The sequence below is a fragment of the Nocardia sp. NPDC058633 genome (genome assembly GCF_042717045.1).
Lineage (GTDB): Bacteria > Actinomycetota > Actinomycetes > Mycobacteriales > Mycobacteriaceae > Nocardia.
In genome coordinates, this window is the sequence record NZ_JBHXRA010000013.1 from 57,117 (window position 1) to 112,702 (window position 55,586).

The 55,586-nt window shown below is 65.8% G+C and carries 60 protein-coding genes, 1 tRNA gene and 1 pseudogene (2 of these 62 cut by a window edge); 33 read left to right on the top strand and 29 right to left on the bottom strand.

The annotated features are described in order from the left end of the window. Positions 1–166 carry the final stretch of an acyl-CoA dehydrogenase family protein gene (locus ACFWUR_RS18455; protein WP_378908341.1) on the top strand. It extends 1,016 nt beyond the left edge of the window, so 166 of the gene's 1,182 nt are visible here — the last part of the coding sequence; the start codon falls outside the window, past its left edge; the stop codon is at positions 164–166. 1 nt (position 167) lies between these two features. Here ACFWUR_RS18455 and ACFWUR_RS18460 read toward each other — a convergent pair whose 3' ends face one another. Next, complete coding sequence (locus ACFWUR_RS18460) at positions 168–485, bottom strand: hypothetical protein (RefSeq protein WP_378908342.1); 318 nt, start codon at positions 483–485, stop codon at positions 168–170. Positions 486–702: 217 nt separating this feature from the next. Between ACFWUR_RS18460 and ACFWUR_RS18465 the strand changes: the two genes are divergently transcribed. Further along, positions 703–1,047, top strand: a complete 345-nt coding sequence (locus ACFWUR_RS18465) for a DUF6401 family natural product biosynthesis protein (protein ID WP_378908344.1) — start codon at positions 703–705, stop codon at positions 1,045–1,047. Between the two features lie 64 nt (positions 1,048–1,111). Here the strand turns inward: ACFWUR_RS18465 and ACFWUR_RS18470 are convergent, their stop codons facing one another. Continuing rightward, positions 1,112–1,957, bottom strand: a complete 846-nt coding sequence (locus tag ACFWUR_RS18470) for a hypothetical protein (RefSeq protein WP_378908345.1) — start codon at positions 1,955–1,957, stop codon at positions 1,112–1,114. Between the two features lie 215 nt (positions 1,958–2,172). Between ACFWUR_RS18470 and ACFWUR_RS18475 the strand changes: the two genes are divergently transcribed. The 3 genes from ACFWUR_RS18475 (at position 2,173) to erm (ending at position 5,069) form a co-directional block, all read left to right on the top strand. Beyond that, positions 2,173–2,823 carry a TetR/AcrR family transcriptional regulator gene (locus tag ACFWUR_RS18475; protein WP_378908537.1) on the top strand — a complete coding sequence of 217 codons (651 nt, stop codon included), beginning with the start codon at positions 2,173–2,175 and terminating at the stop codon, positions 2,821–2,823. Beyond that, on the top strand, positions 2,820–3,995 hold the full coding sequence (locus ACFWUR_RS18480) for an NAD(P)-binding protein (RefSeq protein WP_378908346.1): 1,176 nt from the start codon (positions 2,820–2,822) through the stop codon (positions 3,993–3,995). The genes ACFWUR_RS18475 and ACFWUR_RS18480 overlap by 4 nt, the downstream gene beginning before the upstream one ends. A 249-nt stretch (positions 3,996–4,244) precedes the next feature. Continuing rightward, positions 4,245–5,069 (top strand): ErmE/ErmH/ErmO/ErmR family 23S rRNA (adenine(2058)-N(6))-methyltransferase, encoded by an 825-nt coding sequence (gene erm / locus ACFWUR_RS18485; RefSeq protein ID WP_378908347.1) that lies wholly within the window; start codon positions 4,245–4,247, stop codon positions 5,067–5,069. 109 nt (positions 5,070–5,178) lie between these two features. Here erm and ACFWUR_RS18490 read toward each other — a convergent pair whose 3' ends face one another. Continuing rightward, positions 5,179–6,426 carry a Glu/Leu/Phe/Val dehydrogenase dimerization domain-containing protein gene (locus tag ACFWUR_RS18490; protein WP_378908538.1) on the bottom strand — a complete coding sequence of 416 codons (1,248 nt, stop codon included), beginning with the start codon at positions 6,424–6,426 and terminating at the stop codon, positions 5,179–5,181. A gap of 158 nt (positions 6,427–6,584) precedes the next feature. On the opposite strand from ACFWUR_RS18490, the gene ACFWUR_RS18495 reads away from it, so the two are divergent. After that, positions 6,585–7,556, top strand: coding sequence for a LysR substrate-binding domain-containing protein (locus ACFWUR_RS18495; RefSeq protein WP_378908349.1), 972 nt, complete (start codon positions 6,585–6,587; stop codon positions 7,554–7,556). On the opposite strand, the gene ACFWUR_RS18500 is transcribed toward ACFWUR_RS18495, so the two are convergent. After that, positions 7,524–8,906: a cystathionine beta-synthase gene (locus ACFWUR_RS18500; RefSeq protein ID WP_378908350.1), complete on the bottom strand. Its 1,383-nt coding sequence runs from the start codon at positions 8,904–8,906 to the stop codon at positions 7,524–7,526. The genes ACFWUR_RS18495 and ACFWUR_RS18500 overlap by 33 nt on opposite strands. Positions 8,907–9,101: 195 nt before the next feature. Here ACFWUR_RS18500 and ACFWUR_RS18505 point away from each other — a divergent pair, with 195 nt between their 5' ends. Then, positions 9,102–9,971, top strand: coding sequence for an SGNH/GDSL hydrolase family protein (locus ACFWUR_RS18505; RefSeq protein WP_378908351.1), 870 nt, complete (start codon positions 9,102–9,104; stop codon positions 9,969–9,971). A 61-nt stretch (positions 9,972–10,032) separates the two neighbouring features. Beyond that, the gene (locus tag ACFWUR_RS18510; protein WP_378908353.1) at positions 10,033–11,253 is read left to right on the top strand and encodes an acetyl-CoA C-acetyltransferase; all 1,221 of its coding nucleotides are present in this window, start codon (positions 10,033–10,035) and stop codon (positions 11,251–11,253) included. Between the two features lie 610 nt (positions 11,254–11,863). Here the strand turns inward: ACFWUR_RS18510 and ACFWUR_RS18515 are convergent. From ACFWUR_RS18515 to ACFWUR_RS18530, 4 genes and pseudogenes are all read right to left on the bottom strand, one after another. Next, positions 11,864–11,956: pseudogene (locus tag ACFWUR_RS18515) on the bottom strand (type I restriction-modification system subunit M N-terminal domain-containing protein); the annotation flags it as partial. A 699-nt stretch (positions 11,957–12,655) separates the two neighbouring features. Continuing rightward, positions 12,656–14,395: a phytoene desaturase family protein gene (locus ACFWUR_RS18520; protein WP_378908354.1), complete on the bottom strand. Its 1,740-nt coding sequence runs from the start codon at positions 14,393–14,395 to the stop codon at positions 12,656–12,658. A gap of 301 nt (positions 14,396–14,696) precedes the next feature. Then, the gene (locus ACFWUR_RS18525; protein WP_378908355.1) at positions 14,697–16,403 is read right to left on the bottom strand and encodes a phytoene desaturase family protein; all 1,707 of its coding nucleotides are present in this window, start codon (positions 16,401–16,403) and stop codon (positions 14,697–14,699) included. Between the two features lie 184 nt (positions 16,404–16,587). Next, positions 16,588–17,598, bottom strand: coding sequence for a diiron oxygenase (locus ACFWUR_RS18530; protein WP_378908357.1), 1,011 nt, complete (start codon positions 17,596–17,598; stop codon positions 16,588–16,590). Between the two features lie 195 nt (positions 17,599–17,793). Here ACFWUR_RS18530 and ACFWUR_RS18535 point away from each other — a divergent pair, with 195 nt between their 5' ends. Continuing rightward, entirely contained in the window at positions 17,794–18,366 is a 573-nt protein-coding gene (locus ACFWUR_RS18535) for a TetR/AcrR family transcriptional regulator (RefSeq protein WP_378908358.1), read from the top strand. Positions 18,367–18,643: 277 nt separating this feature from the next. Here ACFWUR_RS18535 and ACFWUR_RS18540 read toward each other — a convergent pair whose 3' ends face one another. The 3 genes from ACFWUR_RS18540 to ACFWUR_RS18550 form a co-directional block, all read right to left on the bottom strand. Further along, the gene (locus ACFWUR_RS18540) at positions 18,644–19,531 is read right to left on the bottom strand and encodes an exodeoxyribonuclease III (RefSeq protein ID WP_378908359.1); all 888 of its coding nucleotides are present in this window, start codon (positions 19,529–19,531) and stop codon (positions 18,644–18,646) included. A 474-nt stretch (positions 19,532–20,005) separates the two neighbouring features. Further along, positions 20,006–20,863: a Bax inhibitor-1/YccA family protein gene (locus tag ACFWUR_RS18545; RefSeq protein WP_378908361.1), complete on the bottom strand. Its 858-nt coding sequence runs from the start codon at positions 20,861–20,863 to the stop codon at positions 20,006–20,008. A 150-nt stretch (positions 20,864–21,013) separates the two neighbouring features. Further along, positions 21,014–22,162 carry a class I SAM-dependent methyltransferase gene (locus ACFWUR_RS18550; protein WP_378908362.1) on the bottom strand — a complete coding sequence of 383 codons (1,149 nt, stop codon included), beginning with the start codon at positions 22,160–22,162 and terminating at the stop codon, positions 21,014–21,016. A gap of 402 nt (positions 22,163–22,564) precedes the next feature. Between ACFWUR_RS18550 and ACFWUR_RS18555 the strand changes: the two genes are divergently transcribed. The 9 genes from ACFWUR_RS18555 to ACFWUR_RS18595 all read left to right on the top strand — a co-directional run bounded on the left by ACFWUR_RS18555 (position 22,565) and on the right by ACFWUR_RS18595 (position 28,289). Further along, on the top strand, positions 22,565–23,149 hold the full coding sequence (locus tag ACFWUR_RS18555; RefSeq protein ID WP_378908364.1) for a hypothetical protein: 585 nt from the start codon (positions 22,565–22,567) through the stop codon (positions 23,147–23,149). 48 nt (positions 23,150–23,197) lie between these two features. Next, the gene (locus tag ACFWUR_RS18560; RefSeq protein WP_378908365.1) at positions 23,198–23,767 is read left to right on the top strand and encodes a hypothetical protein; all 570 of its coding nucleotides are present in this window, start codon (positions 23,198–23,200) and stop codon (positions 23,765–23,767) included. Between the two features lie 64 nt (positions 23,768–23,831). Continuing rightward, positions 23,832–24,431: a DUF305 domain-containing protein gene (locus ACFWUR_RS18565; RefSeq protein WP_378908367.1), complete on the top strand. Its 600-nt coding sequence runs from the start codon at positions 23,832–23,834 to the stop codon at positions 24,429–24,431. Positions 24,432–24,586: 155 nt separating this feature from the next. Next, positions 24,587–25,126, top strand: coding sequence for a hypothetical protein (locus tag ACFWUR_RS18570; RefSeq protein WP_378908368.1), 540 nt, complete (start codon positions 24,587–24,589; stop codon positions 25,124–25,126). 88 nt (positions 25,127–25,214) lie between these two features. Beyond that, positions 25,215–26,522 carry a serine hydrolase domain-containing protein gene (locus ACFWUR_RS18575; RefSeq protein WP_378908369.1) on the top strand — a complete coding sequence of 436 codons (1,308 nt, stop codon included), beginning with the start codon at positions 25,215–25,217 and terminating at the stop codon, positions 26,520–26,522. A 109-nt stretch (positions 26,523–26,631) separates the two neighbouring features. Continuing rightward, positions 26,632–27,363, top strand: coding sequence for a GntR family transcriptional regulator (locus ACFWUR_RS18580; protein WP_378908371.1), 732 nt, complete (start codon positions 26,632–26,634; stop codon positions 27,361–27,363). An 86-nt stretch (positions 27,364–27,449) separates the two neighbouring features. Continuing rightward, positions 27,450–27,725 (top strand): hypothetical protein, encoded by a 276-nt coding sequence (locus ACFWUR_RS18585; protein WP_378908372.1) that lies wholly within the window; start codon positions 27,450–27,452, stop codon positions 27,723–27,725. A 160-nt stretch (positions 27,726–27,885) separates the two neighbouring features. Continuing rightward, positions 27,886–28,041, top strand: a complete 156-nt coding sequence (locus tag ACFWUR_RS18590; protein ID WP_378908374.1) for a DUF6131 family protein — start codon at positions 27,886–27,888, stop codon at positions 28,039–28,041. A 35-nt stretch (positions 28,042–28,076) separates the two neighbouring features. Beyond that, the gene (locus ACFWUR_RS18595; RefSeq protein WP_378908375.1) at positions 28,077–28,289 is read left to right on the top strand and encodes a hypothetical protein; all 213 of its coding nucleotides are present in this window, start codon (positions 28,077–28,079) and stop codon (positions 28,287–28,289) included. A gap of 166 nt (positions 28,290–28,455) precedes the next feature. On the opposite strand, the gene ACFWUR_RS18600 is transcribed toward ACFWUR_RS18595, so the two are convergent. Beyond that, entirely contained in the window at positions 28,456–28,902 is a 447-nt protein-coding gene (locus tag ACFWUR_RS18600; RefSeq protein WP_378908376.1) for an SRPBCC family protein, read from the bottom strand. A 162-nt stretch (positions 28,903–29,064) separates the two neighbouring features. Here ACFWUR_RS18600 and ACFWUR_RS18605 point away from each other — a divergent pair, with 162 nt between their 5' ends. The 3 genes from ACFWUR_RS18605 (at position 29,065) to ACFWUR_RS18615 (ending at position 32,305) form a co-directional block, all read left to right on the top strand. Beyond that, positions 29,065–30,552, top strand: a complete 1,488-nt coding sequence (locus ACFWUR_RS18605; protein WP_378908378.1) for a peptide MFS transporter — start codon at positions 29,065–29,067, stop codon at positions 30,550–30,552. Between the two features lie 51 nt (positions 30,553–30,603). Continuing rightward, on the top strand, positions 30,604–32,115 hold the full coding sequence (locus tag ACFWUR_RS18610) for an APC family permease (RefSeq protein WP_378908379.1): 1,512 nt from the start codon (positions 30,604–30,606) through the stop codon (positions 32,113–32,115). Between the two features lie 116 nt (positions 32,116–32,231). Then, a tRNA-Leu gene (locus ACFWUR_RS18615) sits at positions 32,232–32,305 on the top strand. 210 nt (positions 32,306–32,515) lie between these two features. Here the strand turns inward: ACFWUR_RS18615 and ACFWUR_RS18620 are convergent. Beyond that, positions 32,516–33,238, bottom strand: coding sequence for a hypothetical protein (locus tag ACFWUR_RS18620; RefSeq protein WP_378908380.1), 723 nt, complete (start codon positions 33,236–33,238; stop codon positions 32,516–32,518). 491 nt (positions 33,239–33,729) lie between these two features. Between ACFWUR_RS18620 and ACFWUR_RS18625 the strand changes: the two genes are divergently transcribed. Next, positions 33,730–34,035: a hypothetical protein gene (locus ACFWUR_RS18625; RefSeq protein ID WP_378908382.1), complete on the top strand. Its 306-nt coding sequence runs from the start codon at positions 33,730–33,732 to the stop codon at positions 34,033–34,035. Positions 34,036–34,181: 146 nt separating this feature from the next. Here the strand turns inward: ACFWUR_RS18625 and ACFWUR_RS18630 are convergent, their stop codons facing one another. Beyond that, positions 34,182–35,567 carry a PIN domain-containing protein gene (locus ACFWUR_RS18630; RefSeq protein WP_378908383.1) on the bottom strand — a complete coding sequence of 462 codons (1,386 nt, stop codon included), beginning with the start codon at positions 35,565–35,567 and terminating at the stop codon, positions 34,182–34,184. Between the two features lie 320 nt (positions 35,568–35,887). Here ACFWUR_RS18630 and ACFWUR_RS18635 point away from each other — a divergent pair, with 320 nt between their 5' ends. The 6 genes from ACFWUR_RS18635 (at position 35,888) to ACFWUR_RS18660 (ending at position 39,985) form a co-directional block, all read left to right on the top strand. Next, positions 35,888–36,058 carry a hypothetical protein gene (locus tag ACFWUR_RS18635; protein ID WP_378908384.1) on the top strand — a complete coding sequence of 57 codons (171 nt, stop codon included), beginning with the start codon at positions 35,888–35,890 and terminating at the stop codon, positions 36,056–36,058. Between the two features lie 457 nt (positions 36,059–36,515). Beyond that, a complete protein-coding gene (locus ACFWUR_RS18640; protein WP_378908386.1) occupies positions 36,516–37,607 on the top strand; it encodes a helix-turn-helix domain-containing protein in 1,092 nt (363 codons plus the stop codon). A gap of 14 nt (positions 37,608–37,621) precedes the next feature. Then, positions 37,622–38,299 carry a hypothetical protein gene (locus ACFWUR_RS18645; RefSeq protein ID WP_378908387.1) on the top strand — a complete coding sequence of 226 codons (678 nt, stop codon included), beginning with the start codon at positions 37,622–37,624 and terminating at the stop codon, positions 38,297–38,299. Between the two features lie 107 nt (positions 38,300–38,406). After that, positions 38,407–39,096: an isochorismatase family protein gene (locus tag ACFWUR_RS18650; RefSeq protein ID WP_378908388.1), complete on the top strand. Its 690-nt coding sequence runs from the start codon at positions 38,407–38,409 to the stop codon at positions 39,094–39,096. Between the two features lie 57 nt (positions 39,097–39,153). Then, the gene (locus ACFWUR_RS18655) at positions 39,154–39,744 is read left to right on the top strand and encodes a class I SAM-dependent methyltransferase (RefSeq protein ID WP_378908389.1); all 591 of its coding nucleotides are present in this window, start codon (positions 39,154–39,156) and stop codon (positions 39,742–39,744) included. Then, positions 39,737–39,985 (top strand): hypothetical protein, encoded by a 249-nt coding sequence (locus tag ACFWUR_RS18660; protein ID WP_378908390.1) that lies wholly within the window; start codon positions 39,737–39,739, stop codon positions 39,983–39,985. Before ACFWUR_RS18655 ends, ACFWUR_RS18660 begins: the two co-directional genes overlap by 8 nt. On the opposite strand, the gene ACFWUR_RS18665 is transcribed toward ACFWUR_RS18660, so the two are convergent. From ACFWUR_RS18665 to ACFWUR_RS18680, 4 genes are all read right to left on the bottom strand, one after another. Then, positions 39,943–40,233 carry a hypothetical protein gene (locus tag ACFWUR_RS18665; protein ID WP_378908392.1) on the bottom strand — a complete coding sequence of 97 codons (291 nt, stop codon included), beginning with the start codon at positions 40,231–40,233 and terminating at the stop codon, positions 39,943–39,945. The genes ACFWUR_RS18660 and ACFWUR_RS18665 overlap by 43 nt on opposite strands. Positions 40,234–40,278: 45 nt before the next feature. Next, on the bottom strand, positions 40,279–40,575 hold the full coding sequence (locus ACFWUR_RS18670; RefSeq protein WP_378908393.1) for a hypothetical protein: 297 nt from the start codon (positions 40,573–40,575) through the stop codon (positions 40,279–40,281). Positions 40,576–40,782: 207 nt separating this feature from the next. After that, positions 40,783–41,010, bottom strand: coding sequence for a hypothetical protein (locus ACFWUR_RS18675; RefSeq protein WP_378908394.1), 228 nt, complete (start codon positions 41,008–41,010; stop codon positions 40,783–40,785). Positions 41,011–41,622: 612 nt separating this feature from the next. After that, positions 41,623–42,360, bottom strand: coding sequence for a tyrosine-type recombinase/integrase (locus tag ACFWUR_RS18680; RefSeq protein ID WP_378908395.1), 738 nt, complete (start codon positions 42,358–42,360; stop codon positions 41,623–41,625). Positions 42,361–42,432: 72 nt separating this feature from the next. On the opposite strand from ACFWUR_RS18680, the gene ACFWUR_RS18685 reads away from it, so the two are divergent. Both ACFWUR_RS18685 and ACFWUR_RS18690 read left to right on the top strand, forming a co-directional pair. Continuing rightward, positions 42,433–42,738 (top strand): transposase, encoded by a 306-nt coding sequence (locus tag ACFWUR_RS18685; RefSeq protein WP_378908396.1) that lies wholly within the window; start codon positions 42,433–42,435, stop codon positions 42,736–42,738. Positions 42,739–42,740: 2 nt separating this feature from the next. Beyond that, the gene (locus ACFWUR_RS18690; protein ID WP_378908397.1) at positions 42,741–43,535 is read left to right on the top strand and encodes an IS3 family transposase; all 795 of its coding nucleotides are present in this window, start codon (positions 42,741–42,743) and stop codon (positions 43,533–43,535) included. A gap of 247 nt (positions 43,536–43,782) precedes the next feature. Here the strand turns inward: ACFWUR_RS18690 and ACFWUR_RS18695 are convergent, their stop codons facing one another. Next, positions 43,783–44,262 (bottom strand): hypothetical protein, encoded by a 480-nt coding sequence (locus ACFWUR_RS18695; protein WP_378908398.1) that lies wholly within the window; start codon positions 44,260–44,262, stop codon positions 43,783–43,785. A gap of 265 nt (positions 44,263–44,527) precedes the next feature. Between ACFWUR_RS18695 and ACFWUR_RS18700 the strand changes: the two genes are divergently transcribed. Continuing rightward, on the top strand, positions 44,528–45,103 hold the full coding sequence (locus ACFWUR_RS18700) for a hypothetical protein (RefSeq protein WP_378908399.1): 576 nt from the start codon (positions 44,528–44,530) through the stop codon (positions 45,101–45,103). Next, a complete protein-coding gene (locus tag ACFWUR_RS18705; RefSeq protein WP_378908400.1) occupies positions 45,100–45,720 on the top strand; it encodes a hypothetical protein in 621 nt (206 codons plus the stop codon). Before ACFWUR_RS18700 ends, ACFWUR_RS18705 begins: the two co-directional genes overlap by 4 nt. A gap of 96 nt (positions 45,721–45,816) precedes the next feature. Here the strand turns inward: ACFWUR_RS18705 and ACFWUR_RS18710 are convergent, their stop codons facing one another. Genes ACFWUR_RS18710 through ACFWUR_RS18720 form a run of 3 tightly spaced genes read right to left on the bottom strand, consistent with a single transcriptional unit; the run spans position 45,817 to position 48,981 of the window. Further along, positions 45,817–47,043, bottom strand: a complete 1,227-nt coding sequence (locus ACFWUR_RS18710; RefSeq protein ID WP_378908401.1) for an acyl-CoA dehydrogenase family protein — start codon at positions 47,041–47,043, stop codon at positions 45,817–45,819. A gap of 52 nt (positions 47,044–47,095) precedes the next feature. After that, positions 47,096–47,674, bottom strand: coding sequence for a TetR/AcrR family transcriptional regulator (locus tag ACFWUR_RS18715; protein WP_378908402.1), 579 nt, complete (start codon positions 47,672–47,674; stop codon positions 47,096–47,098). Beyond that, on the bottom strand, positions 47,671–48,981 hold the full coding sequence (locus ACFWUR_RS18720) for a cytochrome P450 (RefSeq protein ID WP_378908404.1): 1,311 nt from the start codon (positions 48,979–48,981) through the stop codon (positions 47,671–47,673). Before ACFWUR_RS18720 ends, ACFWUR_RS18715 begins: the two co-directional genes overlap by 4 nt. 95 nt (positions 48,982–49,076) lie before the next feature. On the opposite strand from ACFWUR_RS18720, the gene ACFWUR_RS18725 reads away from it, so the two are divergent. Next, positions 49,077–49,337 (top strand): YdeI/OmpD-associated family protein, encoded by a 261-nt coding sequence (locus tag ACFWUR_RS18725; RefSeq protein WP_378908405.1) that lies wholly within the window; start codon positions 49,077–49,079, stop codon positions 49,335–49,337. A gap of 116 nt (positions 49,338–49,453) precedes the next feature. Here the strand turns inward: ACFWUR_RS18725 and ACFWUR_RS18730 are convergent, their stop codons facing one another. The 7 genes from ACFWUR_RS18730 to ACFWUR_RS18760 form a co-directional block, all read right to left on the bottom strand. Then, entirely contained in the window at positions 49,454–50,413 is a 960-nt protein-coding gene (locus tag ACFWUR_RS18730) for an exopolyphosphatase (protein ID WP_378908406.1), read from the bottom strand. A gap of 45 nt (positions 50,414–50,458) precedes the next feature. Then, positions 50,459–50,974 (bottom strand): DUF501 domain-containing protein, encoded by a 516-nt coding sequence (locus tag ACFWUR_RS18735; RefSeq protein ID WP_378908407.1) that lies wholly within the window; start codon positions 50,972–50,974, stop codon positions 50,459–50,461. Then, positions 50,971–51,549, bottom strand: coding sequence for a septum formation initiator family protein (locus ACFWUR_RS18740; protein WP_378908408.1), 579 nt, complete (start codon positions 51,547–51,549; stop codon positions 50,971–50,973). The genes ACFWUR_RS18735 and ACFWUR_RS18740 overlap by 4 nt, the downstream gene beginning before the upstream one ends. Before the next feature lie 23 nt (positions 51,550–51,572). Then, a complete protein-coding gene (gene eno, locus ACFWUR_RS18745) occupies positions 51,573–52,859 on the bottom strand; it encodes a phosphopyruvate hydratase (protein WP_378908410.1) in 1,287 nt (428 codons plus the stop codon). A 115-nt stretch (positions 52,860–52,974) separates the two neighbouring features. After that, entirely contained in the window at positions 52,975–53,691 is a 717-nt protein-coding gene (locus ACFWUR_RS18750; protein ID WP_378908411.1) for a lytic transglycosylase domain-containing protein, read from the bottom strand. Between the two features lie 52 nt (positions 53,692–53,743). Then, the gene (locus ACFWUR_RS18755; protein WP_378908412.1) at positions 53,744–54,874 is read right to left on the bottom strand and encodes a hypothetical protein; all 1,131 of its coding nucleotides are present in this window, start codon (positions 54,872–54,874) and stop codon (positions 53,744–53,746) included. A 110-nt stretch (positions 54,875–54,984) separates the two neighbouring features. Continuing rightward, positions 54,985–55,586, bottom strand: partial view of an ATP-binding cassette domain-containing protein gene (locus tag ACFWUR_RS18760; RefSeq protein WP_378908414.1) — the 3' end only. It continues 1,927 nt past the right edge of the window; 602 of the gene's 2,529 nt are visible here — the last part of the coding sequence; the start codon falls outside the window, past its right edge — the gene reads right to left on this strand; its stop codon occupies positions 54,985–54,987.

Genomic DNA, 55,586 nt, shown 5'->3' on the forward strand with positions numbered 1-55,586 from the left:
CGCCCGCGAATGCCGGACCATTCTGGGCGCCAACGGGATCACCCTCGATTATCCGGTGTTGCGCCACGCCAACAACCTGGAGTCGGTGTTGACCTACGAGGGCACCGCCGAGGTGCACCAGCTGGTCATCGGCAAGGCGCTCACCGACGCCAACGCGTTCCGGTAGGTCAGTCGCCCGTAGACAGGCTCGGCTTCGGCGCGGGCCTGATCATGCCGCTCGCGAAGGCCGCGGCCAGCATCGCGACCACCACCGTGAGCACGGTCAACGCGATGGGTACGGTGACGGCTGTGGGAATGCCGAGCACGGTCAGGCCTGCCACGGTGCCGCAACCCCAGATGATCGCGGCGGCCAGGCGACCGAGCAACGGTGCGTACGGCGAGCGGCACCAGGCACCGACGATCCTCGTCCGAGCCGAATATCTTGCGCCGGCGGCGATTACCGCACTCAGACCGAACAGGTGAACGGCCGGGTCGGTGACCTGCACTGCGGGTCCTTTCGCTCGCCGAGCTGGTTTGCCGAAAGTTTTCTCGTCAATGGTTATACCCATTCGGAGGCGATCGGAAGCCCGGTTCGGCGCAACTTCGCCGTATCGATCGAATCTCGTCGGATGCGCCTCGCGGTCCCGATCGGGGCAAGCAGTGTCGCTGATCTTGAAACCGATCCGATTTCAACAACGATCGACAGATTGCTACCATATTGTAATGTTTGCGCCCGGCCCCGCGTTGCTCGAACTTTCGGCGCAACGACAATTGCATCAGTTGAACGTCGAGTTCGGCGCCCCCGCGGCGGCCGTCGCCGCGGCGGTGCCCGCGCTGTCCGCCCTGCTGGACCAGCACGCCGCCGCGGTGCGCGACATTCTCGCCGTCGGCGTCGACGACTCGGCGCGGGTACCCCTCACCATTCTGCTCGCCGGTTATGCGCGCGGGCTCGTCGACCATTTCGCGGAGCGAGCCGACGGATTCTGCGCCGGCGCGCCCGGCAACTGGCACGAGGCCGACTGGTTACAGCTACGGCTGGCCGCGGTGTGCGCGTACGCCGCGGACTGACACACCCACACAACGACAACGGCGCCCCGCCACCCGAAGGTGACGCGGCGCCGGCGCCGGTTGATTATCGAGCGGTTTCGCCACCCCAGCCCGGCCGGCCTTCCGGGTAGCTCGCTCCCGGCGTGGCCCACGCCTGCTGCCCCTGCCCGGCCGCGCTCGTCGGAGCCACCTGCTCGCCCTGTCGCGCGGCATCCTCGCGGCCACGCTGGTAGGCCTGGGCATGCCCCTTCATCGCCGGCATCTCCGATTCCAGGTTGCCGAGCCAGTTGTTCCAGCGCTGCTCCATGGGCCGGACCAGGCCGCCTCCCACACCGACCACCAGGATGCCGCCGATGGTGGCGAGCACGGCGATCAGGATCGGGGTGGTCACCGAGGTAGCGACGCCGATCTGGTTCAGCGCGGCGATGATGCCGATGCCCCAGATGAACACCGCGGCGATCCGGCCGAGCATGGTCCCGTAGGACAGCCCGCCGAGCACATTGGAGACCAGGTCGCTCACCGCGTGGGCGATGGCCGCCGCGATCACCACGATCACGATCGCGACCACGGCCTTGGGCAGCCAGGCCACGATGCTGGTGAGCAGCGCGCTGACCGGGTTCGGCCCGAACACCGCGAAACCGATCTGCAGCGCGATCAGCAAAATCGCGTAGTAGGCGATCTTGGCGATAATGTCGGAAGCGTCGTATTTACTGCGGGACAGCATTTTCCGCAGTTCGCCGCGTTCGACGAGCTTGTCGAAACCGACGCGCTCCAGCACCGCGTTCACGATCTTGGCGACCACCTTCGCGATGATCCAGCCGACGAGAAGGATGACGATGAACGCCACCGCTTTGGGGACGAACTGCGCGACCGAACTCCACGCATCGGTCAAGCCCTGCTGGAAATCTATCGCAATGACGGAAGTATCCACGGCCTGTCCTTTCGGTCTTTCCGATCAGTGCGGCTGAATTGCCGAAGCACCTGTACGGGTATTTACCCAGGCGATACTCATCGAATCCGGGAATTAGCGACAAATTTGCTTCCGGCCGGTCAGCGGCATGGTGACCGGTTCGTCACCGCGGCAGTATTGCGCTCACCACCCGCTCGAGCCACAGTAAGTAAGTGGTTACTTACAGCGAGGGTGAGGTGTCGGCCACGTCGCGGGAGCGCATTCTGACCGAGGCGTTGCGCCTGTTCGGGGAACAGGGCTTCGCCAAGACCTCGATCGCGCAGATCGAGCGGGCCGCCGGACTGTCCGGCGGATCCGGTGCGCTCTACCGCCACTTCAAGTCCAAGGAAGAGTTGCTGGTGCGGGCGGTGGACGCCCGGCTGGCGGATCGCGGCGACTGGGAACAGTTCCTGGCACCCACCTTCTCCGTGGTGACGGTGATCGAGGCGATCGCGCCGACCGCAGGCACCGTCGACCGACTCGTCGCGCTGTGCCGAATCGGCCTGACGCGATTGGACCACGACCGCGATGTGACACGAATCCTGTTGCGCGACAACTCGATTCCCAGTCCACTATTGGAAGTGTTTCGGCACCAGGAATACGCGGTGGTGATGTCGATGGTCACTCGAGGCCTGGTCGAGCTCGCCGATGACCGAGCAGGTGAGCAGGACTGGGATGCCACCGCCGCGGTGCTGGTCGGCGCGCTCGCCCACTTCTGGATGATGCGCGACATCTTCGACGGCGACCACCCGGCCGACGTCGACACCGATCGCTACCTGCGGGCCACCGCGGAGATGATCGCCGCCCGGCTCGACTGGGCGGATCCCAAGGGAGAGGACCGAGGATGAACACACCCATCACCGTGGTCGGGGGCGGACTGGCAGGGCTCACCGCCGCGATCGCCGCCGCCGAAACCGGCGTACCGGTGCGGCTGTTCGAGGCACACCAGACGCTCGGCGGACGGGGCCGTGCGACACCGCCGCCGCACATCGCACATGACGGCGCCCACGTGTTCTACGCCGACGGCCCGCACTACACCTGGTTGAAGAAGCGAGGCTTCGTCGCCGGCCTGGGCCGGCCGGGCCTCGCCGACGCCACGAAGCTCGGCTTCCGCACCGGCGGCGAGATTCGGCGCGTGCCGCCGATCGGGATGCTGCGCGCACAGTCACGCAAGTGGTTGCCTGCCCCGGTCGACGTCGACTTCCACAGTTGGGCCACCGAACGCTGGGACGAGCGCACCGCCACCCAGATCGCCCATGCGATCAGCGTGGTCACCTACGACGCGAACACCGGCAGGCTCTCCGCCGCGTTCGTCTGGGATCTGTTCCAGCGCGTACTCGGCCCCGTCGTCCCCGCGGTGCGCTGGGTGCGCGGCGGCTGGCAGCAGACGATGGACCGGATGGCCGCCCGTGCGACCGAACTCGGGGTTCGCGTCGAGACCGGCTCGCGGATCACCGAATTGCCCACCGGCGGGCCGGTTGTCGTCGCCACCGACCTCGACTCGGCCCGCCGCCTGCTTGGCGACGACACCCTGCACGGAATCAGTGGCTTCGCCGCCCTCCTCGACCTCGGCGTCACGAAGGACCGGCGCGACCGCAGTCTGGTCTTCGATCTCGACGAGGGCGGCTTCCACGAGAGCTACACCATGCAGGACGACACCATCGCCCCCGCGGGCGAATCCCTGTACCAACTCCAGATGCCGGTGCGCGACAACGAATCCCGCGACGCGGCCCACCAGCGACTGGAACACTTCGCCGACTCCACCATCCCGGACTGGCGCTCGCGCACCACGTTCCGGCGCACCGCCACCGCGAAGGGTCGCACCGGAGCACTCGATCTGCCCGGCACCACCTGGCGCGACCGGCATGCCATCGATCGCGGCGACGGCGTCTACCTGGTCGGCGACATGGTCGCCGCGCCCGGCATGCGCGGTGAGATCTCCATCAACAGTGCGATTTCCGCGGCCTCGTCGGCGGTACGGGCGGTGTCCGGTAACCACTCGCGTATCGAGTCCGTCTAGAGCACTCGATCCGATCGGCACCGCTGCGGCGCGGTGCCGATCGGATCCACGCCCTGCCGGTCGAAATTCGCTTGCCCGCCGTTGCGCCGATTCCTAGAGTTGATCGCATGTCGTGCCAATTCTTCATTCGCCTCCGCCACAACCGGGCTCTGGCCCGCTAGCGGACGCGGATAACTTCATCGGCGTCCACCGGCGCGCCCAGGGCCCTTCGAGACACAGTCGACTCGAAGACCCGAAGGGGCAACTGCCGTGGCGCAGGACTACGTACACCGAAACTACTCACACACCCAGCGCAAGGTCACCGGTAGCAGTGGCGGTCGAACCGCCCGTGACCGAGCGAGAAGAACACTGTCCCAGAACTTTCTGGTGGATCGTGCCGCCGTCGACTCGATGGTGGCGGTGGCCGATCCGGCGGGAACCGTCCTCGAACCCGGTGCGGGCGAGGGCATTCTCACGCAGGCCCTGGCTCGCCGGGGCGCACAGGTCACCGCGTACGAGATCGATCCGCTGCTCGCGGCCAAACTCTCGGCGCGCACGCGTTCCGAGGACGGAATCCGTGTCGTCCGTGCCGATTTCACCAAGGCCCGAGCACCCAGGGAGCCGTTCGCCGTGGTGGGGAACATCCCGTTCTCGGTGACCGCCGACATCGTCGACTGGTGCCTGACCGCACCCGCGCTGACGTCGGCGACACTGCTCACCCAACGTGAATACGCCCGCAAACGCACCGGCGACTACGGCCGCTGGAGCCTGCTGACCGTGTCAGCCTGGCCATGGTTCGCCTGGGAACTGCGCGGACAGGTACCCCGCACCAGCTTCCGTCCGATTCCCTCGGTCGACTCGGCGATCCTGCGGATCACCCGTAGACCGGAACCTCTTGTCGCGCACCGTGATTCCTACACCGATCTGGTGCGAACCGGTTTCTCCGGCATCGGCGGCACGGTACGCGCGTCCCTGCGCACCCGCTATCAGGGCGTCGACGACGCGCTGACCGCGGCCGGCATCGATCACACCGCTGTCGTCGCCTATGTGCACCCGGACCAGTGGGTGGAGTTGCACTCGATGCTCACCCACTGACCGGGAGTCGGTGCTGCCTTCCCCGCGGCAGCACCGACCTCGGGCAACCGACCGGCACTGTGCCGGGTCCGACTCCGACAGAACTGATCGCAGCAGTGCGCTTGCGGGATCAGGGAATGACGACCGGCCCGGTGAGCGGGGACGGGTCGTCGGCCCAGCGGTGGCCGATCTCGCGAGGGGTGATGCCATCGTCGGTCCATGCGGTCAGCAGCTGTGCGACCTTGTCGTGCATGGTCGTGCGGAGCCGGTCGAAGGAGGTGTCCGGGGTGTCGTCGACTTCGCCGAGCAACAACCACCACGCCCAGGCCACCGCACCCGCGTTGGCGACGAAGTCGGGCAGCACCGGAACGCCTCGGGCGGCGAGCATCGCTTCGGCTTCGGGGGTGGTGGCGGCGTTCGCGGCTTCGACGATGACGTGGGCCCGGATGTCGAACGAGTTGTCCGGCGTGATCGCATACGAGATCGCCGCCGGCACAAGGATATCGACGTCGGCGGAGATGACGGCGCTGCGCGGCATCTGCTCGATGCCCTCGGGCAGACGGGACCGGTCGATCTCGCCGTAGCCGTCGCGCAGATCCAGCAGCGCCGGAATGTCGAGCCCCTCGGCGCGATACAGCGTGCCCGCGGCGTCGGCCACGGTGGTGACCTTCATCCCGGCCTCGTGCAGGTAGTAGGCCGCTGCCCCGCCCATCGTGCCCACGCCCTGGATCGCGACCGTCGTGTCGGCGGGCGACTGCCCCCACTGCACCGCCGCGGCGAGGCAGGCGTGCGCGACACCGAAACCACCGATCACATCACCGAGCAGGAAGCCGCCGTCGACCGCGGCGTCGAGTCCGTTGCGCACCCGCACCAGCGTCGCCGCCGGGTCGACGGAGCGCCGGATCGCGGCGTGGTAACTCTGGCCGAGGTCGAGCTTTTCGAAGACCTCGTCGATCAGGTGCTGCGGGACCCCCAGGTCCTCGGCGGTCACCCAGTGCGCGTCGAGCCACGGGCGCATCGCCTCGCAGAACCGCTCGAGCACCTCCACCGCACGCGGATCCTTCGGATCGAAGTCGATCCCGCCCTTGGCGCCGCCGATCGGAAGGTCGAACGTGGCGGTCTTGTTGGCCATGCCGCGCGCCAGATCCTCGACCTCACGCATGGTGCAACCGGCTCGCATCCGGGTGCCGCCGGTGGCGAGACCGCCGCGCACGGAGTGGACGACGAGATAGCCGACCGCGTCGGTGAGCGAATCCGTCCACTGCAGACGCATATACGGTTCGCAACGACGGGTCGCGGGACCGACAGCCGGGGCCGTGGGGACGGCCGGAACGGTCTGTGGAGTCACCTGCGGCGTGCTCCCACCAGGGTTCAGCATCGTCATGGTGCCCACCTCCTCATTCATGGTTGTGATTGCCCGTGGTGGACCCCGTCGTCCCGGTAAGCACCAGCGTGCGTCACCCCTGGCCGTGCGTCTATTTACGGTTCGTTCACGGCACCCTTCATGGTTTCTGCACATTGCTTAGGCTCGAAGACATGGACCTGTCATTGGCCCGCCTGCGGATGTTGCGCGAATTGCACCGGCGCGGCACGATCACGGCCGCCGCGGCCGCGCTGCACTACACCGCGTCGGCGGTTTCTCAACAGCTCGCACAACTCGAACGCGACGTCGGCACCCGACTGTTCGAGCGACGCGGGCGCCGGGTGCAGCTCACCGATCTGGGGATCGTGCTCGCCGAGCACGCCGAGCAGATCCTGGCCGCGGTCGAGCGCGCGACCCAGGCGCTCGAGGAAGCGGGCGGATCGGTGACCGCGAAGATCACCGCCGGGGTGTGGGCATCGGTGGCCTCCGGCCTGCTCCCCGACGCGCTCGCCGCCCTCGCCGACTCACACCCGGGAATCTCGGTGCGCACCACCGAACTCGCGCCGGAATCGATGGCCGCCGCGGTCCGTGACGGCACGCTCGACCTGTCGTTCGTGCTCGACTACTCGAACTATCCGACGACCTGGGACCGTGGCCTGGAGCGCGAGGTCATCGCGGTCGAACGGATCCACGCCGCCGTCCCCGCCGGTGCGGTGCCCGCGGCGAGCGTGACCCTCGCCGAGTTGTCCGAGCATCCGTGGATCATCGCGCCCGCCCGATCGCATTTCGGGCACGCGGCGCGGCTGGCATTCCAGTCCGCCGGGCTCCGGCCGCGCATCGACCACGAGTTGGAGGAGCAGGTGACCGCGATGGCGATGGTCGCGGCCGGACTCGGCGTCACACTCGTATCGGATCTGGGTTTGGCGTTGCGCCCGCCCGGGGTGGACATCGTCGCGCTCGGTGACGGCCTCACCCGGACGGTATCGCTGGCCTACCGCACCAACTCGGCGGGCCGAGCCGCGCTGCTACTGGTGGTGGACGCGATCCGGACCGCCGCGGCGCAGAAGGGACTCGGCGCCGAGATCCGTACCGCGCCCGTCACCCATCTGGCCTCAGATGGCGCCGGTGCTCAGGAAACCGAGTAGGTCGTGGCGGGTGATCACGCCGACAGGCTTACCGTCTTCGACGACCATCAGGGCATCGGAATCCGACAGGGCCTTGGTGGCGGTGGAGAGGGGCTCTCCGGCGCCGATCAGCGGGAACGACGGGCTCATGTGCTGGGCGACGGAGTCGGTGAGGTTGGCGCGGCCTTCGAAGACGGCCGAGAGCAGGTCGCGCTCGGTGACGCTGCCCGCGACCTCGCCGGCCATGACCGGCGGCTCGGCGCCGACGACGGGCATCTGGGAGACGCCGTATTCGCGCAGGATCTCGATGGCGTCGCGCAGGGTCTCCGACGGGTGGGTGTGCACCAGGTCGGGCAGGGCGCCTGACTTGCCGCGCAGCACGTCGCCGACCAGCGGTTCGGGGCCCGATTCCAGGGGCGTCTGGAGGAAACCGTAGGAGCTCATCCACTTGTCGTTGAAGATCTTCGACAGGTAACCGCGACCACCGTCGGGCAGCAGCACCACCACGACGGCGTCGGGATCGCGGCGGGCGACCTCGATCGCGGCGACCACGGCCATACCGCAGGAACCGCCGACCAGCAGTCCTTCCTCGCGGGCGAGGCGCCGGGTCATCTCGAAGGAATCCGCGTCGGAGACCGCGATGATCTCGTCGGGGATCGACGCGTCGTAGGCCGAGGGCCAGAAGTCCTCGCCGACACCTTCGACCAGGTACGGGCGACCGGTGCCGCCGGAGTACACCGAACCCTCCGGATCGGCGCCGATGATCTCGACCGTGCCGCCGGAGACCTCTTTGAGGTAGCGCCCGGTGCCGGAGATGGTCCCGCCGGTGCCGACGCCCGCCACGAAGTGGGTGACCTTGCCCTCGGTGTCGGCCCAGATCTCGGGGCCGGTGGTCTCGTAGTGGCTGTCGGGGCCGCCCGGGTTGGAGTACTGGTTGGGCTTCCAGGCGCCCTCGATCTCGCGGACCAGGCGATCGGAGACGTTGTAGTAGCTGTCGGGGTGCTCCGGCGGCACGGCGGTCGGGCAGACCACGACCTCGGCGCCGTAGGCACGCAACACGTTGCGCTTGTCCTCGCTGACCTTGTCCGGGCAGACGAACACGCACTTGTACCCGCGCTGCTGGGCGACCAGCGCCAGGCCGACACCGGTATTGCCCGAGGTCGGCTCGACGATCGTGCCACCCGGCTTCAGCAGTCCGTCCTGCTCGGCGGCGTCGATCATCTTGACCGCGATCCGGTCCTTGGAGCTGCCGCCCGGGTTCAGGTATTCGACCTTCGCGGCCACCAGGCCCGCATTGGGGCCGACCACCGAGTTCAGCCGTACAAGGGGGGTGTTGCCGATGAGGTCAACCACATGATCCGCGATGCGCATACTGGCCCGCCTCTCCGAGTATTGTGCCGGTCGTAGGTACGCCGGACTTGGTAATCGGGCCTACGTCTCCCATGGGCGGTCCCGGGCGTACCCGGCGAGTTGCCCATGTACCTACGAAATCGATCATTCCGTCACGAGACTAGCCGAGCGCTTGTCCTCTCGACCGGGCGGACCAGCGTCGTAGAATGCTCGAATGTGAGCGCACCTCGAATCAGCTGGCGGACCGCGGCCGTGACCGGAGCGACGACGGTGCTCGCCGGGTCGAGCGCCGGAACGGTCTCCTGGGCCACCTATCGACTGCTGATGACGCAGGCTGGGGCGGCGCGCGCGGTGATCGGCCGCGACACCTCGAAGCCGCCCGAGGCCGACGGTGTGTACGCGCCGGGGGCGATTCTTCCCGAGCCGTGGCGCAAATCGACACCCGTCGACCTGCACCTGATGATCTTCGGCGACTCCACCGCGGCCGGGCTCGGCTGTCTCGGTGCCGCCGATGTGCCGGGGGTGCGGTTGGCCCGCGGGCTGGCCGAGGCTACCGGCCTGCGAATCCGGTTGAGCACCAAGGCGATCTCGGGCGCCACGTCGAAGGGCCTGGCCGGGCAGGTCGACGCGATGTTCGTCGCGGGGCCACCACCGGATGCCGCGGTGATCCTGGTCGGCGCCAACGACATCACCAAGAAGCACTCCATTCGCGCCTCGGCGCGCAGGCTCGCGTCGGCGGTGTCGCGACTGCGTGAGGCCCACGCGCTGGTGGTGGTCGGCACCTGCCCGAATCTGGGCACCGTCACCGCTATCCAGCAGCCCCTGCGCACGATCGTCGCGAACTGGAGTGTGCGCCTGGCCAAGGCGCAGACGGTCGCGACCACGATCGCGGGCGGCATCGCGGTGCCGATGGGTTCGCCGCTGGTCGCCTCGGAGTTCCGTGCCGCCCCCGAAACACTGTTCGCCACCGATGGATTCCACCCGTCCGCGGCGGGCTATGAATTGGCCGCTGCGCAGCTGCTTCCCGTGCTGATCGCGCAGGTGCGCGACCGCCCTGCCCTTCCCGTCGCGCAGCTGGAGACGTAGATTCGAGAACGACCGGCATGTAAACAGCCGTTCACGTCGAACAACGCGAAAAGGAGTCCTCATGCCCGAGGCCGTCATCGTCAGCACCGCCCGTTCCCCCATCGGCCGTGCCGTCAAGGGGTCACTGGCGGGAATGCGCCCGGACGACCTGACCGTGCAGATGGTCCAGGCCGCGCTGGCCAAGGTGCCTTCGCTCGACCCGACGCAGATCGACGACATCATCCTCGGCACCGGCTCCCCCGCCGGTGAGGGCGGCTTCGGCATGGGCCGTATCCTCGCCATCCAGCTCGGCCTCGACGTCGTCCCCGGCACGACCGTGCAGCGCTACTGTGCGTCGTCGGTGCAGACCACGCGGATGGCCTTCCACGCGATCAAGGCAGGCGAGGGTGACGTGTTCATCTCCGCCGGTGTGGAGACCGTCTCGCGCTACGCCCGTGGTTCGGCCGACAGCTCGCCCGACACCAAGAACCCCGTGTTCGCCGAGGCCGAGGCCCGCACCGCCAAGACCGCCGAGGGCGGCGCCGGCGCGTGGCACGACCCGCGCCAGGACGGCCTGCTCCCCGACGCCTACATCGCGATGGGCCAGACCGCCGAGAACGTCGCGTCGCTGACCGGCATCTCGCGCGAGGACCAGGACCGCTGGGGCGTGCGCTCGCAGAACCGGGCAGAAGAGGCCATCAAGAGCGGCTTCTTCGAGCGCGAGATCTCCCCGGTCACGCTGCCCGACGGCACCGTGGTGAGCAAGGACGACGGCCCACGCGCCGGCGTCACCTACGAGGCGGTCAGCCAGCTCAAGCCGGTGTTCCGCCCCGACGGCACCGTCACCGCGGGTAACTGCTGCGCGCTCAACGACGGCGCCGCGGCACTGGTCATCATGAGCGACACCAAGGCCAAGGAGCTGGGCCTGACCCCGCTGGCCCGCATCGTCTCCACCGGCGTCTCCGGCCTGTCGCCCGAGATCATGGGCCTGGGCCCGGTCGAGGCCGTCAAGCGCGCGCTGGCGATCGCGGGTAAGTCGATCTCCGACATCGACCTGTTCGAGATCAACGAGGCCTTCGCCGTACAGGTGCTCGGCTCGGCGCGTGAGCTCAAGATCGACGAGGACAAGCTCAACGTCTCCGGCGGCGCGATCGCGCTCGGCCACCCGTTCGGCATGACCGGTGCCCGCATCACCACTACCCTGCTGAACAACCTGCAGACCTACGACAAGCAGTTCGGCGTGGAAACCATGTGCGTCGGCGGCGGCCAGGGCATGGCGCTGGTCATCGAGCGCCTCAGCTAGTCCGCCTCCCCGCGACTTCTGGCCGGACTCGGGTGCCGCGCGACATCCGAGGCGGCCAGACTCCGCAGTCGGCCGAGTCAGCCGGTCCCCGGTGAGTTACCAATGTCCTCGCCCGAAGGATCAGCGCTGGTCCCGGTGCGGACAGTACCGCGTGATCTGCGGCTGATTGCCATCTAATTGTCAAAAATTCGGCTGACGTGCAGATTTCACGGTACCAACGACAACGGTTGTTTGTCCCATCCGATCAACTGCGCCAACTGAGGGGGTGGGCGCGAAGACAGCGGTCGGGTAAGGCAGCCGGTCGGGTGAGGTGTGTTGGATTCCATACTTGGGTTTGGACGCAGTCAAGGGGTGACACACCGCGCGGTGTGTCACCCCTTCGACATGCGTCGGTACCGCCAGAGCGGCGGCGTGCCACCTTGGTCAGCGCGCAGCCGAGCTTGTCACTGACCTGGAGCTGGTCGAGGCTGTACTGTGTCCGTGCCGTGGCGGGGCGCCCGATCGTGCCAGATTTTCGGATGTCAGCGGTGCTGGTCTGCAGCCAGGACCGTCACGACCTACACGGCAAACCCGATCAGCCTGTAGTCGCGATGCCACCTGGGCCCGTCACGAGCGGGAGGATCACGTTGCCGTACTGGTTGGGGCGGTAGGGACCCCGAAGCTGGTCGGCGATCGACCAGATGAAACTGCCGAGACTGCTCACAAGGCTCCTTACGAGGCTCAATCGACGATAAGTGTTGGCCGCTCAGCGCGAGCCCGTGCGTCCGTCGGAACAAGCGGCGCGTAATCCGCAGTAGCCAACGCTTTCTAAAAGGACATCATCGCGCATCCCGACATCCCGTATGTCACGAGGGCGGGCCGCGACGACTGGCTCAGCGAATCCGTCGCGGGGCCGCCTTGCAATGAACATCCCTGGGGCACAAGCCGATCGCACTGGGATGTGTCCAGCAGTGAGCCTGGGAACGCTTGGGGGCGAGGAGGTGTGGACCGTCGCTCCAAAATCGACCCATCGCCTCGAACCTGATGACAACGCTGTCATCTTGAGCCGCGCCCCCGAAACGCCACACAAGCCATGCTTGGCACGGTCTTTGCCACCGGTCGAACGTCCGCCTATGCCGCATGTACCCACGTTCTCGGTGAAGCATTCCCGATCAACTGACCGATACGGTCAGCCACAACGGTGACCCCGGATCTCCGCGCCTACGCCTCAGCTGATAATCGAACGTATGTGCGAATCGATTAGGCTCTATCTGCGCGCTGGGCGCTGGACGGAACCAGCTCCCCGCTTTTGCCCGGAGGGGCACCGTCTCGGGCCAGGCCGATCACTCGTCAGCGTGATGCCCTGTATCCGGATTGGCGGGCATCACAGGACGCACACCTGCCTCGCCTGCAGCACGACCATCTATAGCCCGCCGATGCACTCCGGCCCGCGGCAGCTCTCGAGTGCGTCGAAATCGCTGCCCCAGGTTGCCAGGCTCGCCGACTCCGACAGGACGCCACCAGCGCGCACTTCGGCAGCGAGATCGCGCCCTAGAATGGCGCCGGCGGCGTGGCGCCCGCTGAGCATGGCACCTTCGGTGCCTGGTCCCCACCTCGTGCTGGTTCCGGCGAGGAACAGCCCGGGGACAAGGCCGCGGCTGCCGGGGCGCAGCGGGCCGATCTGGGTGGTACGGGTTTCGAGGCCGAACGGGGCCCCGCCGGTGTTGCCGACGAACCGTTGCTGGCTTGCGGGTGAGGCGAGCTCGGCCAAGCGCACATTGTTGGAGGAGCCGGGATATGCCTGCTCCATCCGTTCGAGCATCCCATCGATGATGATCTTCTTGACTTCCAGGTAACGCTTGTCCTGGCGATAATCGCCGTCGGCGACAGCATGCCCGTCGAAGCCCCACAGCGCCGGCGAAAACGGGGCGATGGTTTGCACTTCGACAGTGGAATGTCCGGCGGGGGCGGCGGGGGCGTGGGACGGGTCACGACGGGAGGACGACATGACATACATCGGCTGGCGCCGAGCGAACTCCCGCGCCCACGACCGTCCATCAGCGAAGCCTTTGCCATCGACCAACTGCGAACTCATCCGGTTCAACGACCGTAGTGATGTCGCATCCTCCCAGGTGGGGATGGAGAAGTAGTTGGAATTCGGCACATTCGACAAGTCCTGTTCGATGCCGAAGAATCCATTGATCAGCGGGCGTGACATCTTCCAGGCGCGGATCCGTGCCCGCTGGACCGCAGGTAGGTGCTCGAGTCCGACCAGGTCGGTGTAGGTGCGGATGATGTCGGTCGCTGAAACGACCACAGGCGCGAGGATCGTCTCTCCACTCTCGAGGAGAACCCCGGTGACCTTCCCGCCCCCGAGGAGGATCTTCTGGACACCCGCGTTCGTGCGGATGCTGCCGCCGTGGCTACGGATGACCTCAGCGAACCCGGCAGCGAGGACTTGCCCGCCTCCTTTGGGGTAGTAGGCGCCGCCGCCGACGTAGTTCTGGAAGTAGCCGGCCTGCATGATGGTCGCGTTTCCGAGTGGGGTCGTGGCGAGTGCACCGTTTTGCACGGACAACGCCAGAATCGTGCGTGGTCGCAGGTTGCAGGCAACCAAGAGAGCCATGTATGGCAGGCCGGCAAACGCAGCTGCTTTCGGGCCGACTTTGGCGAGGTACCGGGCTACTTCGAGCGGTGTGCCGGGGACTTGGTCTCGGTCCACATTTTCGCCCAGCGAGCGCAGCACCGACATCAGCCGAAGGATTCCTCGGCGCTCATCGGGAAAGGTCTCGAGCAGGTTCCGCTGGTAGCTGTCCCAGCCAAAGGGTGTGCGTAGCGCGAAGTCGGGCCCGATGATGGTGTCGAAGCTTTCGCTCTCGAGCGGAAGCCATTCTATGCGGTCGTCGAGGCCCAGGCCACGCAGCAACGTGGGAACTTGTCCATCGGGCCCGCAGTCGCCGACAAAGTGGACGCCGCAGTCGAATTCCCATTTTCCTTGCCGACGAAACACATGTGAGGTGCCACCGAGAACGGAATAACGTTCGAGTAGCAGCACTCGTTGTCCGGTTGCGGCGAGATGTGCTGCGGCGCTGCTGCCGCCGAGCCCGGACCCGATGATTATCGCGTCGTATCGGGGGCTGCCGCTGGTTATGTTCGTGCTCATTGTCGATTCCAATCGTTGTTGTCGATCTCCGGGCGAGTCGCGGCGAGCCGTAGGCGGTACGCCGCCCCGGGTCGGTCGGGCAGCCTCCGATCCATGGCTTGTCGCCCACTTTCCAGGCGATTAGCACGGTTTCGTTCGCGGGTTTCCACGGCAGGAAGATGGCGACCGCAACGGCAACGAACAGCGACGCCGAGACCGTCACGTAGGACGCAAGCTGGAATCCCTCCGAGGGCGCGAACCTGCGACGTGATCTTGATGCGGCCGAGCGGGCACCCAACGGCCGAGCGGTAACGACAATCACTTACCCTAATGCGCTACTGACCGCCCGGAGGGTGTCGAAGTTTTCTGGCCAGGGGCGAAGTGCTGATCGCTTGCTGAGTACGGCCCCGTTTCGTACTTCGGCACCGAGGTCGCGGCCGACGACAGCGCTAGCGGCGTGTCGACCACTGAGCATCGCCCCTTCCGTTGCTGGTCCCCACGGCGTGCTCGTTCCCGCGAGATACAGCCCCTCGATTGGCGTTCTCGTACCCGGACGTAGTGCACCTGTTTGTGACGCGAGGGGCGCTAGCCCGAACGGTGCACCACTGGAGTTTCCGACATACCGCTCCTGGGCCGCTGGCGTACCCAGCTCCACGAACTTGATGGCAGACGACGCTCCCGGGTAAGCCACCTCGATGCGTTGCGCCATACCTTCGGTCAAGATTTCCTTGATGTCGTTGTACGTCGCGTCCTTGCGGTAGCCGTGGCTGGCGACGTCGTAACCCTGCACCGACCACATTGCGGGATTGTGCGGGACGATCGCCTGCACCTCCAGGGTGCCGTGGCCGATCGGCGCACAGGCGGCGTGTCCAGGATCGCGGCGAGTCGAGGACTGGACAAATGTGGGAGTGCGTGTCGCGAATTGCGTCGCCCACTCGCGGCCGTTCTTGGCTCCGTATCCTCGGCCGTGGTAGAGCCGTTGTTCGGTCAGCCCCAGCGTCGCCAGGTTCTTGCAGTCGTCCCAGCTCGGAATGACGAAGATGTTTCCGTTCGGCGCAGACCGAAGGTCCAACTCCACGCCGAAGTAGGCGTTGATGAAAGGGTGGCCCATCCGCAATGCCTTGACACGAGCGCGGTATAGGAGAGGGATGTGCTCGTCATCGACAAGATCGGTAAATGTGCGGATCACATCTCCAGCAGAGACGACAGCCGGCGCGGTCACGATCTCGCCTCCGGTCAGGAGCACACCTCGAACCGCGCCGTTCTCGACAAGAATCTTCTCCACCGCGGTGTTGCGTCGGATCACCCCACCGTGGGCGGTAGTCACCTCCGCGAACGCGGCAGACAGGGCCTGACCGCCGCCTCGCGGAAAGTACGCACCGCCACCGATGTACAGGTTGAGCAAGACGGCATACCACGTCGACGTGGTCTTAGCGGGCGTCGAGCCCAGCAGGCCACAGTAGATTCCCAACGTGAGCATCGTCCGCGGGCTGAGCCGACACGCGAGGAAGAGCGCGACCACCGGAAGGTAGGCGAATGCAGCGGCAGCGCCAACGCCGCGCAGCCACTGATTCTGGCTCGACATGCTCGCCGGCGTCAGGTCCCGGTTCCAATCACGACTCAGCGCGCGAAGAACACCAACGAGCTGTCGCAGCCCTTTCGCATCGTGCGGAAACGCGGCAACGAGGTTCGCTTCGAACGCATCCCACCCGACCGGCACTTTGAGCTCGAGATCCGGCCCGCGGAAAGTATCGAACGCGTCCGCATCCAAGGGAAGCCACGAGATCCGATCGTCGAGCCCGAGCCCACGCATCAGGGTCGGGATATGCCCGTCTGGACCGCAATCGCCGAGATAGTGCACTCCACAGTCGAATTCCCACTTGCCCTGGCGTCGAAAGACATGCGAGCTTCCCCCCAGCACCGAGTATTTTTCCAACAAGAGGACGCGCTTGCCCACCGCGGCAAGGTGGGCGGCAGCTGATGACCCACCCAGCCCGGAGCCGATTACGATCGCGTCGAAGTCACTCATGGTCAAGCCTTTCACGGAGAATTGTCTGTCAAGACGACGGCATCGAGCACGCAGGGGCGAGCTCGAGTAGAGTGGCTGCCGACCCGGCCGAGCACAGGGGCTCAGCGCGGGCCGACAACCACAGAGGTGCTGGCGGCGGCGGCTCAATTCCGCGACAGCACCGGCCTTTCGCCGAACGCCGGGATCAGGCCGCCGGGCGCCGGTGGGGTTCGGATCGGTAGCGGGTGGTGGGCCCGTCGATGCCAAGTAGTTTCCATACCCGTCGGGAGATGGGGTTGATCAACCCCATCTCAGCGGCGAGGGCACGGACATCTCTGAAGAAGTCCGCGAAGGCGTGTTTCGAGTCCGGCAGGCCGTAGAAAGCCTCCGTGCGCACCGAGTCCGGGATACCAGCGTCGGCGAAGAACGCCCGCGGTGGGGTGACGATAGCGCGGCCGAGCGCGAACATGATGACCGGCAAAGCCACCGACAAGCCCAGCTTGTGAACCGGATTAGCTTGCGGCACTCGCTGTTTGAGGAACTCGTGCGCGAACGAGATGTGGCGCGCTTCCTCGGCCACATGGATGGCCATCACCGAACGCATGATCGGATGCACCTCCTCACCGGAGCGCAGGATCGCCTTCTGGATGTGATCGATGGGTTCCTCACCAGCCAGCACACCCATGAAGAACAGGTTCGGAAACAACGCTCCGGCAGGCCCGACCACGTATCCGAGCAGCGTTTTCAACCACGGTGTCATCCCGGGCACATCGATACCGATCCGGTTGACCATCTCCTGGAACATCAGGTTGTGGTTGCACTCCTCGATGATTTCGTGAGTGCAGTACCGAAACTCCGGCGAGCCGTTGGGCAGCCGGTAGGTGTGCTGAACCATGCCGCTGATCAACAACAGCTCGAACTGCAAGCCGACCTTCGCGATATTGGCCTGCCGATACTTGCCGATCGCGATCTGACGCTCGCGCGACAATGCCCGATACCAGGGGTGCGGTCCCAGCATCTCGCCGGACTCGGTGAGGATCCAGCGCTCAGGCGCGGCATCGGCGTCGAAATCCGGATCTTCCCAGTCGATATCGAGATACGGGTCGAAGCGCCGGTGCACCGAACCCTCCGACAACAGCGACAACGTGTCTGCGTACGTCCCGGCCTCGTCGACGAGATCGTCACCGACCCGGATTTTGTTCAGTTCGATCGCCATTGATCTCTCCTCGCAAGTTTTCATGTAACTGCTCGTAACATTATCGTCAGATTAGTAGAACGAATGGTCTGTGGCAAGTGGAGAGCATCTCAGCATCCAGGGCTTTTCAGAGCAGCGGCTCCAGAGTGAGCACCGATTGGTCTACTTTCTGGCTCGCCGCTAGGCTGGTGGTCTGCTTCGAGGTGGGAGAGACTCATGGCTGCGGACGCACGTGGGCGTTTGATCGAGAGCACGATCGAGCTGATCCGACGTCGAGGAGTGGCTGGCACCGGGGTGGCCGATCTACTCGAGCACAGCGGCACCGCCCGACAGTCGATCTACAAGCACTTTCCCGGCGGAAAGACCGAGTTGATCGAGGAGTCCGTCCGGACCGCAGGGGCCTGGATCGAGCAGATGATCGAGCAGATGGCCGGGACGCTTTCCGCGCCGGAGATGCTGCACGCGTTCGTCGAGTACTGGAAATGGGTGCTGGTGAGCAGCGACTACCAGTCCGGATGTCCGATCGCCGCGGCGGCATACGGCGGCAGCGAAGCGCCTGGCGCCCGAGAACTGTCCCGTCAGGCATTCCGCGGCTGGGAAAAACACCTTGCCGAAAAGGCCATCACGCAGGGCGTGCCTGCGCGGACGGCCGAGAGCCTCGCAACCACGACAATCGCGGCAATCGAAGGCGCGGTGATGATGTCTATCGCAGATCGCAACATCGCGCCGCTCAACCGCACCTACGATCAACTCCGCGAGCTGCTGCAGATCCATCTCGCGGCACCCTGATCACCGGCCATCAAGAGTTGGGAATCGAGCCCTCGCCCTATTGACGATCCATCCGTCGCCGCCCGAGCGCTGAGCTCCCGATACAACGGCGCCGACTCCGGTCGGCTACGCCGTCAGGCCAGCGCGAAATCCGCTTCGACCACCAGCTGGCCAGCGTGAACACCCAAGTCACCCGTACCGGCGGTCCGTGGGCGTCAGATCGAATAGGAATCCGCGATAACCAGGCGTTTTCCAGTTGCCCATGTTCTGCGTGTCCTGCCGAGGGCACCAGAACTTCTCAGTCGGGCATCGCCGAGTAGGTCACTACGAGGGGCGCGTGATCGGAGAGGCGCTCGGCGGATGACGGTTCCTTGTCGACGACGACAGACGTCGCGAGGCGGGCGAGGCCAGGTGTCGCGAGTTGGTGGTCCACTCGCCAACCCACATCCTTGGCGAACGATTGCCCCGCCCAACTCCACCAGGTGAGCGGACCCGGGCGCTCGCCGTGCACCTGTCGCACCACGTCGACGAGCCGGCGCCTGCCGAGAACCGCACTGAACCACTCGCGGTCGGTGGGCAAAAAGCCGTCCATCGTGCGGGCGGCACGCCAGTTGGTTACATCGTGCCGGGTGTGCGCGATGTTCAGATCCCCGGTGAGGACGAACTCGCGTCCCGCACTCCGCGCAGCGAGCCGGTTCCGGTGCACTTCGCGGGCGAACGCAGCGAGGAACCTCTGCTTGCGTTCGTACTTGACCCCACCGTCGGGCTGTTCGCGCATCGATCCCGGGCGCTGGAGATGCGCGGGCAGACCACCCTTGGGGAGATACAGAGAGGCCACCGTCACCGGGCGGTCGGCCAGGTCGACCTCGATATAACGTCCCTGTGCGGTGAATTCACCGAGTCCGCGGGCCCTGGGTGGGTGGGTAACCCACGTCCGCACGGCAGCGGCGGGAACCTTGGTCAGTACGGCCACACCGTTGCGACCGGCCACGGAACCGACGTCTACTGCCGCCGAATAGCCCGGGAAGGTTCCTACATCGGCTGCGGAACAACGCAACTCCTGCAGCGCGACCACATCCGCCGACCGGGCCCGCAACCACTGTTCGAATCCACGACGACGTGACGCGCGGATTCCGTTGACGTTGAATGTGGCGACAGTGAAAGAGTCAGCGACCGACGAACCCATGGCAACACTGTGCCGTAGACCCCTTGTCACCCGCCCGGGCAGCTCCGGTACACGACCTGAAACCAGGATGTCGCAGGTTCGAATCCTGCCCAGGGCGCGAACCTGCGACAGGTGGCCATGCACCGACGCCCATGCGATCGTCTCGGCGCTCCAACCAGCGCGAGGTGCGGTTGCTGCCCAGCTGTCGTGGGTTGTCATCAAACCTGCCATTTAATGACTGATGTCGACCAACGACGTTCACGGACGCCAACGCTACCAATCAATGTCGCCCACCCGAAGCCGCGAACGCGCAGTATTTCCGCAGGTCAGTGGTTCACGCTGTCAACCACACCCAACCCTGTTCGCTCTTGACAACGACACCAACCGTAAGCTGCCCGATGTGAGTACATGGAGTTACCCATGTACTCGCTGGACATAGTCGAGCGGCTCCCCACAGTTCGTGGGGAGCCGCTCGATTTGTTTTGTGCTGCTATCTCAATCGCGCTGGAAGTAGCTCAGCAGGCGCAGGATCTCGACGTAGAGCCAGACCAGGGTGATGGTGAGGCCCAGCGCCACGCCCCATGCGGCCTTTTCGGGGGCCTGGGCGCGGATCAGTTGGTCGGCGGCGTCGAAGTCCAGCAGGAAGCTGAACGCGGCGATGGCGATGCAGACCAGGCTGAACACGATCGCCAGCGGGCCGCCGTCGCGCAGGCCGAAGCCGCCGTCGGTGAAGAAGCTCGCGATCAGGTTGCCGACCATCAGCACCAGCACGCCGACCATCGCACCGATGATCATGCGGGTGAAGCGCGGGGTGACGCGGATGGCGCCGGTCTTGTAGACGACGAGCATGCCGAAGAACACGCCGAACGTGCCGAGCACCGCCTGGCCGATCAGGGCGCTACCGCCCACACCACCGAAGGTGACGTCGGTGAACATCAACGACAGCGCGCCGAGGAACAGGCCCTCGAAGGCCGCATAGGCCAACACGATGGCCGGGTTGTCCATCTTGCGACCGAAGGTCGCGATCAGGACCAGCACCAGGCCGATGATGCCGCCACCGATGACGAACAGCGGCGCCAGCGACGGGTTGGCCGTCGACAGCGCATAGGAGGCGATCGCCGAGACGGTGAGCACCGCGAGGGTGATGCCCGTCTTGGTGACCACGTCGTCGATGGTCATCGCGCGGGTGGCAGGGGCCTGCTGGAATTGCTGGCCGTACTGCTGCCCGTATTCGCCGTACTGCTGGTTACCGAGCTGGCCCGCGCCGGCTACGCCCGAACCGAAGTTCGCGTAACCGCCGACACCCTCCTGGCGGGGAAGGTTCTTGAACACCGGATTCGATGAGGTACGCACCGTGCGCCTTTCTTGGAGTTACGAGTCGCTGTAGGAGCTCCAACTGCCCTGTTCAACGCGCCGCGATCGGACAAAGTTCCCAGCGATCCGGTCGATGACCACATCGCCCGCCCGTTCGGACAAATCGGACTCTACCGCTTTCGGGCCGCCCTATCGTTGTACGTCGCGCAGACCACGAACAGACCGCGTGACCGTGAACTTCTGGTTCCGGCCGATCACATCGGTACGGCCGACCATCCGCTCCACCACGCCGCGATAGTTCAGGTGCGAGTTGTACACCGTCCACAACTCACCGCCGGGCCGCAGTACCCGACCGGTCTCGACGAACATCTTGATCGCCGAGCCGGTGTGCACCGCCGCGCCGACATGGAACGGCGGGTTGCACAGCACCAGGTCGGCGCTGTTGTCAGCCGCCGAGGACATCGCGTCGTCGCGCACCACCATCACCCGGTCGCCGACCCCGTTCGCGTCGGCGGTGGCCCTGGCCGAGGCGACGGCGGCGGCGGACTGATCGGTGCCGACCACCCGGATGTGCGGGCGCGATTTCGCCAGGGCGACCGCGAGGATGCCGGTGCCGCAGCCGAGATCGACGGCGTCGCGTGCGTCGGGCTTCATCCGGTCCATGTGTTCGAGCAGGAAGCGGGTGCCGATGTCGAGGCGCGACCCCGAGAACGCCGCACCGAACGCGACGACATCGCCGTCGATTTCGATGACGTGCTCACGCACCGGGAACCGGGATTCCCCCACGGGCAGCGGCTCACCGACCACGAGCACGCGCGACTTCTGCCTGCCCCGACCCGCGCGGACCTGCGCGAACGACTCGGCGAGCACTGCGTTCATGGCCGGGGTGAGGTACTTGTCGCGCCCGCCGGCGAAGACCACGACGTCGTCGGCGGCATAGCGGGCGATGGCCTCGGCGATCTCGGCCACGCCCGACAGCATGCGCGGCAACCGCATCAGGACCACGCGCGCACCGGCGAGCAGGTCGGCGTCCAGCGCATGGGTGGTGTAGCGATCGGCGAGCCCGAGGTTCTTGGCATTGGCCGCCAGCGCGGATTCGCCGGTGATCAGGTCCTGATGCGCGCGAATGCCGGCGAGGCCGTGCCGCACGGCCGCGCCGAGAGTGAGCGCGCCATAGGCGTCGCCGATCACCGCAACCTCACCGCTACCCACGGCCGCGAGGGCGTCCGCGGCCGTGTCGAGGATCAGTCGGTCGGCGGCGTCGACGGCATACAGGTTCGGCGCTTCCACATCCGGATACCGGCGTAGTCGCTCGAATACGTCCTCAACACTGTCCACCCGACAAGTGTGCTAGATCGTTGCCCCACCGTCACATCCGGCCCCGGTAACGTCGGCCGGGATGGCTCACAACGGGTTGACGTGGGATGTATTTCACTGAGCAATAACGGGTTACATAGATTTGCGACGCCCTCGCAGATCATTGCGAGTTCGCGAATTTCACGAATTCCTTTATTCCCCAATACTTCGGCCGCACTCGCTGTTCCGCTCGCGCGGCGACCGCTCAGCGTAGGTTGCGCTATCTTCGAATTTGGCACGCGTTCACCGAAAATCCAGGCCGCGACCTGCGCGCATCAACAGCAACAGCTCTCATTTCGGAGCCGCCAGCAAACTTTCCGTAGCCCGAACACACCCAGCGTTGCTTCGCCCATCACACCGCCGTACCTGCGTAGCATCAGCCCCATGCGCAACGCCTTTGTGTTCGGGCTTATCGCCGCGGCCGCGGTTTCGGCGTCCGGCTGCGGCACCGACAACGCACCGGCCGCGACGCCTCCGACAACGACGACAGGCACCACCAGCACGTTCGCCGATGCCACCGGCGAGGTGCCCACCGACGCGGGCCCGAAGTCCGGCGCGGCCTCCGCGGGCGCGGCGCTGACCGTCAGCGACATCCGGATCGGCAGCCATCCCGGTTTCGACCGTGTGGTCTTCGCGCTCGGCGGCACCGGGACACCCGGCTGGCAGGTGGCCTACACCGATCAAGCGGTTCAGGACGCCAGCGGCAAGACCGTGGACGTGGCGGGCCGCGCGATTCTCGAAGTGCGCATCCTCGGCTCCGCGTATCCGTTCGACTCGACCGTCACCCCCTTCGCCGGGCCGGATCCGGTCACCGATCCAGCCGCTCCGACCATCACCGGGGTCTACAAGAGGCTGGTCTACGAGGGCGTCACCCAGTCGTTCATCGGCATCGACGCCGATCAGCCACCGTTCGCCGTCACGATGCTGACCGATCCGCCGCGGTTGGTCGTCGACATCGCCACCCGGTAACTCCTACCCCTCCCGGGTATGGCGATGGTGCTCGCTAGACTGGCCGCTGTGATGGACCAGCATCGGCCCGAGCGCGCACCCGGCATCGCCAGGGCGCTCGCTGTGCTGATGCTGCTGGCCGGAATCGTCGCCATGCACTCCGCGGTCTTCGGAACCGCGCACGCCTCAACAGGCGGCCACCCGCCGACCGCGCACGCACCGGTCGCCGCGCTGGCACCGCCCGAGCACACGGATCCGCCACCCTTCGCGGCGCCGACCGACGACCACGCCGCGACGCTGACAGGCCGGTCGCACCACTCCGCGACAGACACCCCGGCCCTCGCCGCAATACCTCCGGCCCACGCCGCGATACCTACCGACTCGACGCTGCCGATCGCCGCGCAGTCCGATCCACGCACCGGCTGCGGCGCGGGTGGCTGTGCGCAGCACACCGCCGTCCACGCCTGCGTTTTCGTGCTGGCCGCACTCGCCGTCGCCCTCACGCTGGTCATGCTCTATCGCCTCGGCGACACCGCCGAGGCCGCCCGGCGCACACCCAGAATCTGGCGTGGCAGACGTACGCGCCCGCCACCATGGACCGTCCTCACCCTTTCCCAACTGGCGATTCTGCGGATCTGACAGGCGCGGCACTTTCGTGCGTCGCCGGTTTCGACACCTCACCCGAATCCCCAGGAGGATCACCATGTCCATCAGCCGTACCCACCTCATCGTCGCCGCGGTCGCCACCGTCCTGCTCGCGGCGGGTTGCGGTGACGACAGCACCACCACCCACACCACCGAGCACTCCACCACCACCACGACCAGCGCTGCCGCGAGCGCCGACTTCAACGATGCCGACGTCGACTTCCTGCAGATGATGTACCCGCACCACGCGCAGGCTGTCGAGATGGCGAAGATGGTGCCGAGCCGCACCCAGAACCAGCAGCTCATCGCGCTGGCCGCCCAGGTGGAACGGGCGCAGGCGCCGGAAATGCAGCAGATCACCGACCTGCTCACCGGCTTCGGCAAGCCCGCGCCGAGCGCGACCGAAGGGCACGGCGGGCACGAGATGCCCGGGATGATGACCGACGCGCAGATGAGCAGTCTGCGCGCCGCGAACGGCGCCGACTTCGACAAGCAGTGGCTGGAGATGATGATCGCTCACCACGAGGGCGCCGTCGGGATGGCCGAGACCGAGCTCACCAATGGCATCGATCCGCAGTCGCGCCAACTGGCGACCGAGATCCTGGCCGATCAACAGGCTGAGATCGCCACCATGCGCGGCATGCTCGGGCAGAACTGATCGAGCGCGGCGCCGGGCACGACAGCCCGGCGCCGCGTATCGGTTCCTCATCGAAATCGCCACCGCGACCTGACGTCACCCGGAACTTGCCAGTACGGTCGATATGTTCGGCTCCGGCCCAACCGGTGCCTGCAATCTCGAGGCAGGAGAGAGAAATGCGAGTACTGGAACGGCTGGGACTCGGGACCGCGCTGGCGGCCACCGCGACCGGGGTGATCTTCATCGGCGCCTGCTCCAAGCAGGTGCCGGGCACGGCCGAGGTCAACCAGGGCGAGCTCGCCTCGTATACGTCCGAGGTCGCGGCCTCCTCGGCGGCGGCGTCGTCGTCGCGCGCGGCGAAGATCGAGGCCGCCAACGACACGGCGTGCGACGGCCTGCGCTCGGCCAACAAGACCTCGGTCACCTCGTTCAACGCCTACATCGCGGCGTCCAATGATCAGGCGCCCGATGCCGATGCCAAGGCCACCGACGCTGTCACCACCCTGCGCAACAGTGCCACGGACCTCGACCGCAGGATCACCGCCGATGTGATCCCGGATCTGTCCGTACCGTTGCGCGACTACATCGAGAAGACCAACACCCTCGCCGACACGCTCGAACGCAGGGCGCCCACCGACGAACTCAACGGTGTGATCGACACTTTCAACGCGTCCAAGGACAACGCCATCGGGGTGTGCACGCCCTACGGCAGCTGATCTCCCGGTAACAAGAACGTGATCGTTCACGATTCCCCTCCTGACACATCATCGGGAGGGTTACGTGCACGGCTATCTGAAATCCGTTGTGGCAGCAACGCTTACCGCGCTGACCCTGATTTCGGGGGCATGGCTGCCGAGTCCGGCCTACGCCGACCCGCCCACCGCGAAGCAGTGTGAGGTCACCACCGGCCGCACTCCGCAGTCCGCCACACCGGCCGAAGCCGCCCTCGACCCCGACGTGCTGGCCACCGCGATGGCGCGCGCCACCGACCTCACCCGCTTCAATATCCAGCTGTACCGCAACAACTGCCTGATCGCGACCGGCCCACGCAACGCCGAATCCGGTGGCGTGGCGTGGAATCTGTGGAGCGGGACCAAGAGCGTCGTCGCGCTCGTCGCCGGGGCGGCCGTCGACGAAGGCCTGCTCCGGATCGACGAGCCGATCGGGCGCTACCTGCCGCCAGGGCTCGGCGACGACGCCCACCGTGAGATCACCGTGCGCAATCTGCTCACCGAGTCATCCGGCATGGAGGTCGCCGTCGCCGCCGAGGGCGCGACGGGGCTGGCGCAGCTCGATCCCAATGTCGTCGCGCAAGCGCTCGCGATGCCGATCGAGCGCCCGCAGGGCACGATGTTCCGCTACAGCCAGCGCGCGGTAGACCTGCTGGTGTATGTCATCCAGCAAGCGGTGGGCGAGGATTTCCAGGCCTTCGCCCAGCGAAAGTTGTTCGACCCGTTGGGTATCGCGCGCAGCGACTACTACTGGGCCCGCGACCGTGCCGGAAACACCTATGGCCACGCGCATTTGATCCTGCCGCCCGACGACTTCGCGAAACTCGGCCTGCTCGTAGGTAATCGGGGCCGCTGGAACTCCCAGCAGGTGATCTCCGAGGACTACATGCGCGCGGCGGTTTCCCCGTCGGCGAGCATGCCCTGCTACGGCTTCCTGTTCGTGATCAACGGCGCACCGTGTCGCCTCGAGTTCCCCGGACTGCCCGACGACGCGGTGAAGATGTCGGGCATGCTGCGCAACGACAGCTTCATCGTGCCGAGCCTGGGCCTGGTACTGAACTGGACCGGTGTCGCGACGGTGGGCGCCTCGACCACCTACACCCACGACGTGATGCGCACGCTCGTCTCGGCGTTTCGCGACCAGCAGATCCCCGATCCGGGTCCGTATCGTGAGCGTCCCGATGTGAGCGTGACCGACCCGATGATCGCCCGGCCCGACGCCCTCTTCGGCACGCTCGGCGTCGGCCCCTACGCCTACCCGGGTTGCAACATCCTCGACTGCCTCGGCGAGACCCCGAAGGCCCCGTTCGCGGATTCGCCGCCGGGATGCCTCATCCTGGGTTGCATCGGCACCGACCCGCGCACCCCCGGCATTCGCTGATCCGAGCAGCGGATCCCTGGGCTCGCGGGCGCCGGTCGCGTATTCTCGGGTCAACCGGATAGGACCAGTAGGGACCGGTCGGCCTACCAGGACAAAGGAGCCACTGGCGATGCCCGCACCGCTGCGTGACAGCGCAGTGCCCAAACATGAGCAGCTTCGCGCGATTCTGCTGCAGAAGTGCACGCGCGAGCTGCAGCCGGGCGACCTGCTGACCAGCGAGCGCAATCTGATGCAGGACTACGGCGTCAGCCGGATCACCGTGCGCGAGGCGGTCGGCCAGCTGGTGAACGAAGGGTATCTGGTCCGGGTTCGAGGCAAGGGCACCTTCGTCGCGCACCGGCCCGTGCAATCGCGGCTACACCTGGCCTCTTTCACCGAGGAGATGCGCGCGCTCGGCCACCATCCGACCACCCTGGTGCTCGTCGCCGAGGAAGCGGAGGCGCCCGAGGCGACCGCCCGCTCGCTGCGACTGCCGCAGGGGGCGCTCGCCTACCATGTGCGCCGCCTGCGGCTGGCCGACGACGATCCGATCAGTGTCGACGACGCCTGGTTCAACCCCGAACTGGTCCCAGGCCTGATCTCGCACGACCTCACCGGTTCGATCTACCGGACCACGGCCGATCGCTACGGCAGGCCGATCGAGCGGGCCGTGCAGACGGTCGACGCCCAGGCGGCCGAGGCCGGGATCGCCGCGCTGCTCGGCGTCAGAAAGGGCGCTCCGGTACTGCATTTCGACCGCGTGTCGTTCAGCGCGGAGGTGCCGATCGAGCACACCAGGAGCTGGTACCGCGCCGACCGCTATCGGGTGCAGATGGAGGTCGGTCAGCGGCCGCAGTCGTAGCCGGACCACACCGATTCAGTGTGAAATCACAGTATTTCAGTTACCGTCTGGGGGCTATTACAGCGAAGCCCTCGGAGGTATCACCCATGTCCATCCGTCAATCCACCGCCACCAAGGCAGGCCTGCTGGCCGTGCTCGCCGCGGGAACCCTGCTCAGTACCGGCGGCACCGCCCACGCGATCGGCGGCGCCGATTGGGATCTACTCCCCTCGGGTTCGGTCCAGATCGGCCCGCCCACCGGAAGTTCGATGGGCTCGGTCGACGTCGGCAGCGGCACCGGCTCGTTCGACGCCGACCTCGGCTCCAGCGCCGCGCGCCCGCCCGCCACAGGCTCGGCCGCACTGCCGATCTCCGCCCGCTGACACCCACCTGGGCCGCCGCGTTCAACCACGGCGGCTCAGGTGCCGAGCACGGTCTAGCCTCGTGCGGCACAGCCTGTTTCGGATCGGGAAAACCGGGCATGCAGCCATTGTGGGTGCCCACCGGTATTCCACAGTCCCGACACCGAACAGGTGAGCTCTAATGATTCTTCTCGGCGCAGTCCTTCTTATAGCCGGACTCGTTTTCGGCATCCCGCTGCTCAACACAGTGGGCGTCATCCTCCTGGTGGTCGGCCTCGCGCTGGCATTGATCGGTGGCCTAGGGCGCCCGGTCGGCGGCCGGCGACACTACTACTGACCGGCGGACCGACACCACCGGAAAGGGGAAACACCATGAGGGGCAATACACCTCGCATTGTTTCACTCGTCGTGCTCGTGTGGTTACTGATCGGTATTCTGGCCGCGGGTCAGCGTGGCTATTTCACCGAACGTGACCAGAACTGCGCGACTCTCGGCACCATCGCGGTCACGATGATCGCGGGCCCACTGAACTACATGGGCGTCAACCCGAAGGTCGACAACTGCGAACTTCCCCAGCCGAGCTGATCTCAGCCGCCGTGGCCGAATATTCGGCCACGGCGGCTGGTCCGGTTTACGCGACCCAGTGCTTGCCACTGTCGGACAGCGTGGCCGGATCTGCGCTGTGAATTTCGCCCCCGTCAGTCCGTGCCGACGAAAATTCCGATACGGACCGGTCGGGATTATCGGCTGACTATTCCTTCTGCGAGCGCGCACGAATCACATTGCCCAGCCGATCCAGGGATTCCTGATTGCGTGCCGAGAACAGCAGATCTTGCGCCATTCCGGGGATCAACTGCGCGGGCCCTCGGGCGGCGCGTTCGATCATGCGGATCGTGGTGTGCCCTGGCCGCTCCTCGACGAGCGTGAGCGTGATCCACGCCGAGCCGACCGACCACAGCCGCGCCTCCAGCTCCAGCCGGTGCGGCGGGTCGACCGCCCGCACCTGCGTCGTATCGCTGATCAGCACCGGCCACAGCCCGAATCGGTAGTGGATGCGACTGCCGACGGCGGGCCAGTCGGGATCGACCTTGCCGATGTGCGAGGCGCCGACCACCCAGCTCGCGTAGAGCCAGCCGTCGGCCAGGGTCGCGAACGCCCTGTCCGGCCGCACGGGCACGGTCACCTCGGCTGTCAGCACGTCTGATTCCTCGTCCGTCGCGGGAGTCCGGTCACCACAGCATAATTCGTGTCGGCGTCTGCCGTCGGACGTGTCCACGCCCGCCCGGTGGGTGCGGCACGCCGAACCCACGATGATGCGGGAAAATTGCTGTCCACCGTTTCGACGTGGGATCGTTCCCTTATGTCCACGGAAGAAGCACGGCTCGGCAACCCGCCGAGCCCCGCCGACACGGCGGCCGACCGCACCCTGTTCGGTCACCCCATCGGTTTGACCAACCTGTTCGGCGTCGAGCTGTGGGAGCGTTTCTCCTTCTACGGCATGCTCACCATCCTGGGCTACTACCTCTACTACTCCACGACCGAGGGCGGCCTCGGGATCGCCCAGAGCACCGCGCTCGGCATCGTCGGCGCGTACGGCGGCCTGGTGTACCTGTCCACCGTGCTCGGCGGCTGGATTGCCGACCGGGTGCTGGGGATGGAGCGAACGGTCTTCTACGGCGGTGTCGTGGTCGTGGCCGGACATCTCTCGCTGGCGGTGTTGCCCGGGATGACGGGTGTGGGCGTCGGCCTGGTACTCATCGCACTGGGCAGTGGCGGGTTGAAGGCGAACGCGTCGTCGTTGCTCGGCACCCTCTACGCGCCGACCGACGCTCGCGTCGACGGCGGGTTCACGCTGTTCTACCTCGGCATCAACATCGGCGCGTTCAGCGGCCCACTGCTCACCGGCCTGTTGCAGCGCGAATGGGGATTCCACGTCGCCTTCGGTGCCGCGGCGATCGGCATGGCTCTCGGCCTGGCGCAATACGTGCTCTTCCGGCGCAACCTCGGCACCCACGGGCGCGAGGTACCCAATCCCATCACTCGTCGCGAACTGACCCCGGTGCTGCTCGGTGTCGCCGCCGCGGCGGTCGTGGCGCTGGTCGCCGTACTGACGAAGCTGATCACCCTCGACAATCTCTCCGACGTCACCACCGGCGTCATCGTGGTCGCCTCGGTCGTGTACTTCGCGGTGCTGTTGCGCAGCGCCAAGGTGACTCCGATCGAGCGAACGAGGGTTGTCGCGTTCATCCCGCTGTTCCTCGCCAACGCGGTGTTCTGGTCGCTGTTCCAGCAGATGTTCACCATGCTCGCGGTGTATTCCGACGAGCGGATCGACTGGCGGATCTTCGGCTGGGAAGCGCCGGCGAGCTGGATCGGCTCGGTCGAGCCCGTGTGGATCATCGCGCTCTCGCCGCTGTTCGCGCTGATGTGGACCAAGCTCGGCAATCGCGCGCCGAGCACGCCGATCAAGTTCGCGCTCGGCGTGATCGGCATGGGCGTCGCGTTCTGGTTGTTCGCACTGCTCAGCGGTTTCGAGGGCAAGACCGTGCCGGTGCTCGCGGTCTTCGCGATTCTCGGCGGCTTCGCGATCTCGGAACTGCTGCTCTCGCCGATCGGCCTGGCGGTGACCACCCATCTCGCACCCGCCGCCTTCCGCTCGCAGATGATGGCGCTGTATTTCTTCTCCGTCGGTATCGGCACGTCGATGGCGGGCACGCTGGCCCGTTTTTACAGCCCGGACAGCGAGACCGCCTATTTCGGGTTCAGCGGCGCCGCGGCCATCGTGGCCGGTCTCGTCGTCGTCGCCTGCGCACCGTGGATCAAGAGCCGCATGCAGGGCGTGCACTGACCTGGATCCGGGTAATCCCCGGCAACGTTTCGTAGCAGAAGGAGAAGTACCGTGCCGACACCGCACGATGCTCCCGGGGTGGGCCGATCGCCCAGTCGCGGGAGCGGGTTGTTTCGCACCAAATCCGTCGAGCAGTCGATTCTCGATACCGATGATCCCGATTCCAGGCTTCGCAAGGATCTGACAGCCTGGGATCTCACGATCTTCGGTGTCGCGGTCGTCGTCGGCGCCGGTATCTTCACCCTCACCGCGCGCACCGCGGGCAATGTGGCCGGACCGTCGGTCTCGCTCGCTTTCGTTTTCGCCGCGATCGCGTGTGGCCTCACCGCGGTCTGTTACGCGGAATTCGCTTCGACCGTGCCCGTTGCCGGTAGTGCCTACACCTATTCCTATGCCACCTTCGGCGAATTGGTCGCGTGGATCATCGGCTGGGATCTGATCCTGGAATTCGCGCTCGCCGCGTCGGTGGTCGCGAAGGGCTGGTCGCAATATCTCGGCACGGTGTTCGGATTCGAGTCCGCCACTGTGGAATTGGGTTCGGTCACCTTCGACTGGGGCGCGGTGTCGCTACTTGCCGTGCTCGGCGTACTGCTCGCCGTCGGCACCAAGGTGTCCTCGCGGGTGTCGGCGGTCGCGGTGGCGATCAAGCTCGCCGTCATCGCCCTCGTGCTCGTGCTCGGCATCACCTATTTCAAGGCCTCGAACCTGAGCCCGTACATCCCGCCGTCGCAGCCTGCCGAGGAAAGCGCCAGCGGCCTGCACCAGACCCTGTTCCAATTCATCACCGGCGCGGGCGACACCAATTTCGGCTGGTACGGCCTGCTCGCCGCCGCCAGCATCGTGTTCTTCGCGTTCATCGGTTTCGACGTCGTGGCCACCGCCGCCGAGGAGACCAAGAACCCGCAGAAGGCAGTACCGCGCGGCATCCTGGGATCGCTGCTGATCGTCACCGTGCTCTACGTGGCGGTGACGCTGGTACTCACCGGCATGGTGCCCTACACCGAACTGTCCGGCGAGAACGCCACGCTGGCAACGGCATTCCAGATCCACGGCGTGGACTGGGCCAAGAACGTCATCTCCATCGGCGCCCTGGCCGGCCTCACCACCGTGGTGATGGTGCTGTTCCTCGGGCAGACCCGCGTGCTGTTCGCGATGTCGCGCGACGGACTGTTACCCCGCGGACTGGCCCGCACCGGCAAGCGCGGCACGCCGGTGCGGCTGACCGTCATCGTCGGCGTGATCTGCTGCGTGCTGGCCGGTTTCGTCGACTTCGGCACGCTGGAAGAAATGGTGAACATCGGCACGCTGTTCGCCTTCGTCCTGGTCTCGGTCGGCGTCATCGTCCTGCGCCGCACCCGCCCCGACCTGCCCCGCGGCTTCCGCGTCCCCTTCGTCCCCTTCATCCCCATCCTGGCCGTCGCGGCCTGCCTGTGGCTGATGGTGAACCTCTCGGTGGAAACCTGGCTGCGCTTCGTGATCTGGATGGCCATCGGCTTCGCCGTCTACTTCGCCTACGGCCGCCGACACTCGATCCTCGGCAAAAAGGCCGCGAGTGACGACTGACCAGCCCCTTCGATGACATGATCGGTCCCGGCGTGGTCCCACCCGACACGCCGGGCCGACCTTGTCGACCAACAGGATTCCGGTACACCCGTACGATTCGATACGCTATCCGGGACGCCCCTATAGCCCAATTGGCAGAGGCAGCGGACTTAAAATCCGCACAGTCAGGGTTCGAGTCCCTGTGGGGGCACTAAAACACCAGGTCAGACCGGATTGCTGGGTCTGAGAACTTGCAAAATGCGGACGATTCCCAAAAAAAACACCAAGAATTCGCGCCGAACTTCCTGTCGCCCGCCAGCCCCAGCCATCGTCAGCCGGGACCGCTGCAGCGAGGTAGACCCTCCAGTTTCGAGACTGACAGACGTCCACGCAATTGCCTCAGACGCTACATCTGCTGCCATCAACGCCCGGCCGACAGGGGGATGCCGCGCCGCAATGAATATGCGCGATGTGGCCAACGTGCGCCCCACGCGACGGTCCAGGCTGACGGTCTACGCCGCCCTGCACGTCTTGCGCGCCACCGAGGCCGCACCCTGATCCGTTCGTCGTGTTTCCCGAGCCGATACCAGCACCGACATCGGCGCCGACGGCCAGGATGCGCGGGGCCGGTCTCGTCATCGCCGAACCGCCGGTGTTCATCGGGATGCTCGTCACCGGCATGACCATCGACGAGCAGCTGTGTTCTACCGCCGACCCTCGTCTGCACCAGCTCAGCGTCGCCCTGGCTGTTCGCATCCGTTGCGAAGGACAGCAACAGACGCACGAAGAGTCCACCGTGACCCGTGCCGCTGACCGGCAGCCACAGCATCAGCGAGCTGGCCCAGAGCATGGCCGAGTGGAACACCTTCGGAAAGATCGCCACGTCCGAGCACGCCCGCATCTTCATACGACGCTGAGGCTGCTGCTGTATCTGTGCAGCGACCAGCGCGACACCCGTACCTATCGACCCGACCAGGGGCGTAAAGGCAAGAAACGGCGCACCGACCGCAGGAACGGTGACGGCACTGTCGTCGATCTCGGTTTCAATGTCGGACCTTCCCTGCAAGCGGCAGCAGAAGACCCTGGCCAACACGACGGTGGCGCCGACGAGCGGCGTGTGCGAACACATTTGCGGCTCGCGCACTGGCACACGTACTGGCGGTTGGATCCGAATGTCATGCGGCTCGAAGGTTTCGAGCCTCGGGTCGAGTGGGCCTTGTCTCGGTTGACGCCCGAGCAGCGTGAGATCGCAGAGGTATGGGCACACAAGAAAGCTCCCTTACCTGGTCTCAGGCTGCCGCCTCTTGTGGACGTGACCCCCGGATTGGCGAGTCGGTCGGTCGCAAACTCAGTCGACCCGGAGACCTCTAGGTACTCCGTCGCACTGCTAGGCCTTAACCGAAGGTTACTGAGCTCGAAGGCCCGTCACCGTATTAGTCCGGCCGCCGAGAAGCGATCGTGCCCGAAAATGCCGCCCTCACTTGCTGGAACAAGCGAGGGCGGCGGGCAAACCCATGTCCAGATCATGGTGCAGGAACTAGGAGCCACAGTGAAGGTAACCCGCCCGAAGGAAACGACTACTCCTCTGCCCATATCCGCCCGACGAGCTGGACGTCCAGGAGCGGCGAGGAGCGCATGCTGGTCGACTGTCCCGCGGAACGTCTTCTGAGGTGCGAACAGGCAGCATTCGGCATGGCTGGACGTCAACACCAACGGGGCCGCATCGCTACAGGTGTGGCGACCGCGTTGATCAGCGGCGCAGTTCTCTGGGCAGCTGGGCAGGTCGATGACCATGCCGATGTGGAGGTCAAACGAACCGACCAGGGCTACGTGATCGAGATCCATTGGGACAGCTCGATCCAGGATCTCCGATCCGCTGAAGATGTGATCGCCCCAGGCATCGACGACCAACGCAATTTTCCCTCGCCCAACGAAAGGTAGGGCCAAGGACGACGATCTGTGTGCTGTCATGAGTGGCTATGTCGTACTCACGGCATAGCCACTCTCCGTCATGCGGCAGCCGCGACGCGGGCGTTCGTAATCGATCAGACGGAAGGGCGGCATTCCCAGTCGGGTCGCGTGGTACGTCACGAGTCTGCACGCTTCTTGGTGGGCGCCTTCTTGGTGGGCGCCTTCTTCGCGGACGCCTTCTTCGCGGACGCCTTCTTCGCGGACGCCTCCTTGGTGGGCGCCTTCTTCGCCGCGGGAGGCTTCTTGATGGGCGCCTTCCTGGCGGGGGCCGGACCCGCGAGGATGTTCGCGGCCAAACCGTCCATCGCGGCTTGCGTGCTCGACATGGAGCGGATGTTCGCGGCGATGCTGTCCATCGCGGCCTGCAGCGAGGAGCTGGCCCCGAAGGTTCCGTACCCGAGGTGTTCTACCGATCTCGTCCGCGCTTGGAGCCGTTTCCATTGTACGCGCATAGGGTCATCACGCAGGGCGTTTGCCGTGGTCACCACAACATCGCAGATGCGGCGGTCCACACCGACAGTTATGTCACCAGCCAGCCTGAGAATCTTCTTCCCCGCGCCGCCGCCGTACTGATCAACGGTCTCGAAATCGACCTCGGTGTTGACAGCGAATCGGGCAGTCCAGCCCGACTCGTTGGTACGCGCCAGTTCATCAAATCTCCAGGTGTCACCGAGCGGCTCCGCGGAGATCACTCTGCCTGCTGAGACATGCAGATCCAGCGCAGCTACCCGGGGATCCAGAGCGAACCCCTCGGCCGCACTGGACAACTGCTTGCCCAGCTCGTCGTAGTCGAGATCGCCTATGAGCTTTTCCCGCTCGGCATCGCCGATGGGCTCGAAGCGGCTCGCAAAGTGTCGTTCCAGTCTTCGCAAGTTGGTGACGTAGTGGACTCGACCAGCGAGGTTGAGATCGGTCAGTTCCTGCTCGAGTTGCGGGTCGAACACCAGTGGGCAGTCGTCCTTACGTCCGCCGCCAGCGCGTACCCAGTTTCCGTCTTTGGGACCGAAATCTCCGACATTCTCACTGACGAACCACACTTCTACATCAGGGTTCTCAGCGGCGATCGAGAGCACGGTGTGCCAGATGACCGTATCGCGGAACCCGTCAGGTTCTTTCTCGTTGTACGGCGCCAGCTGATGCACCGCCCGTCGGACGATGTCCATGTAGTCGATCTGAGGTGGGCTGACCAGCGAAGCCCCCATATCTTCGATGCCTTCGCGGAGCCGGGTCTCGAGCTTCGTGATCTTCTCGCTGATCAGAGCAGCCAGATCTTCTACGAACTCGCCTAGCTCCAAGGCACCGACCTGCATCGCTTCGACCTTGATCAGTTCGTCGGCCCAGCGCTTCCGAAGTGTGTGAACCGCTTCTACCAGAGCAACTTCCGGTACGGCGATACGGAAACCCCACTCCTCCTGCTGTTCAGCTAGCGACTTCCACGGGTTTCTTCCGAGATTGTTCGAGGAGACAAGAATGTTGGCGTCAACGACGACGATGATCGGCACAGCGGCCATTGTCCTCACCAGCGGCAAGGCCAAATCATGGACCCGCCGGACTTGCCGCCGCGTGCTTGTCTGCCGTATCCCCGCACGACAGCTGCAGTGTTGAGAAACGATCGTTTTACGACGTCTCGACGGCGCCGCACTCAGGCAGTCGCCGAGCAGGACAAGGACATCGCGTTCCTGAAAAAAAGTCTCGGCGTACTCTGCCGCGATGCAGCAGAACCGGCCCGGTTCGAACTGATGGCGAAGCACGCCGCCTCTGCTGACGCGGTGGCCGAGGCCGCCGGCATCCGGCCGCGTCCGGACAGTTCGACGTGGTCCGCATGGCCCGGCTGCTCGAGGTGTCGACATCGGGGTTCTACGAATGGAAGAAACGCACGGCGGCAACGGAACCGACCGATCGTCAGCAGTGGCTACATCGGCGAATTCCGACGTCGTTTATTGGTCAGGCCGACGTCACCCCGGGCACCGCCGCGCTGTCTCCGTATCGGTGAATTCCGACAGCACCCGAGCACGGCATCCGCCACACTCGCCCGATCGACAGGTTTGCGACCAGCGCGAACAGTGCGGGGAACCCAGGGAGCCAGGGTGACGCCAGAATTCACCGATAGACCCGCACTCGGGTGACGCTGAAATTCACCGATCGACGTCACCACGATTCACCGATAGAGCCACCCTTCTCGTGGCCGATCTGCCGCGCTGCCCGAGGGTCTGTCGTGCAGCACCGCACCACGATGCAGGGGGCCACGGCCCGATCTCGGAGAAGACGCGCCGTCGGACAGGGCCCGCCAGCGCGGAAACAGCGTGGTCGGCTCGGGCAGACAGTACGGGCGACCGGTGGTCGCATGCAGTTCGGTCTACCTCCACTGTCGCCTCGGATTGATGACAGTTGTGAACTGTATGACCAGGGTCACTCCCCAGCTCGCTTACCAATGTGCCAAAATCGCAAGTATGGACGCGAAGGGACTTGGTAGACGGATCGCGGAGGCGCGGGTCGCCGCCGCCATGTCACAGGGGCAGCTCGCCGCGGCGTTGGACCAGGTCGACCACACGACAATCAGCAAAATGGAGTCGGGAACTCGACGGGTATCGGCTGTGGAGATGTTCGCGATTGCCGAAAAGCTCAACAAACCTCTGCAGTGGTTCGTGATGGATGAGGTACCCGCAGCGATCAGCCGCCGCACCGATGCCGCGTTCGATTCCGAGGTCACCGCCCGCATGGACGAGGCGATCGAGTTGCTGGCCGACGACATGCGATCGTTGATGCGTAAGGGGCTGATTTCTGCGGTGCCGCGACCAGAGTCGGCGGTGCCCGACTCCCATGATGACGCCGAACTACTTGCGCACGAGACGCGCATGCGGATCGGGCTGGGCGACGAGCCCATCATCGACATCCTGTCTGTCTGCGAAAGACTCGGAATGTACGTATTCGTGGGTGACTACGGCGATTCGGCGGAAGGCGCTTGCGTCATTGTCGCCGAGGATGATGACACAGCGGTGGCCGCTGCAGTGATCAACGCTGAACAGAAGCGAGGCCGTAAGCGGGTAACTGTCGCCCATGAGCTGGCGCATTGGTTGATTGGAGATGCCTATGATGCGCACAGCTCCGACTCCGAAACCATGGTTAAGTCGGTCGCGATTCACTTCCTAATTCCCCGCGGCGGGGCAGGGAAAATGTGGAGTGACTACCCACATGACAGTCCGCGCCGCCGCGCCATCCGCATTGCCGCTACCTACCGGGTGTCGTGGACAGCGACGGTCAACCAGCTCAAGAACATCGGGCTGATAGACGAGTATGAGCGGGTCGCGCTCGCACGGGACATCCCCGTCGTAAGTGACTTTGCTGCAGCAGGAGTTCCGTATCGCGCCGATGGCCTAAACGGCCCCCGGCTTTCTCCGCAGCTGGCCGCAGCGGTGGTCCGCGGATACGAAACTGCCAAACTCACACGTAAGCGGGCGTTGCAGATGCTGCGGGGATCGATCAGTGATCCCGAACTGCGCCCACGCGACAACTCGCCGTTCGAGGTGGTCAAGGGAGGATGACTAACCCTTGGGTCATGGACACGAGCGTGTTCACCCACTGGCACCGTGCAGGTCGTGGCGAGATACTGCGACGGCTCTCGCCTGGGGGGCAGGTAATTCTGATTCCGGACGCGGTGAACGCGGAGATCGAGGTGGCACGTGAGAGGTACGCCGGGATTCCGGCGATAGCCGAGTGCGAATGGACCCAACTCGTCGTTCTCGACTCCGACGAGGGAGCGGTGCAACTGGCAATCCAGTCCGACCTCGGAGCGGAGACACCCGTCGAGCATGCGGGGGAAGCCGCGGTTATCGCTTACGCGCACACACACGGGTGCACTGCGATCCTCGATGAACGCGAAGCGATCAACCAGGCCAAGGAGTACACCGTCCAGACGCGGGATTCGATGTGGATCGTCATCGAAGCGCTCCACGTCCTCGGTGACGTCGATCGTGACATGGCGGAGCAAATCGTCGATGACCTCATTGCGACGGACATGTGGCTGCCGGTGAGGTCTGGCGCGAGCCTCGTCGGATGGGCCTACGAAGTCGAGTACATGCCGCACCCAACCCGACCATTCCAACAACGCCGGGCGGAGTTCCCTCCTGAGGACACTGCGGCGGTATCCTCATCCGGCTCGGCTGGAGAAGAACGGACATCGCTCGACATCCCCACCGGGCCCTCGGACTCGACATCTCGATCACCCGTCCTGTAGGTGAGGCACGCAGCTGTGCGACCACCGCTCGTGAGCAGACCTCGATGCGACTGCGGTCAACAGGTTCTGACCGGCGACCGCCCACGTCCGTGACAGACTGCGTCACCGTGGATACCGAGGACAGCATCGAGACGCTCGAGTCGCACGCCTGGCGGATTGACTCCCGCGAGTATGCTCGCCACGAGGCTCGCCGCGGCCGACGGTTCGCCTTCCCCGAACTCGATCCCCGCCGGACAGCGCTGGTGGTGATCGACATGGTGCCGTTCCATGTTTCAAACAGCGTGTATTGTCGCGCGATCGTGCCCAACATCAACCGCATAGCCGAAGCCACGCGCGCAGCGGGCGGCGCGGTGGCTTGGGTTACGCCCGCTTCCACCACACCGACCCCTCGTGAGATCGAGTTCTTTGGACCGCAGGTCGCTGAGACATATAGCAGTTCAGGCGGTTCTGGTCCGGTTCACACGCGCATGTGGCCGGGGATGATCACGCACAGCACTGATTTGTTCGTCGAGAAGTCGGCCTTCAGCGCCTTCTTTCCCGAGCGGTGCGCGCTGCCGAAACTGCTCGCCCAGCGAGACGTCGACACGGTCCTGATCACCGGCACCGTCACCAACGTGTGCTGTGAGTCATCGGCGCGCGACGCCGCCACTCTCGGCTTCCGCGTGATCATGGTCGCCGACGCCAACGCCGCCCGCCGCGACCAGGACCACAACGCCGCCCTGCATACCATCTATCGCTCATTCGGCGACGTGCGCCCAACTGAGGAAGTGCTCGAAACGCTCGCCACCACGACGTGATCGGCATGACCGACCGAGCCGAAAAGCGTTTGCCCTCAGTGCAATTAGGCTCGTATCATGACCGCAGCTGACGAGGTTCACGCAGGCGAAGACTTCTACCGACGGGCGCACAACCAGATGCCGGGCGCTATGAGCTGGTACGTACTGGGGCACCCGCTGCCCGATGGGCGATCGAGCTACCAGTTCCTGGCCGACCAGGTCCCGGATGCTCGCCGAGTACTCGACCTCGGCTGTGGCGATGGATCCTTGCTGGCGGTCCTGGCCCGCAACGGTGCGACCGGCCTGGCCGGTATCGACCTTTCTGACGGCGAACTCGCCACCGCCAAGTGCAGACCGGAGCTGGCTGGCGCGGATGTGCGGCAAGGACGCGCCCAGGAACTACCGTTCGAGGACAACGCATTCGACACCGTGGTCTCCCACATGGCGTTGATGCTGATGGCCGATGTCGAACAAGCCCTGGCCGAAACGGCACGAGTGCTGAAACCCGCTGGCGCGCTGGCGATCTCCGTCGGCCTGCGACCCGCACCCGGAAGCGGACGCGTTGTTCCTGAAGCTGGCGCGGTCGATCTTCGCCGCCGCCCAGCAGCAGGGATCGGTGATGTCCACCCTCGGCGACCGTCGCACACGCACCCGCGAGGGGATGAATGAGCTGGTGACGGCCGCCGGATTCCGAGCTATCAACTGGGTCGAGATCAGTCCCGGCGCCGACATGCCGGCGGAGCAGGTATGGCAGTCCGCTGTCGACTCGTACTACGACGTCGCCCTCGTCGGTGCTCAGCAACTCCAGCGTCTCCGCGACGAATTCCTCAGCCAGGCTGAAGATCTGGCAGCCGACGGACTACTCGCCTACGGTGCCCGCATGGCAATCGCCACAACTCGGCTCGGTTGACCCGGCTCCACGCCGAACCAGTGCGAAGGCACGCTCACCAGCCCGCTGCCACCCAGGTTCAGATCCTCGAGGATCTCGCGCGGGTGAAATACGGTCACGGCTTGGTGGAAAATGACCACCCATACACAACCCAGCTTTCGAGGGATCCGCACCGACAAGACCCCCGACGCGATCGGGATACCCAGCTGACTGCCGATGCCGAACGGGTTGACGAACGAACATCCGCGCTGCGGAATCAGCGCGAACACCGTCGCCCTAGTCGGTGATCGGCAACGGTCGTTTTCCGAACAGGTCTAACGGCTGCCCGGCTGGTCAGTCTCCAGGTCGAGGATCCGGTTTCGCTGATCTTCAATAGTGCTGCGCACACTGGCGATGAGTTCGACGTAGCTCATCTGCATCGGGTGCACGCCGACCACCGCGGCGAGATCGCGGACGTTGAGATTGAGGATCTCGCGGCATGAGTTGTAATCGGCCTGCAGCATCGCCAGCTGCACCTCGATCGGAATCTGTTCGCCGACCCGCGAGCCATGGGGCGGGGGCTCCTGTCCTGTCCACGGCGACCACTGCGAGTGGATGTCGTGCTCGGTCATCTCCGACAGTCGTTGCAGTAGCTCCCGGCAGGCGACCGGCGAGGTGAACACGGTATCGAGACACCGGTGGTAATCGGGGGGTTGCATTTGGATGTGGTCGCTCATGGCTCACAGCTCCCGGGGACTCCGCCTGATAGCGAAGAGATCCAGCCTAGCCAGAATCCGGCACCACCGGGAGCTGGGAATCTGAGGCGCGGGGGAACCCGGCTATTCGGTTTCCCACTGGGCTTGCTGGGCGAACCGATCCCAGTGTTGGTTCAGCTTCTCGCTCATCGAGGCCGGACCGTCATGGCGGACCGTGAACTCGAAATCAGCCGCGTCGGCTATCGCGCGTAGCTGCATCCACACCAGCGAAGCCAAGTTCGCGTACAACTCCTCCGTGAGAGGTTCGTCGAACTCGATGGTCAACTTTTTGCGAGGTACGTCCGCGCTCATCCGTTTTCACGCCTCCTGACCGGTCTATCCAGTGTCGGGCGATCATAGGGCGCATGAGCGCGACCACGGCGGCGAAGGACTGGGTCTCAGGCTCGTCGTGCAGACTCGTGCGAGTTGTCGGCTGTATAGACAGTGATCTTCGTCCGCAGATAAGTGCGCCGAGGTGCACGACACAACTCACCCCGAATGACCTCTGGCGATACGGTTTTGGTCACATCATGATCCGCATCACGACTCGACCGCACATCGACTCGACACCGGCCACGGCCGCACTGACGAAGGCACTAGCCTCAAGGGGCATGGACGGAGAGCCACCGTTGAAGTGATGTGCGCATCTCTTCGTTTGTCGGTGTGCGGCCGTTGACGATCGGCGCCGGGTCTTCCTTACTGACGTTCCCGTCTCCAAGACTGGTTTCAAGAAGATCCACGAGCCATCGGCGCGCACAACGATATTCACGTTGTTCCCATCGCGGTTGGCACGGTCGCTCTAGACGACGTCGGTGAATGCAGCGGCGGCCACCAGAGCGGAGCTCAGCACGGGTAGCCACGCCTGCCACCAGACAGACGAATGCTGGACGATCTGTTCGAGAGGCACCCGCGCGGTACGCAGGATCAGCTGGCCCTGCCCAGACCCTTCTGCAGAACAGCCGAGGAGTCAGGTGCAAATTCTGCCGACGCGATGTAGTGCCGCTCTGTGATCGCCTCTCGGGACTGCCCCAGTTGCTTGGCAGCAGTCTTCGAATCCGCCCCCTCGGCGATCAAGGTGGCGACCGTCCTTCGGAACGTGTACTGAGTGACATCCTTGTACGCGGCGCCACGCGCGTCGCGCCAGGTGCGGTTGAAGTTGTGTGGATCGCGTAGTACTGCACCGCGTCCCGGGAACACGAGGGGTGTCTTGTCCTCCACCTCCACTACTTTGCCGTTCACCTCACGCAGTGCCTTCACCGCGCACATCCGCCCGTGCGCCGGGTCTTCTCGTAGCCGCTTCAGCATGTCGAGGGCAAATGCGGGTAAAGCGACAATTCGACGCCCCGCAGCAGTTTTCGTCCATTCTTGTCGGAATAGTCCCTTACCTTTCAGCCTCACCACGGTGGCGGTGACAGTGAACGTCGCCGGTTCCGCCTCGAGGTCAAACTGATCCCAGGACGCCGCCAGTGCTTGGCCGGGACGCACTCCCGAGCCGAGGATCAGATCGGCGATGTCCACGATGAGCGGATCACGTTTCGGGCCGTGCGTGTATGCGGGAGTTCCTGGAATTTCGTTGCCTTCCAGCCATTCTCGAAGTTGTTCACGCAGGCCGTCTAGGCGTTCCCGTTCGATGATCTGAGGGTTGGTTTTGCGTTTGCGCAACCGGGAGGTGAGGTTCCCCCGCTTTCTCGGAGGGCTCTGACTGTGGTCCGATAGGACCGGAAGGAGTCATTCGTGGCAGCACCGAAGAAGTACCCGGACGACTTGAAGACGCGGGCCGTGCGGCTGTATCGGGAGTCGGATCCGAAGCCGACAATCCGGAAGCTGGCAACGCAGCTCGGGGTGCATCACGAAGCGTTGCGGCTGTGGATTCGCCAAGCGGAGACTGATGGCGGCGAGCGAGACGATCGCCCGACGACCGACATGCTGGCTGAGAACCGAGCGTTGAAGAAGCGGGTCGCGGAGCTGGAGCGAGTCAATGCCGTATTGCGTGATGCGAGTGCGTATTTCGCCTCGGAGCTCGGCCAGACCCGACGGTGATCGTGGCGTTCGTCAGCGAACATCCGCAGCACCCGGTCGAGCTCGTATTACGGGTTCTGGGCATCGCGTCCTCGACGTATTACGGCTGGTTGCGGCAGGCGCAGATGCCGTCACGGCGGCGACTGGCCGATCGAGAGCTGCTGGCCGAGATCGTCGACATCCATACCAGCTCCGGCGGAACCTACGGGTCACCACGCGTGCACGCGGTGCTGGCTCGGCGCGGGTTCTCGGTCGGCCGCAAACGAGTCGAGCGACTGATGCGAGGGGCGGGTTTGCAGGGCGCATTCTTGCGCAGGAAGTGGCGGCTGGGCTCGACCCGGCAGGATCGGCGTGCCACCCCAGCTCCGGACCTGGTGAATCGTGACTTCACCGCTGGTGAGCCGGACCGGTTGTGGGTTGCCGATGCCACCCTCATCGTCTGCGGTGAGGGTGTGTTCTGGCTGGCCGCGGTCCGAGACGCGTTCTCGAACCGGGTCGTGGGCTGGAAATGTTCGGACCGTTGCGACACCGAACTGGTGCTCGGTGCTCTCGAGTACGCGGTCTGGACCCGCGATGTTCGTGACGGGCAGCTGGTTCATCATTCCGACCGTGGGTCGACTTATACGGCGATCCGGTTCGCGAACCGGTTGTCCGACAATGGGATCGCGCAGTTCATGGGGTCGGTCGGTGACAGTTACGACAACGCTCTCATGGAGAATTTCTTCTCGACCTTGAAGACCGAGTTGGTGTATCGGAACAGTTGGCGGACAAGGGAAGACGCCGAGAACGCCTTGTTCGCCTACATCGATGGCTGGTAAAACACCCAGCGGATGCTGTCGAGTTTTGCGCCGATTCTCGCCGCCCAAAAATGCTGAACCGATTTGCATGCGTAGGCGATAAAAATCTAGGAGAAGACGAGAAGGGTAATAAGTTCTCTGCTCACCTACGTATTTCTCCTTTCTCTAGCGGCAACGCAGCGCTACCGCCGACAATGCGACACTGTGCGACGGCTGGTGCAGCGGCCCTCGGGATAATGCGGGCCATGGCGTACGGCTCGGGCTGGGCTCAGCGCCAGCGGATGCCTCGCTGTTCTGATCTTGCGATAACCAGGCCAGGGTTTCGCCTGTGTAGTTCATCGGCGATGTCGTCCAGCGATATCGGGCGTAGCCAGCGCTCCGAGATGGTGAGCGGGTAGCCGACCCAGAACTTGCCGATCGGGCCGTAGACCCATCTGGGCCAATGCTTTTCGGTGAGCTTCGGCCTCGGATCGACCAGCTCGATGGCCAGGTGCCTCATGGTGTGGGCTGTGCGCAGATGGATGCGCGATATCCCGGACCACGGGATTCGGCCGAAGGGGCCGAGCGTCACCCCGTGATCGTCGACTGCCACATCGGTTGCGCGACAAAGGAAGTGGTGCAGTCCGAGGAGCAGAGAAAGCGAACCCGAAATGATCGCACCGGACACGGGGAAGGTCAGCGCGGGTTCGGTGGTGGTGGTGACGAGCAGCAGCCAGCCGGCCGCGAGCCCGATCAACCCCAACACCATCAGCTCCACCGAACGGGCCCGCGAAGATCGAAAGATCGTTGGCGGAGTTGGTACTTCCTGAAGCTGATCCACGATCATCGACTGTAGTGGTCGGCGTTCGGACAGGCCGGGGTCGGCGCGAACATCCTGGCGGGCAACAGGACCAACGCGGGCGCTCTCGGTGTCGGTACCGGCGGGCCGGGCTCGGAGTCCGAGCGACCCTACCGTTTGAAAAACGAATTTCGAGGCACTACCGGGGCAAGAGGCTCGTAGAAGGAGAGAACCCGTGTCTTCCGGAATCCTGGTAGTTGTCATCGTCATCGTGGTCGTACTCGTAGGTGCGGCTCTACTGGTGCCGCCATACCTACGCCGGAAGCGTCTACGTGACCGTTTCGGGCCCGAGTACGACCGGACCGTCGAGCAGACCGAGGATCGTCGCGCCGCCGAACGCGAACTGGCGCAGCGCGAGCGCAGGCACAACTCGCTCGACCTGCGTGAACTGACGCCCGAACGCAAGGAAGAGTTCACCAAGGACTGGGCGCGCGTGCAGGAGCGTTTCGTCGACGAGCCCGCCGATGCCGTCGGCGAGGCCGATCGGCTCGTGACGACCGTCATGGCCGAGCGTGGTTATCCCACAGAAGGTTTCGACCAGCAGGTCGCCGACCTCTCCGTCGAGCACGCCTCGACGCTCGGTCACTATCGCGACGCCCACGGCATCGCGGTCGAGCACGCGAATGGGCAGGCGAGCACCGAGGACCTTCGCACCGCCCTCGTGCACTACCGAGCTCTGTTCGTCGATCTGACGAACGGCCACACCACGCACAAGAAGGACACCACGCACAAGAAGGACACAGTGTCATGAGTACCGAATACGAACGCACCCACACCGATTCGCGCACCGACGATCTCGAGCGCGACCGCCTCGGCGACCACGACCGTGCCGCGGCCGAGGAACGCGGCGAGCACCACGTGATAGACGCCGAGGTCATCGATCCGGATTCCGGACGCGATCCCAAGACCTCCCCCGCCGTGGACGGCGGTACCGACATGACCTTCGTCGCGGGCAGCGGCGCGGATGCCGCGGACGAGACGGGCACGGGCCGTCGGCGCCACGACTCCGCCGACGAGACCGACATCGTCGATGCGGGCCGTACCGAACACGAGCCGGTCGTCGAGCAGCAGAGCCCGGCCTCCGACGTGGAGGACGACGTCGTCCCGCTGTTCGACGAAAAGTCCCTGGAACACCTGCGCGGACGCTGGCGCGATCTGCAGGGCACCTTCGTCGACGATCCCCATGATGCCGTCGCCAAGGCAGACGAGCTGGTCACCGAACTGATCCACGAACTCACCAGCACCTACGCCGCGCGCAAGGGGATCATCGCGGACCGGTGGTCGGAGAGCCCGGACACCGAGTCGTTGCGGCGCGCGCTGCGCAGCTACCGCTCGTTCTTCAACCAGCTCCTCACCCCCACCGCCTGACCTGGTCGGCGACCACCGAACCGTACGGGCGCGGCACACACGGCCGCGCTCGTACGGTTCTGTCGTGTTCGGGGTACGACCGGTGCGAGCCGGGCCTTACCCGTTGATCAGGCCTTTGGCGATGTGGGTGACCTGGATTTCGTTGCTGCCCGCGTAGATCATCAACGACTTGGCGTCGCGGGCCAGTTGTTCGACCTTGTACTCGGCCATGTATCCGTTTCCGCCGAACAGCTGCACGGCCTCCATCGCGACCTCGGTGGCGGCGCGCGAGGAGTAGAGCTTCATCGCCGACGCCTCGGCGAGGGTCACCTTGTCGCCCGCGGCGGTGCGCTCGATGGCGTTGAACACCATGTTCTGCACGTTGATCCGCGCGATCTCCATCTCGGCGAGCTTGAGCTGGATGAGCTGGAACTGCGCGATCTCCTTGCCCCACAGCGTGCGGGACTTGGCGTAATCGACGCACAGGCGATGGCATTCGTTGATGATGCCGAGCGCGAGGGAGGCGATGCCGATGCGTTCGGCCGCGAAAGACTCCTTGGCACTGTCTTTTCCGTCGCCCTTGGCCGGGTTCTCGGTTTCGCCGAGCAGCCGGTCGGGGGTGATGCGGACGTTGTCGAAGAACAGTTCGCCGGTGGGCGAGGAGTTCATGCCCATCTTCTTGAACGCCGGACTCTGCGTGAAACCGGGCATGCCCTTGTCCAGCACGAACGTCAGCACCTTGCGGTCGCGACGGTCGGTGCCGTCCTCTTCGTCCAGCTTGGCGTAGACGACGGTCACGTCGGCGTGCGGGCCGTTGGTGATGAACGTCTTACGACCGTTGAGGATGTAGTCCTCGCCGTCACGACGGACGTAGGACTTCATACCGCCGAACGCGTCCGAACCCGAATCGGGCTCGGTGATCGCCCAGGCCCCGACCTTGGCCATGGTGACCAGTTCGGGCAGCCAGCGCTTCTTCTGCGCCAGGGTGCCGCGGCTGCGGATGGTGCCGACGGTGAGTCCGAGGCTCACGCCCATGGAGGCCACCAGGCCGAGGCTGACGCCGGCGAGCTCGCTGTTGAGGACGACACCCATGCTGCCCGCACCGCTGAAACCGGCGCCCGACTTCCCGGAGCCGGTGGCGCCTGCCTCTTCGCGGGCGAGCGCCTTCGCCAGGCCGTCCCGTGCCATCTCGTCGAGCCCGAAGGTGGCGTACAGCTTGCGGATGATGTCGAACGGTGGCAGCGCGCCGCTCTCCAGCTGGTCGACGTGCGGGGTGACCTCCTTGGCGATGAAGCCGCGCACCGCGTCGCGGAACATCAGGTCTTCGTCTGACCACTGGTACATATCTGGACTCCCGAGGGATCGCCGGAACTTTCCCTCGAATATAGAACACGTTCTAGTTCGGTCGGACGAAGGTGCGGGTGATGACCGGTGCGACGAACTCCTCGAGCATGGCGCGTTCGTCGGCGGCGTCGCGGCCGGGGGACGACAGCAGCGAGACGATGACGCGGGTGAGCCAGCGGGCCAGTCGGCTCCGCTGCGGGTCGGTCGGGTCCATGGGGGTGAACATGGACGCGGCCAGGGATTCGATGACGTCGGAGTCCTGGCTGATGCGGCCCGCCGTGCCGGAGTCGGCGGGGCGGAACCAGGCGATGAGCAGGGGGTTGGCGCGGACCTCCGCGACCGCGCCGAGCATGGCGGCGATGACGCGCTCCCCCGGGTCGGCGATATCGCGGAACCGCTCGTCGAGCTGGGCGACGATGCGGCGGGTCTCGCGGTGCACGAACGCCAGACGCACCGCCTGCCGGTTGTCGAAGTAGCGGTACAGCGTGGCGCGCGAGCATCCGGCGGCCTTGGCGATATCGGCCATGCCGACCGCGGCCACCCCGTGTTCGGCGAACAGCTCGGCGGCCGCGTCGATGATGCGTTCGGCGGCCAGGTCGGCCCGATCGGTGGCCAGCCAGTCTCCGCTCACGGTGTTTCCTCTCGACATGCTCGGGCGCCCTGCGTGGTTACGCGAGCGCCTGGGCGCCGACCGCTCACGCCGAACCCTCCGCACGCCAACGGCACCGAGACGGGCCAGCGCACGTAATTGCCCTGCGACCATTGCACCGCATCGAGGTCGACGGTGAAATCCGGGCAGCGTGAGAGCAGTTCCTCGAGCGCCACTCGGGCCTGCATGCGGGCGGCGGCCGCGCCGAGGCAGTGGTGGTGCCCGTGACTGAAGGTGAGAATGCGTTTGGGATTGCGTCGGACGTCGAGTTCGGCTGCGGTGGGCCCGAACTCGCGTTCGTCGCGGTTGGCGGAGCCGTAGAGCAGTAGCACGCGACGACCGGCCGGGATGGTGGTGTCGTGCACTTCGACGTCGCGGGTGGTGGTGCGGGCCAGCCCCTGCACCGGGGAGGTCATTCGCAGGAACTCCTCGATGGAGTCCGCGATGAGCGACGGGTCGTCGGCGAGCAGCTCGCGCTGGTCGGGATGCGCGGTGAGGAGCTGAACCGCGCCGCCCAGATTGCCGGTGGTGGTGTCGTTGCCGCCGGTGATCATGGTGAACGCGAAGCCGAGGATCGCGATCAGGCCGTCGTTGTCGCCGTCGGCGCCGAGGCCAGAGGCCAGCAGGTGCGAGATGGTGTCGTCGCCCGGTTCCCGGCGGCGGCGCGCGATCAGTTCGGTGAAGTAGCCGACCAGTTCGCCGACGGCGGCGAAGGCGTTCTGGTCACCCGCGGCCAGCCCGGCGCCCGCGACGGCGCCGCCGACGATGTTCTCGGTCCACTCGTCGAACTTGCCGTGGTCTTGTTCGGGCACACCGAGATAGTGCGCGACCACCATGGTGGGCAGCGGCTTGAACAGATCCTTGACGATATCGCCGCCGCCCGCCGCGCGCAGCCGCTCGATGCGGTCGACGACGAATCTGCGCACCGCGGGTTCGACCGAATTCACTTGGCGTGGGGTGAATCCGGGCGCTACCCGGCGGCGGAAATCGGTGTGCTCCGGCGGGTCCATGAAGACGAACGGCTTCACGCCACCGAACCCGGCCGCCGCCAGATCGACATAGTCGACGGTCAGACCCGATGCCGAGGAGAAGGTCTCGGGATCGCGAGCGGCCGCCCACACATCGGGGTGCCGGGACAGCACGTAGAAGTCGTTGGATTCCTGACCGTCGGGGATCACCCGATGGACCGGATCATGTTCGCGCAGTGCGGAGTACATGGACCAGGGATCACGCCAGGTTTCTCCGGAGCGAAGTTCGAACCGCGCCGGATGAGACGTCATTGTGCTCATGACTCCATGGTGAGACATATGCACTTCTTTGTCTAGTCCCTGCCGACCCCTTCTCGGTCACCGCAGGTCGAACGCTCGCGCGCTACCGTGGACTGATGAGCAGTCGACAAGTACCCGGCGGCGTGGTGCACGAATTACCGACCGACCTGCGAACGGCGCTGCTCGCCAACTCGGTGGCGCTCACCGCCTGGCAGGACATCACACCGCTGGCCCGCAACGAGTTCATCTGCTGGGTCGAGGACGCGAAACAGGACGCGACCCGCGAACGACGGATTCGACGCACGCAAGAGGAACTGGAAGAAGGTCAGCGGCGCCCGTGCTGCTGGCCCGGATGCAAGCATCGTGAGCGCAGTTGACCCGTCACCCTGTCGTGAACCCGACGACGGTGCCTGGAACCGCCGAGCCGCGATCAGACTCGCCGCCGTGGAGACTTCTCGGCGGTTGCGCGCAGGCCGGGTGATCGAGGTGGTCGTCAGGCCGCGGCGTTCACGATCGACATGGCGATGCCGTCGAGGATGTCGTGTTCGCTGACGATGAGTTCGGAAACTCCCGCGCGGGCGGCCAATTCGTCGGCGAGGACCTCGGTGATCACCGCGCCGCCGCCGATCACGTCGACGCGGCCGGGGTGCATCGGGCCGAGGGCCGCGCGTTCGTCGTGGTTCATGCCGACCAGGCGGTCGCAGACCTGGTGGACCTCGGCGAGGCTCAGGCGGGTCAGATGCACACGCGCGGAATCGTATTCGGGGAGGTCGAGGGCGACGGCGGTAATCGTGGTCATGGTGCCCGCCACGCCGACCCAGGTGTGCACCTTGTCGACGGGGACCTTCGTGAAGGCTTCATCGAGCTTCTGCTGAGCGAATTCCCTTGCGGCAGCGACCTGGTCGGCAGTGGGCGGGTTGCCCGCCAAACAGCGTTCGGTGATGCGGACACAGCCGATGTCAGCGGAATACGCTGCCTGGACGCCGTTTTCGTCGCCGACGACCAGCTCAGTCGAACCGCCCCCGAGGTCGACCACGACGAACGGTCCTGCATCAGCGGACAATTCACCGACGGCACCAGCGAAGGACAGCCGCGCTTCTTCGTCGCCGGTGATCACTTCGGCGACCGCGTCCGGCACTGCTCGACCCAGTTCGGTCCGGGTCATCGAGAAGAAGTCGTCGCGATTGGCGGCATCACGGGTGGCGGAGGTGGCGACCATCCGGACGCGCGAAACCCCCTGCGCCACCATCACATCCACGTAGTCGGCCAACGCCAGGCGCGTGCGCTCGATGGCTTCGGGCGCCAGCCGTCCGGTGGCGTCCACACCCTGACCGAGGCGCACGATCCGCATCTCCCGGTGCACGTCGGTGAGCCCACCGTCGGACCCCACCTCGGCGATCAGCAGGCGGATCGAGTTGGTACCGCAATCGACGGCGGCGATGCGCTCACTCATGGTGTCCTCCTGAGGTCTCGACCCGGGTACGGGCGCTGACCGCGATTATGCCTGTTCGCCGGGGGCGGCGGGCCAGTCGGCGGGGATTGCGGTGCCGCGGAACCCGGCAGCGGCGGCCAGCGCGACAGCTTCGTCACCGAAGGGGTTGAGGCCGGGGCCCTTGGCCAGCGAGTGCGCGATCAGCACGTGCAGGCACTTCACCCGGTCGGGCATGCCACCACCGGTGAAATCGGTGCCGAGCGACTCGATCTCGTCGCGTTCGGCCAGGTAGCTCTCGTGCGCGCGACGGTAGGCGGCGGCCAGTTCGGGATCGGCGGCGAGGCGTTCGGTCATCTCGCGCATCACCCCGGCCGATTCCTGCCTGCTCGCCTCGGCGGTGAGTCGCGGGTCGGTCAGGTAGTAGAGCGTGGGGAACGGGGTGCCGTCGGGCAGGCGCGGCGCGGTCTTCACCACGGCGGGCAGACCGTCGGGAGTGCGGTAGGCGACTTCGAGCACCCCGCGAGGCTCGCGGCCCAACTGCTTCGCGATGATCTCGAGGTCTTGGGGGTTCGGTGTCGTCACCGTGGTCCTTCCGGGGCTGGTTCGGAGATGCTGCGCCACAGGTCGGTGTACCAGGGGTCGGGCGCCGCGGTTCGGGTGCTCATCGGCGGCGGCGCTGGTGCTTCGATGCCGGGGATCTGCACGATATAGGGGGTTTCGCCGGGCATCACCAGGCGCAGGCGGTCGCGTGCTTCGGAACGGATGTAGGCCGGATCCTGTTGTTGCGCACGACGATCGCGCAACGCCGCGAGGTCGGCTTCGAGTTCGGTGCGCTGCTTGGCCAGTGCCACGGCCTCGGCGCGCTGACTGAAGTAGGTCCGCGTCGGTACCGCCAACGTCAGCGCGAGGCCGCACAGCACCGCCGCCAGGATCACCGCTTTACCGGTCGAGAGGCCGAGGATGGTGTGTTCGCTGCGTTCCAGCTTGCCGCTGGACTTGCGGGTGGCACCCGCGGGTTGCGGGTGCCGCCGGGTCGGGCGCTTGGCCGCGGTGGGGCGGCCGGGGGTGTCGACACTGGGACGGGAGCGCGCGGCCCGCGACGTGCGCCTGTCACCTCGTCCACCCGGACTGGTTCCACGCGCACGTCGCTCGGTCATTCGCTACCGCCCCTGTACTGCTTTCAGAATTCGCCGGTGAAACGCGGGAAGGCCACGTCGCCCGCGTAACGTGCCGAATCACCGAGGGCGTCCTCGATGCGCAGCAGCTGGTTGTACTTGGCGACCCGCTCCGAACGCGCGGGAGCGCCGGTCTTGATCTGGCCCGAGCCGACGGCGACCGCGAGGTCGGCGATGGTGGTGTCCTCGGTCTCGCCCGAACGGTGCGACATCATGGTCTTGTAGCCGTTGCGGTGCGCCAGCTCGACAGCGTCGAGGGTCTCGGTCAGCGTGCCGATCTGGTTGACCTTCACCAGCAGCGCGTTGGCCGCGCCCTTGGCGATGCCCTCTTCGAGGCGCTCGGGGTTGGTGACGAACAGGTCGTCGCCGACCAGCTGCACCTTGTCGCCGATGGCGTCGGTGAGCGCGACCCAGCCGTCCCAGTCGTCTTCCGAGAGCGGGTCTTCGATGGAGACCAGCGGGTACCTGGTGAGCAGGTCCGCGTAGAACTCGCCCATTTCGGCGGCGGTGCGGATCTTGCCCTCGAACTTGTAACCCTCACCCGCGGTGTGGAATTCGGTGGCGGCCACGTCGAGAGCCAGTGCGATATCGGTGCCGAGCTTGTAGCCGGCGCGCTCGATGGCGACGCTGATCAGGTCGAGGGCTTCCACGGTGCCCGCGACGTCGGGGGCGAAGCCACCCTCGTCACCGAGACCGGTGGCCAGGCCCTTTTCCTTCAGCACGGCCTTGAGCGTGTGGTACACCTCGGTGCCCCAGCGCAGCGCCTCGCGGAAAGTGGGTGCGCCGATCGGGGCGATCATGAATTCCTGGACGTCCACGCCGGTGTCGGCATGCGCGCCACCGTTGAGGATGTTCATCATGGGCACGGGCAGCACGTGGGCGTTCGGGCCGCCCAGGTAGCGGAACAGCTCGAGCCCCGAGGACTCGGCGGCACCGCGTGCCACGGCCAGCGACACACCCAGCAGGGCGTTCGCGCCCAGGCGGGACTTGTCGGGGGTGCCGTCGAGGTCCAGCAGGACCTGGTCGACGGTGCGCTGCTCCACGGCGTCGAGGCCGATGATGGCGGGCGCGATCTCGTCGAGAACACCCTCGACAGCCTTGGTGACGCCCTTGCCGCCGTAGCGGTCGCCGCCGTCACGCAGCTCGACGGCCTCGTGCTCGCCGGTGGACGCACCCGAAGGTACGTCTGCCCTGGTCAGGGTGCCGTCGTCGAGGGCGATCTCGACCTCGACGGTGGGATTGCCGCGCGAATCCAGAATCTCGCGAGCTCCGACCTGTTCGATAATGGCCACGAAAACTGCTCCTTACGACGGAAGGCACGGTAGGTATCACGGGAAAGGGCCGTGCGGTGCCGAGCCTATCGTCTCGGCGGAGTGTGGAGTAACCGGCACTCCGGGCCGTGCGCAACTACACGCGGCGCCCGATGCTGTATATCGCGGCGCGATCGCGCACCACGTGCATGTATTTGTTCGACTGGTTGTACGCGAACAGGGCGCGCTGCCAGCCGTCGGCCGAGGTCAGATTGCCACCACGGGTGCAGAGGTAGCGGGCGGCGGTGAGCGCGGCGTCGTCGATGTTCTGCGGGTCGGCCACGCCGTCGCCGTTGGCGTCGACACCCCAGCGCTTCCAGGTCTCGGGGATGAACTGCAGCGGGCCGACGGCGCGGTCGTAGGTGGTGTCGCCGTCGAGGCGGCCACCGTCGGTGTCGCGGATGTCGGCATTGTCGTTGGTGCCGTCGAGGGCGACGCCGATGATGGCCGGGCGCACTACGCCGTCGGCATCGATGCCCGCACCGCGGTGGGTGCCGTGCCCGCTCTCCACGCTGGCGATGCCGGCGATGGTGGTCCAGGCGATCCCGCATTCGGGCTTCGACTTCGCCAGCACGGCCGCGGCGTATCCGTAGGCCTCGAGCGCGATCGGTTCGATGCCGACCGCGCCGGACTGTTCGTCGGCCCAGCCGCGCAACTGCTCGGACGCGCGACCGGGTGCGTCGACATCGATCACGGGCAACGCGACTCCCGGCCCCGGCGGCATGTCGTCGGGGATCGACGCGAGCGAACTGCACCCCGCTAAAAGGGCACTGATCGCGACTGCGGCGGCCACGCCGACTTTCTGCACTGACATCTGTTCAATCATCCAGATCCAGAGCGGTTCGTGCACATCTCACAGGGAGTTCTCAGCGTGGGCCGAGACAGATCGTCGTCGCCTCACTCACCGCTTGCTTCCTGGTCATGCTCGCTTCGCCTGGTGAGCAGGGCATGTCGGCTTCGTCGTACACCGCGGTGATGGCGCCGTCGGCGGTGCTGTTGCCGCAGTCGACCAGCAGTGGCATCCCGCTCTCGGCGGCCAGACCGGCGACGCAGTCACCGGGTTTGCCGTAGCCGAGGTGGTCGCGACCGACCGGGCCGAAACAGACGACGAAGTGCAGGTCGGTCTTGTCGTTGCTGGAGACCGAAACGGCAAGGGCGTTGGTGACGTTCAAACACTCCGGCGCGGTGGGTGCGGCGTAGGCGGTGCGCACGGCGAGCACCCGATGCACCCGGCCGACGCTGCCACAACTGACCTTGTTCAGCGTGTTGTCCGAGTAACAGTCGCCGACCATCGCCGCCACCGCCGATTTCTCGAAGGCGCTGGGCTTGGCGCAGATGACGACGGCGCGGCCCGCCAGTGATGCTTGCGCGAAGGCGCTGCGGGCCTGCGGGTGCGCCGCGCACGCCCGGTCGACGACCGGGACCTTGGTGTGCAGTTCGATCGCGATGACCTCCACCGGTGCACTGGGAAATCCGCACGGCGACCGTTCGACCTCGGCGCCACCGTTGCGCACGCCGATGCAGTCACCGGGCCGCAGCCCGCCCGCGTCGGTGATGTTGTTCCTGGTCGGGGTCAGGCACAGGACGGTGTCACGCTCGCTCGCCGTCGGTTTCGGTTCGGCGACCGCACGGGTGACATCGGGGTATTTCAGGCAGGCGAGCTCGAACGGCCACTGCACGGCCTCCCGTGCCCGCACCTCGTACTTGGCGCGCTGGTCGCCGCAGTCGTGTTCGACGGGCAGCTCACCGGCGCTCACACAGTCACCGACCGCCATCATGGGTGGTTCGGGGCGGGTGAGGACGTATCCCGCGACCCCGCACGCCACCGCGACGACGATGACCACGGCGAGAACGAACCACAGCCTCCGCCGCGACGAACCCCCCGCCGGTGGTCCGGCCTGCGGCGATTCGGACAACGGCGGTTCGGACAACGGCGGCGGCCCGGAAGCCCACATCGGTTCGGCGGCACCGGGTGGTAGCGGCGCGGGGTACGTCATCGGGGTACGTCTCCTGAAATCGACTGGAGGACAACCCGATTTAGTCGGACATGGGGTTCCGGTCGTTACAGGTGTCGGCGATCAGGTCGACGTGGCCGCCCTGGCCGCGGTCAACCGAGCAGGTCGGCGGTCGCCTGATGCGCCGGTGCGGTGAGAACTGTTGTCGGGGCGCCCGATTCGACTACGCGACCGTGATCGAGCACGAGCAGGTCTGTGCAGTGTCCGCGGACGAGGGTCATGTCGTGGCTGATCAGGATGACCGCGGTACCGCGGTCGGTGCGGAGGCGGTCGAGCAGGCACATGATGGCGGCGGCGGTGTCGACGTCGAGTGCGGTGGTGATCTCGTCGCAGAGCAGGACCGCGGGCTCGGCGGCGAGAGCGCGGGCCAGCGCTACTCGTTGACGTTGTCCGCCGGAGAGTTCATGGGGGCGACGGGCGGCGAGCTCGACAGGGAGCTCGACGTCGGCGAGCAGGGCGGCAACACGGGCACGGAGGTCGCGCTTGGGAACCCGCGCGATGCGACGCAGGGGACGGGACAGGGTCTGCTCGACAGTGCGTCGCGGGTTCAACGCCGCACGAGGGTTCTGGGTGACGAGCTGAATACCGTTGGAGCCGAATCTGATCCGCCGCTTGCTTCCCATTTGCACCGCAACACCGGCCACCTCGAGCGACCCTACGGCGTCGGCGTGCAAACCCGCGACCACCCGTGCGA

What these genes read in the sequence shown, in the direction of transcription:
- ACFWUR_RS18465 (WP_378908344.1), top strand. Translation starts at nt 703, where the DNA reads ATGTTTGCGCCCGGCCCCGCGTTGCTCGAACTTTCGGCGCAACGACAA.
- ACFWUR_RS18480 (WP_378908346.1), top strand. Translation starts at nt 2,820, where the DNA reads ATGAACACACCCATCACCGTGGTCGGGGGCGGACTGGCAGGGCTCACC.
- ACFWUR_RS18490 (WP_378908538.1), bottom strand. Translation starts at nt 6,426, where the DNA reads ATGCTGAACCCTGGTGGGAGCACGCCGCAGGTGACTCCACAGACCGTT.
- ACFWUR_RS18495 (WP_378908349.1), top strand. Translation starts at nt 6,585, where the DNA reads ATGGACCTGTCATTGGCCCGCCTGCGGATGTTGCGCGAATTGCACCGG.
- ACFWUR_RS18500 (WP_378908350.1), bottom strand. Translation starts at nt 8,906, where the DNA reads ATGCGCATCGCGGATCATGTGGTTGACCTCATCGGCAACACCCCCCTT.
- ACFWUR_RS18510 (WP_378908353.1), top strand. Translation starts at nt 10,033, where the DNA reads ATGCCCGAGGCCGTCATCGTCAGCACCGCCCGTTCCCCCATCGGCCGT.
- ACFWUR_RS18520 (WP_378908354.1), bottom strand. Translation starts at nt 14,395, where the DNA reads ATGAGCACGAACATAACCAGCGGCAGCCCCCGATACGACGCGATAATC.
- ACFWUR_RS18525 (WP_378908355.1), bottom strand. Translation starts at nt 16,403, where the DNA reads ATGAGTGACTTCGACGCGATCGTAATCGGCTCCGGGCTGGGTGGGTCA.
- ACFWUR_RS18530 (WP_378908357.1), bottom strand. Translation starts at nt 17,598, where the DNA reads ATGGCGATCGAACTGAACAAAATCCGGGTCGGTGACGATCTCGTCGAC.
- ACFWUR_RS18535 (WP_378908358.1), top strand. Translation starts at nt 17,794, where the DNA reads ATGGCTGCGGACGCACGTGGGCGTTTGATCGAGAGCACGATCGAGCTG.
- ACFWUR_RS18540 (WP_378908359.1), bottom strand. Translation starts at nt 19,531, where the DNA reads ATGGGTTCGTCGGTCGCTGACTCTTTCACTGTCGCCACATTCAACGTC.
- ACFWUR_RS18555 (WP_378908364.1), top strand. Translation starts at nt 22,565, where the DNA reads ATGCGCAACGCCTTTGTGTTCGGGCTTATCGCCGCGGCCGCGGTTTCG.
- ACFWUR_RS18565 (WP_378908367.1), top strand. Translation starts at nt 23,832, where the DNA reads ATGTCCATCAGCCGTACCCACCTCATCGTCGCCGCGGTCGCCACCGTC.
- ACFWUR_RS18570 (WP_378908368.1), top strand. Translation starts at nt 24,587, where the DNA reads ATGCGAGTACTGGAACGGCTGGGACTCGGGACCGCGCTGGCGGCCACC.
- ACFWUR_RS18580 (WP_378908371.1), top strand. Translation starts at nt 26,632, where the DNA reads ATGCCCGCACCGCTGCGTGACAGCGCAGTGCCCAAACATGAGCAGCTT.
- ACFWUR_RS18585 (WP_378908372.1), top strand. Translation starts at nt 27,450, where the DNA reads ATGTCCATCCGTCAATCCACCGCCACCAAGGCAGGCCTGCTGGCCGTG.
- ACFWUR_RS18590 (WP_378908374.1), top strand. Translation starts at nt 27,886, where the DNA reads ATGATTCTTCTCGGCGCAGTCCTTCTTATAGCCGGACTCGTTTTCGGC.
- ACFWUR_RS18595 (WP_378908375.1), top strand. Translation starts at nt 28,077, where the DNA reads ATGAGGGGCAATACACCTCGCATTGTTTCACTCGTCGTGCTCGTGTGG.
- ACFWUR_RS18605 (WP_378908378.1), top strand. Translation starts at nt 29,065, where the DNA reads ATGTCCACGGAAGAAGCACGGCTCGGCAACCCGCCGAGCCCCGCCGAC.
- ACFWUR_RS18625 (WP_378908382.1), top strand. Translation starts at nt 33,730, where the DNA reads ATGCTGGTCGACTGTCCCGCGGAACGTCTTCTGAGGTGCGAACAGGCA.
- ACFWUR_RS18635 (WP_378908384.1), top strand. Translation starts at nt 35,888, where the DNA reads ATGGCCCGGCTGCTCGAGGTGTCGACATCGGGGTTCTACGAATGGAAG.
- ACFWUR_RS18640 (WP_378908386.1), top strand. Translation starts at nt 36,516, where the DNA reads ATGGACGCGAAGGGACTTGGTAGACGGATCGCGGAGGCGCGGGTCGCC.
- ACFWUR_RS18645 (WP_378908387.1), top strand. Translation starts at nt 37,622, where the DNA reads ATGGACACGAGCGTGTTCACCCACTGGCACCGTGCAGGTCGTGGCGAG.
- ACFWUR_RS18655 (WP_378908389.1), top strand. Translation starts at nt 39,154, where the DNA reads ATGACCGCAGCTGACGAGGTTCACGCAGGCGAAGACTTCTACCGACGG.
- ACFWUR_RS18660 (WP_378908390.1), top strand. Translation starts at nt 39,737, where the DNA reads ATGAATGAGCTGGTGACGGCCGCCGGATTCCGAGCTATCAACTGGGTC.
- ACFWUR_RS18670 (WP_378908393.1), bottom strand. Translation starts at nt 40,575, where the DNA reads ATGACCGAGCACGACATCCACTCGCAGTGGTCGCCGTGGACAGGACAG.
- ACFWUR_RS18675 (WP_378908394.1), bottom strand. Translation starts at nt 41,010, where the DNA reads ATGAGCGCGGACGTACCTCGCAAAAAGTTGACCATCGAGTTCGACGAA.
- ACFWUR_RS18695 (WP_378908398.1), bottom strand. Translation starts at nt 44,262, where the DNA reads ATGGTGTTGGGGTTGATCGGGCTCGCGGCCGGCTGGCTGCTGCTCGTC.
- ACFWUR_RS18705 (WP_378908400.1), top strand. Translation starts at nt 45,100, where the DNA reads ATGAGTACCGAATACGAACGCACCCACACCGATTCGCGCACCGACGAT.
- ACFWUR_RS18710 (WP_378908401.1), bottom strand. Translation starts at nt 47,043, where the DNA reads ATGTACCAGTGGTCAGACGAAGACCTGATGTTCCGCGACGCGGTGCGC.
- ACFWUR_RS18720 (WP_378908404.1), bottom strand. Translation starts at nt 48,981, where the DNA reads ATGAGCACAATGACGTCTCATCCGGCGCGGTTCGAACTTCGCTCCGGA.
- ACFWUR_RS18725 (WP_378908405.1), top strand. Translation starts at nt 49,077, where the DNA reads ATGAGCAGTCGACAAGTACCCGGCGGCGTGGTGCACGAATTACCGACC.
- ACFWUR_RS18730 (WP_378908406.1), bottom strand. Translation starts at nt 50,413, where the DNA reads ATGAGTGAGCGCATCGCCGCCGTCGATTGCGGTACCAACTCGATCCGC.
- ACFWUR_RS18740 (WP_378908408.1), bottom strand. Translation starts at nt 51,549, where the DNA reads ATGACCGAGCGACGTGCGCGTGGAACCAGTCCGGGTGGACGAGGTGAC.
- ACFWUR_RS18750 (WP_378908411.1), bottom strand. Translation starts at nt 53,691, where the DNA reads ATGTCAGTGCAGAAAGTCGGCGTGGCCGCCGCAGTCGCGATCAGTGCC.
- ACFWUR_RS18755 (WP_378908412.1), bottom strand. Translation starts at nt 54,874, where the DNA reads ATGACGTACCCCGCGCCGCTACCACCCGGTGCCGCCGAACCGATGTGG.